The sequence below is a fragment of the Duganella levis genome, assembly GCF_009857605.1.
Lineage (GTDB): Bacteria > Pseudomonadota > Gammaproteobacteria > Burkholderiales > Burkholderiaceae_D > Rugamonas > Rugamonas levis.
Genome location: NZ_WWCT01000028.1, coordinates 1 through 57,671 on the forward strand (window position 1 = coordinate 1; position 57,671 = coordinate 57,671).

The window sequence follows — 57,671 nt, forward strand, 5'->3', positions numbered from 1 at the left end:
CCAGCGCGTGGATGGCGCTCAGGGCGGCGTCCAGCTGGCCGGCCAGCGTGCGCTGCGCCTGCGCCAGTTCGGTTTTCAGCGCGAGCGAGATGCCGCGCACCGCCTGGTCTTGCACGTCGCTGGCGCGCCTGCGTGGCGTGGCGTCAGCGCTGGTATGGGCAGCCACGCCATCACCCGCGCCATCGCCCGCAGTATCGCCGCTACCGTCGCGCAGCGGCGATCCGCACAGCTTCTCGATTTGCGCCAGCGTGGCGCTGATCTGTTCCAGTCCGATGTTGGCGGCCACGCCGCGCACCTTGTGGCTCCACGCCTGTGCTTCGGCCAGGCGCGCCTCGCTGCCGTCGGCCAGCAGCTTGGCCAGCGTGGCGGCGGCGGTGCTGTAATCGGCTACAAAACGGTGCAGCGCCTGATGGTAGGCCGCTTCCTCGTCGCCCCAGCGTTGCAGGCCGGCTTTCTGATTCAGCACGCGCTGGCGCGGCGCTTCGGCCGGCGGCGGCGCCGACGCCAGCGCCGGCAGATAGAGCACCTTCGCAATCTCGTGCGACAGCGCATGCCAGTCCACCGGCTTGGACGCAAAACCATCCATGCCCGCTGTGGCAGCAGCCTCGCGGTGCGCCGCCAGCACGCTGGCCGTCATCGCCACGATGGGCAGGCGCGGGTCGCCGGTGCGCTGTTCGCGCGCGCGGATGTTACGGGTGGCCGCCAGGCCGTCCATCAGTGGCATCTGCATATCCATCAGCACCACATCGTAATGATATTCGGCCGACATCCGCACCGCTTGCGTGCCGTCCTGCGCGCGCTCCAGCGTGTGGCCGCGCTTGGCCAGCAGCAGCGACAGCAGCTCCAGGTTCTGCGGCACGTCGTCGGCCGCCAGGATGTGCAGCGGCGGCAGCGGGTAGTCGAACCGCTCGCTGCTCTGCGCCTGGCCGTTGCGCGCCGGTTCCAGCGGCAGCAGCACGTGGAAGGTGGTGCCGACGCCTGGCGTGCTCTCGGCCCAGATCTTGCCGCCCATGAGGCCCACCAGCTGGCGGCTGATGGTGGTGCCCAGCCCCGTGCCGCCGAAGCGGCGCGTCATCGATGCATCCGCCTGCGTGAATGGATCGAAGATGGCGTTGATGCGTTCCGGCGCGATGCCGATGCCGGTATCTTCCACGGCGATATGCAACTGGCCCTGCTGCTCGGTGGCGCGCAGGCACACCTTGCCGATCGACGTGAACTTGATGGCGTTGTCCAGCAGGTTGCCGAGGATCTGGCGCATGCGCAGTTCGTCGCCGTGCATCCATGCCGGCAGCGCCGCATCGTAGGCGATGTCGATCACCAGTCCCTTGCTGCGGGCATTGCTGCCGAAGGTGGAGGCCAGTTCGTCGATCAGGCCAAGCAGGTTGTAATCGTCCGGCTCCAGTTCCACCGCGCCCTTATCCAGCTTGGCGGTATCCAGAATCTCGTTCAGCAGGCGTAGCAGCGAACGGCCTTCCTTGCGTACCGTGTTCAGGTGGCGCTGCTGCTCTTCGCTCAAATCGGTATCGAGCAGAACGTCGGTGAAGCCGAGGATGGCGTTCATCGGCGTGCGGATTTCGTGGCTCATATTGGCGACAAAGCTGGCGCGCGCGGCGGCAGCTTTTTCCGCCGTCTCCTTGGCCTGGCGCAGTTCCTGTTCCATCTCACGCCGTTCGCTGATGTCGAGGATCACACCGTCGATCCAGCGCAGTTCCGGATTGCTTTCATCCGCCGTGACCGCGCCGTGCTCCCACATGAAGCGCCGGCTGCCGTCGGCGTGGATCAAACACCACTCGACCTGGTAGGCCGCCAGCTGGGCGACGCTGCGCGAAATCTCGGCTGCCACGCGTTCGCGGTCTTCCTCGCAGATCAGCGAGCCGATGGTGCGGATGCGCTGCGCGCCGACGAAATCGCTGGCGGGGTAGCCAGCCAGCCGCTCGATGCCGTCGCTGACGAAGACCGGCGGCGCGTCGAATCCCATGCTGCTGCGGAACGAGATGCCGGGGATATTGCCGATCAGCGAACGGAATTGCTGCTCGCTGTCGCGCAGCGCCTGCATGATGGCGCGCCGTTCGCTGATGTCGGTAATAAACAGTACAAACAGGTCACGCTTGGCCAGCTTGGCGTGGCCCAGCGCGCGCCGGATCGGCACACTGCTGCCGTCCTTGCGCAGCGCGATCACCTCGCTGCCCTTGCCGGGAGCGGCGGCGTCCTCGGTGCGCAGGTAATTCAGGAGGCCGTCGCGGTCCGAGCGCTCCACATCGGCCATCAGCAGGCGGATATTGCGGCCGATGATCTCATCGCGGCTCCAGCCGAAGATGCGTTCGGACGAGGCATTGAACTCCTGGATCACGCCGGCGCGGTCGACGGTGATCACGCCATCCACGGTGGTGGTCAGCAGCGCGCGCATCCAGGCTTCGCTTTCTGCCTGCTGGCGGTACATCTCGCGGTAGCGCAGCATGCTGTTGGCGGCGATGGCGAACACGGTGACGGCCACCGTGATCAGCGCCAGCGCCAGCGCCACGAAGGTGGAGTTTTGCTGCGGCGAGACGTCGAGCGGCAGCTGGCCGATGAAGCGTGCCGCCGCCATGCCGGTGTAGTGCATGCCGGCGATGGCGCAGCCCATGACGGTGGCGCTGATGGCGCCAATCACCGCGCGCGGCAGGTGCAGCGAGCGCAGGCCAAAGCGTATCCACAGCGCCAGCGTGGCCAGCACCACCGCCACCACGATCGACAGGCCGAACATGAAGGGATCGTAGCGCAGCTGCAGCGCGGTCTGCATCGCCGCCATGCCGGTGTAGTGCATGGCGCCGATGCCGGCGCCGACCAGCACCCCGCCAGTAACGAGGGAGACGGCGCTCAGGCGCCGCATGCTGATGATGGACAGCGCCACCCACGATGCCGCAAGGCTGGGCAGCACCGACAGCAAGGTCAGCGTGTGGTTGTAATCGACGTCGGTGCACAGGTCAAAGGCCAGCATGCCGATGAAGTGCATCGACCAGACGCCGCAGCCCAAGGCCAGGCTGCCGGTGCCCAGCATGGCGGCGCGCAGGCCGCGGGTGCCGGCCAGGCGCGCTTGCGCGGCCACTTGCACTCCCATCCAGGATGAGAAGATGGCAACCACAATTGAGAGGATAACCAGCAGCGGCGAGTAGGTGCCGTAGTGGAGCAGGGACGGATTGTCCGGCGGTGTAAAGAATTCCAGCATGATGAGGCAAACCATATCACAGAAAAAACCGCCGATATGCAGTTGTTGCTTTAAAGATAAATATGTTTAATACTTGTCGGGCTGATCCGCATATCGTCGGATCCCAACCTGGGACACACTGAAGAAATGGCTTTCCTGACCAAGAAGAAGATCGTGCTGGCCGTGGGCCTGCTGGTAATCGGCGGTGGCGCGGCCGCGTATTTTTCCAAAAACAAGGCGCCTGTGGTGGAGCCGCCACGCTTCCGCACGGCGGCGGCCGACACCGGCAACATCACGCAGACGGTGACCGCCACCGGCACCATCAACCCGGTGGCGCTGATTAATATCGGCTCGCAGGTGTCCGGCACAGTGAGCGAGTTGAAGGCCGACTTCAACGACCACGTGACCAAGGGCCAGGTGCTGCTGAAGCTCGACCCGACCATCTTCAACGCCCAGATCCGCCAGGCCGACGCGCAACTGGCGTCGGCGCGCGCCTCGCTCAAGCTGGCGCAGGCCACCCACCAGCGCAACCAGTCCTTGCTGGCGCAGGACTACATCTCGCCGCTGGCGCTGGACCAGTCCAAGCGCGAAGTTGATGTGGCGCAGGCGAATATCCAGCTGGCGCAGGCGCAACTGGCGCGGGTGCAGGCGGACCTGGACAACTCGGTGATCCGTTCGCCGATCGACGGCGTGATCATCAAGCGCACCATCGACCTGGGGCAGACCGTGGCGGCGTCGTTCACCACGCCGCAGCTGTTCCAGATCGCCCGCGACCTGACCAAGATGCAGATCGATACCAGCGTCTCGGAAGCGGACGTCGGCTCGCTGAAGGAAGGGCAGCAGGCGCGCTTCGTGGTGGACGCCTATCCGGACAAGGAATTCAACGCCCGCATGCGCCAGTTCCGCCTGGCCGCCAATGTGCTGAACAACGTGGTGACGTATAACGTGGTGCTGGACGTCGACAACAAGGACGAGCTGCTCAAGCCGGGCATGACGGCGCAGGTGCGTCTGCTGGTGGGCAACCGCCAGAACGTGCTGCGCGTGCCGACCGCCGCGCTGCGCTTCCGCCTCAGCGACGAAGAAATCGAGAAGCAGAAAAAGCTGGCCGAAGCCGCCGCCAGCAAGTCCGCCTCGGCGTCCGCGTCTGCCAGCGCGGCCGCTGTCGCCACCGAAGCGCCACAGGAAGACGACGCCTCGTTCCGCACCAAGGCCGACCTGGCGCGTACCTTCCGCATCTACACGCTGGACGCCAAGAACCAGCCGAAGGCGCAGGACGTGAATATCGGCCTGTCCAACTTCCGCTACACCGAAGTGGTGAGCGGCGATTTGAAGAAGGGCGACAAGGTCATCACCCGCGCCATCGGCAACGACAAGGAAGGTGGCATGTGAGTGGGCCGGCCAATGAACTCCTGATCGACATCCGCCAGGTTACCAAGAGCTACTTTTCCGGCAGCGTGGAAACGCAGGTCCTGCACGGCATCGACCTGGCCGTGCCGCGCGGTGACTTCCTGGCGGTGATGGGACAGTCCGGCTCCGGCAAGTCGACGCTGATGAATATCTTCGGCTGCCTGGACCAGGCCACCGGCGGCAGCTACTTCCTCGACGGCGTCGACACGCTGACGCTGTCGCGCAACCAGCTGGCGAGCATCCGCAACCGCACCATCGGCTTCGTGTTCCAGAGCTTTAACCTGATCAAGCGCATGAGCGTGGCGGAGAACGTGGCGCTGCCGCTGATCTACGCCGGCGTGTCGCGCTCCAGGGCGCACGCCAAGGCGCTGGTGGAGCTGGAGCGCGTGGGTCTGGCCGGCATGGCCAAGCGCACGCCGAACCAGCTGTCCGGCGGCCAGCAGCAGCGGGTGGCGATTGCGCGCGCGCTGGTGGGCGATCCGCCGCTGATCCTGGCCGATGAACCGACCGGCAACCTCGATACGCAAACCAGCGAAGAGATCATGCGCTCGTTCCAGCAACTGAACGACGAACGCGGCATCACCATCCTGCTGGTGACGCACGAGCCGGACATCGCCGCCTACAGCAAGCGCCTGATGCGCCTCAAGGATGGCCGCGTGCTGTACGACGGCCCATCCGCCGAAGGCCTGCGCCAGATGCTGCAGAGTCACGACAACTTAACCGTATAAACCATATGAACCTTTTACAGATCGTGGTAGAGGCGTTTCGCTCGATGCTGGCGAACCGTCTGCGCACGCTGTTGACCATGCTGGGCATCATCATCGGCATCACCTCGGTGGTGCTGCTGCTGGCCGTGGGCGACAGCATGAAGCGCTTTATCGCCAAGGAGCTGGAGCAGCTGGGCACCAATATGCTGTTCATCTCTCCCGGCGGCGACCGCGCGCAACAACAGCGCATGCGCAGCGGCGCGCAGCCGGCGATGACCATTGCCGATGCGGCGGCGCTGAACGAACTGCCATCGCTGGCCGGCGCCGCGCCGGTGCTGCAAAGCGGCTTCAATCTCTCGGTGGGCAACGAGAGCGCGTCGAAGACGGTGCACGGCGTGACGCCGGCCATGTTCAAGATCCGTGGCTGGAAGGTCGACAAGGGCAGCGCCTTCAGCGACGCCGACGTGCGCGCCGCCTCGCGCATGGTGGTCATCGGCCGCAAGATCGCCGACCAGTTCTTCTACAAGCAGGACCCGCTGGGTAAATACATCCGCATCGAGAACGTCTCGTTCCAGGTGGTGGGTGTGCTGTACGGCGAGGGCAAGCAGGTGGACGGCGGCGACTTGAGCGAGTACGTGATCGTGCCGATCACCGCGGCGTCGGCCAACCTGATCAAGACCGCCTTCCCCGGCAATGTGCACTACGTGGTGGCGCAGGGTAAGTCCGGCGGCAATCTGCAGGATGCGATCATGGACATCGGCGAAACGCTGCGCGACCGCCACCACATCAAGATCGACCAGCCGGACGACTTCCGCATCGATAACCTGGCGTCGTTCGCCGAGACGGCGCAGAAGATCAGCGCCGGCCTGGCGGCCTTGCTTGGGCTGATCGGCGCCATCTCGCTGATCGTCGGCGGCATCGGCATCATGAACATCATGCTGGTGTCGGTGACCGAGCGCACCCGCGAGATCGGCATCCGCATGGCGATTGGCGCCAAGCCGCGCGACGTGTTGCTGCAGTTCCTGACGGAGGCGGTGGTGATCTGCCTGGTGGGCGGCATCTTCGGCATCATGCTGGCCACGCTAGCGGCAAGCGGCATTACCGCCACCGGCAAGTTCGATGTGTTCATCACCTTGCAGGCGGTGGTGGTGGCGTGTGGCTTTTCCAGCCTGGTGGGCGTGTTCTTCGGCTTCTACCCGGCGCGCCGCGCATCCAAGCTGCTGCCGGTGGACTGCCTGCGCTACGAGTGATCAGTAGTCGAACTTCTTGCTGGCGGTGTTGGTGCTGCTGCCGGAGGCCTTGAAGTAGATGGTGTGCTCCTCGCGTTCCTTGCGGACAGCCTCGTGGCGTTCGCGGTTCGCGCGGCGGCGCTCTTCGATGCGGGCATTGTGCTGGTCGATGCGGCGCTGGGTCTTCAGGCCTTGCTTGCTGTTATGGAGCAGGCCGAATTTCTGCCGCATGGCCGCAGCCCACAGCAGGAACACCAGCACCAGCGACAGCAGGTAGGCTGATTGCCACAGGCCGTAGTTCTGGCTGATGAAGGGGAAGATCGGCGCGGCTTTTTCCAGCCAGCCCTGGCCGAGAATGCCCAGTCCGGCCGCCAGCACGCCCAGACAGAAAGTCTTGACGATCATCCAGCGGCTGGCTTTGATCCGTGACTCCCAGAAGGATTGCGGATCGTCGGTCAGTTGGTCGAGGTAGGGGGTATGGTCGTGTTGCGTAGTCATAGCGACAATTTTTTAGGGCGCCAGTATTTGCGGTGGAGATTATCTCATATTTTCCGCATGGAAATTGTAATGGTATTGATTCAAGTCTAGTTCCGGCATTGCGCATGCCCAAAAGAGAGTGTTGGCGATACATGTTGCACTGCATACTGGCTCTAACATTGACGGGGGCAAAGCCATGCGCTGTAACGTTGCCGGAATATGCTTGATCATGATGGTTGCCGGTTCCGCTGCGGCGCAGGATAGCCCGCCGCCCGTGACCAGCAACGTGATCTATGATGCCAATAGCGTGTCCGACCTGAGTGGCGGAGTGCGCCGGGGCAGCGCGTATCAGGGCATGCTGCGCTGGCAAACCAGCGTCGATGGCGAACGCGTGCTGGGCTGGCCGGACAGCAGTGCTTTTTTCAATGTCATGGCAACGCATCAGGCCGGACCGTCGACCCTGACCGGGGACGCGCAAGGCGTCAGCAATATGGCGGCGCCGCCGGGCGTGCGCCTGGAAGAAGCCTGGATTCAGAAAAACTTCCTCGATGGCCGGCTGTCGGTACTGGCTGGACGCTACGATTTGAACAGCGAGTTTTACCATCTCAATACCGCATCGCTGTTCTTCAACAGTTCGTTTGGCATCGGCGCCGAGTTTGCCCAGAGCGGGCAGGGCGGGCCGTCGATTTTTCCTGCCACCTCCGTCGGCACGCGTATCGCGGTCAAGCCGGCGCCCAACGTTGTCCTGCGCGCCGCCATCCTGGACGGCGTGCCGGTGGATCGCAGCGGCGGCAGTACGGCCTTCCGTGGCGGCGATGGCTTGTTGCTGGTCTACGAAATGGCGTGGCTGAGCCGCCCGGAACCCGCCGCATCGGTACAAGATCACCACCTGCGCATTGGCCGCAATGCCGGTCTGGCGCCGGACCAGGGCAAGCTGGCTGTCGGCGGCTGGTATTACACCGCGCAGTTTGGCGAGCTGAATGCGTTCGATGCATCCGGGCAGCCGCGCCAGCAACGCGGTTCCAGCGGCGCCTATCTGGTGGCGGAGCGCAGCTTGTACCAATCCAGCACGCAGCCGCAGAAGGTAATCTCCGGCTTTGTGCAGCTGGGGGCGGCGGATAGCCGCGTCAATCGTTTCAGCGGTTACTTCGGCGCCGGTCTCACCGCGACCGGCCTGGTACCTGGCCGCGCCAGCGATGAACTGGGGCTGGCGGTGGCGATTGCGCGCAATGGCAGCGCTTATCTGCGCAGCCAGCAGATCGTCGGCGTGGCCAACCAGCGTGCCGAGTCGACGGTCGAACTGACGTATCTGAGCCAAGTCAGTCCGCGCTTGTCTTTGCAGCCCAGCTTGCAGTACGTGATGCATCCCAATACGGTGACTGGCGTCGGCAACGCGCTGACCTTGCAGCTGCGCGCCGAGGTGGCGTTCTAGGTGGACGCGGCGCCTGGGTTTGCGTAGCATGGGCGCATGATGAAACGTTTAATCTCCCTGGTTTTGCTGGCGCTGTCCATCGGCGCCACTGTTGCTGCTCCTGCTGCGCCCGTGCTGTCGGTGGTTGGCGATGGCTGGGCTAACAATTCGGTCAACGCGGTGGTGTTCCGCAAGAATTCATTGGTGACGCAGGGCGATACGCAGTACGCGGCCTACTACGATGCGCAGCGCTATCTGGTGCTGGGCAAGCGCGCGCTGGGCACCACGCAGTGGACCGTGCGGCGCAGCGCCTGGCAGGCCAATGCGGCCGATGCGCATAACGCCATCAGCATCATGGTGGATGGCGCCGGCTATTTGCATGTGTCGTGGGACCATCACAACAACGCGCTGCGTTACGCGCGCGGTGTGGCGCCGGGATCGCTGGAGCTGGGGCCGAAGCAGGCCATGGTGGGCGTCGATGAGGCGGAGGTGTCGTATCCCGAGTTCTATCGTCTGCCCAATGGCAACCTGCTGTTCTTCTACCGGCTGGGCGGTTCGGGGCGCGGCGATTTGATCATCAACCGCTACGACATCGCCACGCAGCGCTGGACGCGCTTGCACACCAACCTGATTACCGGCGAGGGCAAGCGCAACGCGTACTGGCAGGCTTTCCTCGATCATCGCGGCACGCTGCATGTGTCGTGGGTGTGGCGCGAGTCGCCGGATGTGGCCAGCAACCATGACATGGCGTATGCGCGTTCGCGCGATGGCGGCGTGACGTGGGAGCGCTCCGATGGCACGCCGTACACGTTGCCGATCAACGCCGCCAGCGCCGAATACGCGCTGCGCATTCCGCAGAACAGCGAGTTGATTAACCAGACTTCGATGGCCGCCGATCAGGATGGCCATCCCTACATCGCCAGCTATTGGCGCGACGCCGGTTCCAGCGTGCCGCAGTATCACGTGATCTTCAACACCGGCACGGCGTGGCAGGCGCGGTCGCTGGATTTCCGCAAGACGCCGTTCTCGCTGGGCGGGCAGGGCACCAAGCGGATTCCCATCGCGCGGCCGCAGATCATGGTCGGCAAGGCCGGTGCGCTGCTGGTGTTTCGCGATGAGGAGCGGGGCAGCAAGGTCTCCGTGGCCAGTAGCGCCGACGTGTTGCGCGGGCCGTGGCAGGTGCAGGATCTGACCGCGTTTTCAGTCGGCGCCTGGGAGCCTAGCTACGACACGGAATTGTGGCGCCGCAACGGCACCCTCAGCCTGTTCGTGCAAAACGTCCAGCAGGTCGATGGCGAAGGCCAGGCCAGCGTGCCGCCGCAGCCAGTGCAAGTTTTGGACTGGCAGCCGTAGCACTTCGCCCAACATCCGCCTCGGCGTGTCTATCTCGCCACACTATCATTTTAATCCGGTTTCCCCGCCCGCCCCTCTGTACGCGCCATGCAGACGATTGCTTCTTGGTATGAAATGGTAGCGTATAACATTTCAATTGTTATTTTTGTTGACAGCGACTTTTCTTAGCTTTTACACTCAAATGATCGCGCAACCATTTTCACCATAGGTTGCGACGTTTATAACAATAACCACGGTAAATTACCGAAGGAGACTGTAAAATGCTATTGAAACAACAAAAAGCCCGGCATTCCGGCCGGCAGATGGCGTTCGGCCTGACCGTTATGGCAGGTTTGATTGCGCAATCATATGCCCAGGAAGTCACCCCGGCCGCCGCTCCGGCAGCCAAGGACGACGCCCCAATGACCGTGGTGCAGGTCAACGGCTACCGCAACTCGCTGCTGTCGTCGGCCAAAGACAAGAAGGAAGCGGTCGGCTTCCAGGACTCGATCAACGCCGAAGACTTCGGTAAATTCCCGGACAAGAACATCGCCGAATCGCTGAGCCGCATTCCCGGCGTCGGCGTCTCGCGCGACATCACTGGCGAAGGCTCGACCATCCAGATTCGCGGCCTCGGCTCCAGCTTCACTAAGATTCTGCTGAACGGCGCCCCGATCGCGGTGGCCTCGTCCGGCCCGATCGACGGCGCCAACACCAACCGCGAGGTCGACCTCGACCTGTTGCCGACCGACCTGTTCACCAAGCTGACCGTCAGCAAGAGCCCAACCGCCGAGATGATCGAAGGCGGCGCCGCCGGCGTGGTCAACCTGCGCAGCGCGCGGCCGTTCGACAAGGAAGGCCGCACCATTTCCGCCAGCGTCACCGCCACCAAGCAGCAGATCGCCGACAAGACCGGCGGCCGCGGCGCCTTCCTGGCCAGCCAGACCTTCGGCGACTGGGGCATCCTGGGCGGCGTCACGCTGTCGCGCCAGCAGATCCATACCACCGGCTGGGAAACCGTCGGCTACACCAACGCCAACCTGTCGGCCGCGCAGAATCCGGCCGCTAACCGCAACAACACCGGCGGCGGCAACTTCACCATTCCAGCCACGGTGCCAGTCGGCGCCGGCAACGGCCTGGTGACCGGCCAGGTGATCGACCAGGCCTGGCTGCTGGCGCACAATCCGGGCCTGACCATCCAGCAGATCGACAACGCGATCATGCCGCGCCTGGGCCGCACCATGGATTACTTCGGCACCAAGGACAAGGGCTCGGCGATCTTCGCCGCCGAATACCGTCCGACCGAGAACCTGCACTTCTACCTGGACACCATGTACAGCAAGCGCGACGACAAAATGACGCGCATGGACTACGACTGGTCGGTCCGTAACGGCGGCATGATCCCGCTGAACATGACGGTCGACAAGAGTGATTGCAGCGACGGCTGTACCGTCACCGGCGGCACCTTCGCCAACACCCAGAACTTCTTCGAGCACGGCTACCGCCGCGACCAGGTCAGCCTACTGGGCTTGAACCCTGGCATGGAATGGAAGATCACGCCGAGCCTGAAACTGGACGCGCAGGTCAACTACACCCGCAGTAACTTCAGCCACGAAGCGCCGACGGTCTACCTGATCACCGCGCCGAACAGCGGCAACACGGTGACCTACAACAATAACAACGGCGGCATCCCGTCGGTGGTCGCCAGCACCGACCTGAACAATCCAAACAGCTATGTGTGGAATACTGGCCGCGTCAACATCCAGAACGAGTTCCGCAAGACCGAAACCAAGGGCTTCCATAGCGACCTGACCTGGGGCGACGACAAGTTCAACCTGAAAGGCGGCATCGCCTACGACGATATCACCCGTCGCATCAGCGCCTCCGACAACTCGGCAGCCTGGCAGGCGGCAGTGTGCGGTAACAACCCTAACGTGTTCCTGCAAGGCCCGAACGGCGCGCCAACCTGCGACGGCGCCTCGACGCCGGGCGCCAGCGCCGCCGGCCTGTATCCAGGCTACGGCACCGGCTACACCGCCGGCGCCACCACGCCGCTGACCTACGGCGGTTCGCTGATTCCGCAAAGTGCGCTGGCCGGCTACATCGTCCCTGGTCCGTACGGCCGTCCGATCATCGACTGGACCCGCTTTGCCCAGGCGTCGAACTACCAGCAGTACTACAACAACGCACCGGCCAGCGGCGCTTCGTCAACCGGCGCCAGCTCGGGCTTCATCGGCGAGAAAACCACGGGCCTGTACTTTGAAGCCAACGGCAAGTTCGACCTGGCCGGCTTCCCGGCGCGCTACAACGGTGGTCTGCGTTATGTGCGCACCAAGCAGTCGGTCGGATCGCTGAACTCGATCACCGATCCGCGCAACGCCAGCCTGACGCTGAACGGCAGCAAGTATCCCAACATCGACCAGTGGGTCTACCAGGATACGACCTACAACAACACGCTGCCGTCGGGCACGCTGGCGGTCAACCTGCGCAGCGACGTGATCGCCCGCGCCGCGCTGTCGCGCAGCATGACCCGCGCCGATCCGAACGCACTGCGTCCGGGCGTGAACTTCTCGTCGGTCTCGGCGGACGTCGGCACCATCGGCAATCCAGCGCTGAAGCCTTACCTGTCGGATAACATCGACCTGGGCATCGACTGGTACACCGGCCGCGAAGGCTATGTCAGCCTGACCGTGTTCCAGAAGAAGGTGGACGGCTTCACCATCAACCAGAACATCACGCTGCCATTCAGCGCGCTGGCCGCCTACGGCATCACCTACAACACGCTGATTCCGAACCAGCAGCAGGCGATCGATTCGCGCGGCGGTCCTAACGCGGCCACCGTGGTGATGACCCAGGCCCGCAACGCCTCCGGCGAACTGAAGATCCGTGGCCTGGAACTGGGCTGGGTGCAACCGCTCGACAAGATCCTGCCGATTCGCGGCTTCGGCATCAATGAGACGGCCACCTTCATCACCCAGCGCGGTGATGGCGAAGGCGGCGCCGGTTTCGTGGCGCTGGGCGTACCTAACCGTACCAACAACTTCTCGGTGTACTACGACAATCACGGCTACACGGCGCGTCTGTCGCATACCTTCTCGAAGGGCAGCCAAGTGGCCAGCGCGAACCAGAACGGCATCACCAATGCCGCGCTGTTCTCGGACAACTACAAGCAGCTGGACTTCTCGTCGAGTATCGATCTGGGCGAAGTGTTCGACAAAGAAAACTGGCCGACGCTGAGCTTCGACATCGTCAACCTGAACAACGACTCGCGTCGTACGTACTTCCAGTTCAGTAACGCCAACTTTGCGCAGTACTCGCCAGGCCGCACCTACTCGCTGGGTCTGCGCGCCAAGTTTTAATCGTCTGGGCCCTTGGTTCTCCAGCGGGGCCCTTTTTGCCCGCCCCTTCGGGGGCGGTTTTTTTTAAGGAATGTCATGGCTGTCTCGACACGCCGATTGCGTGCCACCTGCCTGGTGCTGGCCGCGCTGCTGGGCACGCTGGCCTCGGCGCACGCCGCCACGCCGCCGCATCTGCGCAAGCAGGGCAGCGCCACGCAGCTGATCGTCGACGATCAACCGTTTTTACTGCTGGGCGGCGAGCTGCATAACTCCTCCGCCTCCAGCCTGGAATACCTGAATACCTTGTGGCCGACGCTGAAGTCGGCCGAACTGAATACCGTGCTGGCGCCGGTTGAGTGGGACCAGATCGAGCCGGTGGAAGGGCGCTTTGATTTCACGGTGCTGGACGGCCTGCTGAAACAGGCGCGCGCGCACAACACTCGGCTGGTGCTGCTGTGGTTTGGCGCCTGGAAGAATTCCATGTCGACCTATGCGCCGGCGTGGGTGAAGACCGACACGCAGCGCTTCCCGCGTGCGCGCACCCGCGCCGGTGTGGCGCAGGAGATCCTGACGCCGTTTGCGCCAGCCACGCTGGCCGCCGACACGGCCGCCTTTCGCGCGCTGCTGGCGCACCTGAAGCAGACCGACACCCAGCACACCGTGCTGATGATCCAGGTCGAGAATGAAATCGGCATGCTGCCGGAAGTGCGCGACTACAGCGCCGCCGCCAATGCCGCATGGCGCGCGCCGGTGCCGGCCGCGCTTACCGCTTATCTGGCCGCGCACAAGGACAGCTTGCAGCCGGCGCTGAAGGCCGCATGGGAAACGCGCGGCGCGCGCACCAGCGGCGCCTGGGCCGACGTTTTCGGCGACACCATCGAGACCGAAGAGGTGTTCCAGGCCTGGCACTACGCGCAGTTTGTCGAAGCGCTGACGGCGGCCGGCAAGGCGGTCTATCCGCTGCCGATGTATGTGAACGTGGCGCTGAACCGGCCGGGCAAGCGTCCCGGCGAATATCCGAGCGCCGGTCCGCTGCCGCATCTGTTTGATGTGTGGAAGCCCGGTGCGCCGTCGGTGGACGTCATCGCCATCGACACCTACTTCCCCAACTTTATCCACTGGGCCAGGCAGTTCAAGCGCCCGGACAATCCGCTGTTCATCCCGGAAGCCAATCACGCCGAGCGGCCCGATGCCGGCGCCGACGCCTTCTACGCCATCGGCGAACATGACGCTTTCGGCTTCTCGCCGTTTGCCATCGACGATATCAAGGACGGCAAGTCTTCGCTGCCGCAAGCTTATCGCGTGCTGAAGCAACTGGCGCCGACCATCAATCGCTACCAGGGCAGCGGCAAGGTGCGCGGCTTCAAGGCGCCGGTATCGTTTGACGGCGATGTGGACGTCGCCCCGCAGCAGGTGCGCATGGGCGGCTACAGCTTGCAGGTCAGCTTTAACGCCCCGTGGGAAAAACTGACGCCGGCCGAAGTGCAGATGCGCGGCGGCCTGGTGATCCAGACCGACGATGATGAATTTATCGTGGCAGGCAAAGGCCTGACCATCGTTTTCGGCAGCGCGGACGGCGCGCAGGTCGGCATTGAACAAGCTATCGAAGGCCTCGACTCTCAAGGCCGCTGGATGAACGGCGACGAGACGCACCAGGGGCGCCACATCGGCTTATCGGGCGATGCGTTTACCATACAGCGCGTAAAGCTGTACCGCTATCGCTGAACTGAACTTATTTGGAGTAGAGAACATGAGTAATTCCACCAGCCCAGTCATCACCGCGATGCAGGTCATTCCCGTGGCGGGCTACGACAGCATGCTGCTGAACCTGTGCGGCGCGCACGCGCCTTACTTCACGCGCAACCTGGTGCTGCTGACCGATAGCGCCGGCCATACCGGCATTGGCGAAGTGCCCGGCGGCGCCGGCATCCTGGCGGCGCTGGAACGTTCGGTGCCGCTGGTGGTGGGCACCCAGATCGGCCGCTACAACCGCACGCTGAACGCGATCCGTGCCGCCATCGGCGGCCATCATCAGGTAACGTCGGACGCCGAAGCGGAGGTGCTGAAGCAGCCGCACGAAATCAATCTGCGGCTGGACAATGTAGTGACGGCGGTGGAAGCGGCGCTGCTCGATTTGCTCGGGCAGCACTTGGGTGTGCCGGTGTGCGAGTTGCTCGGCTCCGGCCAGCAGCGCGACAGCGTGCCGATGCTGGCCTACCTGTTCTACATCGGCGACCGTGCCCGCACCGACCTGCCTTACCTGAGCGGCGACGGTGCCAGTGGCTGGTACGCGCGCCGCCATCAGGAAGCGATGACGCCGGCGCAGATCGTCGAACTGGCCGAGGCAACGGTAGACAAATACGGCTTCAAGGATTTCAAGCTGAAGGGCGGCGTGATGCGCGGCGCCGAAGAAATGGAAGCCGTCACCGCGATCAAGAAGCGCTATCCGGATTCGCGCGTAACGCTGGACCCGAACGGCGCCTGGTCGCTGCGCGAGGCGATTGATTTGTGCAAGGGGCAGGGCCACATCCTGGCCTATGCGGAAGATCCGTGCGGACCGGAGAACGGTTATTCGGGCCGCGAGATCATGGCCGAATTCCGCCGCGCCACCGGCATCCCGACCGCCACCAATATGGTGGCTACCGACTGGCGCCAGATGGCGCACTCGCACCTGCTGGGCGCTGTCGATATTCCGCTGGCCGATCCGCATTTCTGGACCATGCAGGGATCGGTGCGTCTGGCGCAGTTGTGCGAACAGTGGGGGCTGACGTGGGGCTCGCACTCCAACAACCACTTCGACGTGTCGCTGGCGATGTTCACCCACGCTGCCGCTGCGGCGCCGGGCAACATCACGGCCATCGACACGCACTGGATCTGGCAGGAAGGCCAGGAGCGGCTGACGCGCGAGCCGCTGCAAATCGTCGGCGGCGCGGTGCAGGTGCCGCAGAAGCCGGGTCTGGGCATCGAGCCGGACCTGGACCGCATCCAGGCCGCACATGAGCTGTACAAAAAGGTCGCCACCACCGCCCGCGACGACGCCATGGCGATGCGCTACCTGGTGCCTGGCTTTACCTACTCGCCCAATCGTCCGAGCATGGGCTGAGGCCTTTGCGTCACAGGCGGTCGGGCAGCGTCTCGACCAGCCAGTCGATGAACACGCGCAGGCGGTGCGGCACGTGGCGGTTCTGCGGATAGACCACGTGAAACGGGTAGGGCGCCGGCCGCCACGGCTTGAGGATCTCCACCAGCGTGCCATCCGCCAGCGCCGGCCGCGCCGCATAGGCGAAGGTCTGGATGATGCCCAGTCCCGCCAAGCCGGCCGCCATGTGGCCATTGCTCTCGTTGACGCCGACCCGGTGCTCGACCTTGATCTCGGTCTTTTCTCCATCGCGCAGAAAGCGGAACGGCATCGCGCGGCCGCTCTGCGCCAGCACATAGGCCACCAGCCGGTGGCCGTTCTTCAACTCATCCGGATAGGCCGGCACGCCGTACTGCTTCAGGTAGTCCGGCGTGGCGCAGGTGACCATCTCTGCTTGTCCCACCGGCCGCGCCACCAGCGATGAATTATCGAGCGCACCCCCGCGCAGCACGCAGTCGACGTTATCGCTGATCATGTCCACCGAGCGGTCCGACACGCCCAGGTCAATCCGGATATCCGGATAGCGCGCCATGAAATCCGGCAGCGCAGGTATCAGCACGTCGGACGCGGTCGAACCGCCGACGTCCACCCGCAAATGCCCGCGCGGCTTGCTGCGGGCGACGTTGAACGAGGTGTCGACATCTTCCAGGTTGCGCAGGATGAGACTGGTCTTTTCGTAATACAGCTGGCCCTCCGGCGTGACTGTTACGCGGCGCGTGGTCCGCTGCAGAAGGCGCACGGCCAGATGCGCTTCCAGCTCCTGTACCAGCTTGCTCAGCGTGGCGTTGGGCATGTCCAGCGAATCCGCCGCCTTGGTAAAACTGCCTGCCTCCACCACCCGCGCAAATGCGCGTATCGCCAATAACTGGTTCATCGATTATTCCTGTCCGTGGATAGTGATTTTAATTTTACACGGTTTATCTATAAATCGGACAGCGTTAAAGTTCACCCATCGCAACTTACTTAACGGAGCAAATCATGAACAAGCAACTCAACGGCAAAATCGCACTGGTCACCGGCGGCACTACCGGCATCGGCCTGGCCACCGCGCAGGAACTGGCAGCACAAGGCGCGCGCGTCTTCATCACCGGCCGTCGTCAGGCGGAACTGGATGCCGCCGTCGCCGCCATCGGCGCCGCCGCTACCGGCATCCGCGCTGATGCCTCGTCGCTGACCGAACTGGATGGCGTGTACGCCCAAATTGCCAAGAGCGCCGGCAAACTGGACATCCTGTTCGCCAACGCCGGCGGCGGCGACATGATGCCGCTGGGCGCCATCACCGAAGAACACTTCGACCGCATCTTCGGCACCAATGTGCGCGGCGTGCTGTTCACCGTGCAGAAAGCGCTGCCGCTGCTGGTGGATGGCGGTTCGGTGATCCTGACCGGTTCGACCACATCGGTGCAAGGCACGGCCGCCTTCAGCGTCTACAGCGCCAGCAAAGCCGCCGTGCGCAACCTGGCCCGTTCGTGGGTGATGGACTTGAAAGAACGCCGCATCCGCGTCAACGTCGTCAGCCCTGGTCCGATCCGCACGCCTGGCCTGGGCGGCCTGGTGCCGGACGAAGCGCGTCAAGGCCTGTTTGACTTCCTGGCGTCGCAAGTGCCGCTGGCACGTCTGGGCGAGCCGGAAGAAATCGGCAAGGCAGTGGCCTTCCTAGCCTCCGACGCGGCCAGCTTCGTCAACGGCATCGAGCTGTTTGTCGATGGCGGCATGGTACAGGTGTAAGCATGAAAAAGTTCATCGCTATCGGGGCCATGCTGATCGCATCGCTGGCCCAGGCACAGGCGACGGACGAGGTGGCGGTTGCGCAGCAGGCTATCAACCGCCACTTCGACATCTGGAACGATCGCAACGCCGCGCATTGGGATGCCAAGCTGCCGCAGGTCTACACGGCCGACGTGCTGGTGGCGGACTACGGCGGCCTGGCCACCGGCTACGCCGACATTCGCCGGCTGCTGGAACGGGTGCAGGCGGATCATCCAGGCTTCGTCTTTACCCCGGCGCCGGTCGCCTGGAACCATGGCTTAGGGCGGGTTACCTGGGGCTATGGGCCGAAGGATAATCCCAACCAGGTTCACGGTGAGGACATCTTCACCATCAAGGACGGCAAGCTTGCGAGCCTGCGCGTCTTCATCGACAAACAATAAAGGAAGCGCATCATGAAAATCTTAGCTGCGGTATTTGCCGCCATCGTATTGAACCTGGGCGGCGCCGCACAGGCGGCCGGCATCAAATCGGCGGGTATCGACCATGTCGGCATCAACGTGCCGGACCTGAAACAGGCCGAGGCGTTTTTGGCCACCACCTTCGGCTGTGAAGCGGTGACGCATATCGGCCCGTTCCCAATGACGCCGCGCGCCGAGAGCCTGACGCTGGCGATGGTCCGCTGCGGGACCGGCGCCAACATCGAGCTGTTTGAGTACAAAAGCTCCACCGGTAGCAGCGTGATGCCGAAGAGCGAAGACATCGGCGCCTCGCACATCGCCTTCTATACCGACGACGTGAAAGCCGGCGTGGCCTACCTGAAATCGCAAGGCATCACCGTGTTGGGCGAGCCAATGACCATGACCAGTGGCGACACCGAGGGCGAAACCTGGGTGCACTTCCTGTCGCCGTGGGGCTCGGAGATGGAGCTGGTCGGCTACCCGAATGGCAAAGGCTACGAGAAGAAATCCAAGATCAAGCTGTGGAATCCTAAACACCCAGCCAAATGATTTGATGGCCCGGTTCGCACCGGGCCATTTTTTTTACTGCTGCTGATTGCGCTTGGCGATTTCGTTGCCGGCATAGCCACCGCCGATCGCGCCGGCAATGGTGGCCAGTTTGCGGCCATTGCCGCTGCCTACCTGATTCCCCAGCAGGCCACCCACAACCGCACCAATGCCCATGCCGACCACGCTGTTCTGCGCTACCGGGGCAGGAGCGGGAGCTTGTGCCACCTGCTGCGGTGCATAGGTATGATGAACAATGGTTTTGTGTTCTACCACGCGACGTGGCTCAGGTGCGGGAGCGATGGCTTGCACTGGCGCCGCAACCGGAGCAGGAGCGACTGCCGCGATGGGAACCGGCGCATCGTTCGGCGCATTCGTCGCGTGCGAATTCGGCAGCAGACCGGCGATGGACGCTGCGCCTACCAGGCTAACCAGGGCCACCGAGCCGGCAGCGAAAGCCATCATCGGATGAATGCGGGTGCGTGCGGTATGTTCCATTTTTTCTCTCCTGAAGATCGCCATGAGTGGCGCTTGTCCTTATAACGGAGAGCCGGCGACGGCGGCTGACCTGGAAAGTGTATCCAGCGTAAGCAGATGTTACTGCCGATGGCTACATGGTCAATACGATCTTGCCGACGTTGAGGCCATCTTCCATGCGCTGCTGCGCGGCACCCGCTTGCGCCAGCGGATAGACACTGTCGATCACCGGCGTCAAACCATCCTTGACGAAGTGCGCCAGCCAGCGCTCCTTGAAGCGGCACGACATGCCATGCTTGACCTCATGCGTGCGCGACTTCATCACCGTGCCGATGATTTGCAGATGGCGATACAGCAAACGGTCCAGCGGAATCTGTGCGTTCTCAATGCCGCCCATGATGCCGATCTGTACCAGCCGGCCGCCGAACGCCAGCGAATTCACATTGCGCTCAAAATAGGGCGCGCCGATAAAGTCGAGGATCAGGTCAACGCCACGCTGCTCGGTCAAGCGGTCCACCACCTCGGCGAAATCTTCGTTCACATAATCGATAGGATGATCGGCGCCGAGGCGGCGCACCAGTTCATGCGCGCGGGCCTGCGCGGTGGCGAACACCGTCGCGCCGGTGGCATGCGCCAGCTGCACCGCCGCGCCACCCACGCCACCAGCGCCGGCATGAATCAACACCGCCTCGCCGGGTTGCAGCCTACCGAGATGGATCAGCGCCTCATGCGCGGTGACGAATACCTCGGTAATGGCGGCAGCGTGCACATAGTCCAGGCCATCCGGAATCGGCATCGCCATGCGATAGTCGATGCGCGCCACTTCGGCATAGGCGCCGCCGCCGACGATGCCCATCACGCGGTCGCCGACCGCATAACCTTTCACATTCTCGCCCACGGCGATGACGTCGCCGGCGATTTCCAGCCCCATGATGGTGGAGTCGCCAAAGTCCGGCCAGCCGTAGCCGCCGCGCCGGTGCGTCAGGTCGGCGCGATTGACGCCGGCGGCGCGGGTGCGCACCAGCAGGTCGTTGGGACGCAGCACCGGTTCCGGCGCTTCGCCGATTTGCAGCACGTCGGCTGCGCCGAATTTGTCAAAGATAATTGCTTGCATGGTTGCCCCTGTGCTTCCCGAGTAATCAATGGGAATAGGGTAAGTCAAACCTCGGCTGCTGATAATCCGTTCGACCTCGTCAACGGCTGTGCAGGAATTGCATAGGTGGATGGTGCGGATGCTTGTCGCGCTTCAATATTCGGCCAAAGAGCCTTGGTTAGAGTGAAAGATCTTTCACTACCTTAGCAAGGAGGCTCAAAGTGCCGTATATCTATACGAAAGTCGAGGAACTGGAGGGGACAGAGCTCGTTGGAACGCATCAATGCGTGGCGCTCATCCAGCACTACGCGAAAGTGCCTGTATCGTCCGCTTGGCGACAAGGAGAGCATGCCGTTGACGCTACCACGCTCAAAAAAGGAACCGCTATTGCGACCTTTGTGAATGGGCGATATCCCAGTAGGAATCACGGCAATCACGCTGCCTTCTTCCTCCGGTATGGCCCGAATGGCATCTGGATTATGGATCAATGGAAGCATGAGAAAAAGACCGAGGTGTCATCTCGGTTCATTCCGTGCCGAGGCAAAACGAAAAGCGGAGCTTACATTCGTGCAAGCGATAACGCCGATGCGTTTTACGTTATCGAGTGATGGGAGTGACTATGCTTACCAAAACATGGGTGTATGCAGTACCGCTTGTATTACTCGCCGTACCAATCATGCTCAAAGCTGCGCCACTGCAATCGCTGGAGTGTCCCGAACTGATTCCCAGCGCCTCTGTGGAGGTGACCGAGGTGCCGGACGACTGGGTGCCATATGTTGCGTCACCGCTGTATTTGCATGCGGCTGCACCGATGTATGGACCACCTGAACTGAAGGGGGATCTAGCGGACTTCAAGGAGGCGCGCACGAAGAACGAGTGGTCATACACCTATGCGCTGGACGGCGCATTCCCGGAAGGGAAGTGGTTGCAATGCGCATACGGCGAGCGCAATCAGATCACCCTGTCTCGCCGCCTGCCGGATGAAGTCCAAGAGTGCAGGTTCACTTACCGAAAAGGCGCTAAAGCGGGTCAGCATGCAATAAAGATTAAATGCAAGTAAAGCCAGAAACAAAAAAGCCGCATAGTCTGAAAAGACATGCGGCTTTCAATGTTCTGGTGCCCCGGGCCGGAATCGAACCGGCACGCCTTGCGGCGGCGGATTTTGAGTCCGCTGCGTCTACCAATTCCACCACCGAGGCAGGTGTGTAGCAATGCGACCCGCATTATCACCGATTTGCATCCCTGCCGCAAGCCTGCACCATAATTTTTATATTTCAATAAGTTTTTTGCCGTCTGAAGCGGGTATCATCGCGCCTACCGCCAGACTTTGCCGGCCGCGCCGGCGCCGAGACGCATGAAAAATAATAAGATTCGCGAAATTATCCTGGGTAAGCCGCTCGATCCGCTGAAGAGCGAGACCCGCCACTCCATGGCGCTGGTGGCGTTCCTGGCCTGGGTCGGCCTCGGCGCGGATGGCTTGTCGTCCTCCGCCTACGGTCCCGAGGAAACTTTCCGCGCGCTGGGCGGGCATACGCATCTCGGCCTGTACATGGCGATCGCCACGGCGGTGACGGTGTTCGTCATTGCGCTGGCCTATAACCAGGTGATCGAGCTGTTCCCGACCGGTGGCGGCGGCTACCGCGTCGCCACCAAGCTGGTGGGGCCGTACATGGGCCTGATCTCCGGCTGCGCGCTGATCCTCGATTATGTGCTGACGATTGCGATCTCCATCGCCTCCGGCGTGGATGCGCTGGCGTCGTTCCTGCCGCTGGGCTTCCAGCCTTACAAGCTGTGGGCCGAGGTGTTTTTCATCGGGCTGCTGATTGTGATGAATCTGCGCGGGCTGAAGGAGGCGATCCAAATTCTGCTGCCGATCTTCCTCGGCTTTGTGGTCACCCACCTGGTGCTGATTGTGTACGGGATTTTTGCGCATGCCTCGCATTTGCCGGAGCTGATTCCGAGCACGATGGCGGAGACCACCGATCTGGCCAGCCATATCGGTTGGGCCGGCGTGGCGGGTATGCTGTTGCTGGCGTATTCGCAGGGCGGCGGTACCTACACGGGGCTGGAGGCGGTGTCCAACAACGTCAATCTGCTGGCCGAGCCGCGCGTGCGCACCGGCAAGGTGACGATGATTTACATGGCCTTGTCGCTGGCGTTCACGGCGGGCGGGATCATCCTGCTGTATCTGTTGTGGGGCGCGCAGCCGGTGCCGGGCGAGACGCTGAATGCGTCGACCTTCAAGACCATCATCGCCAGCATGGGTTTGGGCGGCGAGGTGGTCAATCAGATCCTGCTGGTGATTGTGCTGGCGTTCGAGGCCGGCCTGCTGTTTGTGGCGGCCAATACCGGCTTCCTCGGTGGACCGTCGGTGCTGTCGAATATGGCGGCCGATTCGTGGGTGCCGCACAAGTTCCGTTATCTGTCGACGCGGCTGGTGACGCAGAACGGCATCCTGGTGATGGGCGTGGCGGCGTTGGCGATTCTGTGGGGCACCGGCGGCAGCGTGACCTTGCTGGTGGTGCTGTATTCGATTTCGGTGTTTTTGACGTTTGCGATTTCGCTGTTCGGGCTGGTGCTGTACTGGTCGCGCAATCGCAAGAAGGGGACGCACTGGAAGCGGCGCTGGCTGCTGTCGGCGCTGGGCTTTGTGATTTGCGCGGGGATTCTGGCGATATTGCTGGTGGAGCGCTTTGCCGAGGGAGGCTGGGCGACGGCGCTGATCATCGCGGCGATTGCGGCGTTGTGCATTTATATCCGCAACCATTATCGCCAGACCAAGCAGGCGATTCATTCGGTGGATGAGGTGTTTGCGTCGCAGCCATTCGGGCCGAATACCGAGCCGGTAGAGCCGAATCCGGAGGAGCAGACTGCCGTGTTCATTGTGGGGAATTCACGCGGCGGCGGTTTGCATGCGCTGCTGTGGGTGCTGCGGATGTTCCCGAATCACTTCAAGAATTTTTTGTTCGTCAATGCGCGCACGGTGGATTACCAGGCCTATGGCGGCGAGGGGGCGCTGGAGCAGATGCGCGCGGAGGCCGAGCAGACGCTGGAGTTCTTTGTCGATTTCTGCCATAGCCATGGCATGGCGGCGTCGTCGTATCTGGGCTTCGGTACGGATGCGGTGGATGAGGTGACGCGCATGTGCGAGGAGATCAGCCAGGAGTTTCCGCATTCGATTTTCTTCACCAGCAAGCTGATCTTCGCTTCCGATAATTGGTTCACGCGGCTGCTGCACAATCAGGCGGCGCTGGCGGCCCAGCGCCGGTTGCATCTGGAGGGTTTGCAGATGGTGATTTTGCCGATGAAGGTGTGAGGTAGATCAATCGGGACGTGGCTGGCAGGGGCGGATAATGGAAGCCTTCGCATGGAGGTCGCCATGGAACTAGTCGCACGGGTGGAGGCGCTGGAGGAAGAGGTTGATGAGCTGAAGAGACTCGTCAAGGATAAGCATGACGGCTTGATCGACAGTCATAGCGAGCAGCTGCGGGATCTGCGCAAGGACGTGGCGATGCTGATCGTCAAGGTCGCTGTGCTGGAGGAGCGTGTGAATGCGCTCACTGCCAGGGTGGAGGCTCTGGAGAAGCGGGTGGAGGCGCTGGAGAGACGCGTTGAAGCGCTTGAAAAACGGGTGGAGGCACTTGAGCGGCGCATTGAAGCGCTGGAGAACAAGGTAGAGAAAATGGATGTGCGGTTGCGGCGCGTCGAGGTTTTGCAGTGGGTTATCCTTGCCCTGCTCGCGCCGCAAGCGCTATCGTTTTACTTGCGTCTGTTCGCTCCGTGACGTCGGCGCCTGGCGCCGATTCAGTTTCAGCTGCAAATACGTTTGCAGGCGGCGCGCTCCTTGTTGCAGGGTTCGTCGCAGAATGTGGTGGCCGTTCAGCATACAAGTTCCTCCTTATCCGTTGCACGTTGGTGCTGTTGTTCCAGCAGCGCGAAGATGGCGTCTTTCGACAGCACGTATTGGTCCATCAGGATGCCTTTCAGTTCGGTGATCTGGTCGCGGTAGTCGGCGATGGCGGTCAGGGTGTAGCTGTAGAGTTCGTCGGCTTTGGCTTCCACCTGGCCGAGGTCGGCCTCGTGGTCTTTGAAGTGGCTGTGGTCGATCTTCGAGCGCGAGTACATCGACAGTTTGTTGACCATCAGGTCCAGCATCGAGGTGGCTTTTTCGATGTCGTTCTGGCTGCCGACTGAGATGCCGCGCGCGCCGTAGAAGAGTTCTTCCGCCGCCACGCCGCCGTACAGCTGGATCACGTCGCGCTCCAGTTCTTCGAGCGTGCGCAAGGCCACGTCATCCGACGCCGACAGCACGTAACCCAGCGCCCCCAGCTTGGACACCGATTCGGTGGAAATTTTCAGCAGCGGCGAACGCTCTTTCACTTCGGCCAGCGACAGCCCCTGGCGCAGCCACGGGTCGATCTGCATGAAGAAGTGGCCCAGCTCGTGCAGGGCGACGCGTTCGCGCTGGCGGGTTTTCTCGGCGGTGGTGGCGCGGTCGGTCAGGCCGATGGTGGCGCGTTCAAAGGCGCGGAACATCAGGTCGGTATTGATGATGCACTTCTCTTGTATCGCCAGCATGCTGGCGCGCTCGACCACGGTTTGCAGCACCGCCGGACTGAGGTTGGCGGTGATCTCGGCAACGTGGTCCAGGTTCAAGTCTTCCCAGTCGACGCAACCGTTGGCCTTGCGCGCCAGGAAGGAACGCAGCAGTTCGCGCCGCTCGGTTTTGTTCGGCAGGCGGAAGTTGATCTTGACCGAGAAGCGGCGCAGCATCGCTTCGTCCATGCTGGTCGAGGCGTCGTCGAAGTTGGAGGCCACCACCCAGATCACGCCTTCGCCCTTGTCGCTGCGCACGCCGTCGAGCAGGCCCAGCAGGGTGTTGGCGGTGTCGTCTTCCCATTTCTTTTCGCCGCGGCCGCGCGGCATGAACAAGCCCTGGGCTTCGTCGAGGAAGATGATGCACTTGCCGCGCGCGCAGGCTTTGCGGTGCAGTGCGTGCAGCGCTTTGGAGCCGCCGCCGATGTAGCCCGATTCCAGCGCCGAGGCCGAGGCCTGGATCAGCGGAACGTCGAGCTTCTTGGCCAGGTAGCCGGCCAGCTTGGTCTTGCCGGTGCCCGCCGGCCCGGTCAGCATGACGTTGAACGGTTTGTCGATGTCGTGCTCTTTGTACAAGGCGCGGTTGCGTATCATGTCTTCCAGGTGCAGCACTTCCTGTTTGATGTCTTCCATGCCGATCAGATCGTCCATGCTGCCGCCCAGCTGGTCCGGCGTCAGCACGGTGGCGCTGACGCCCATGCCCGGCAAGCCATTCTTCAGCAGGAACAGCGCCAGTACCACCAGCACGATGTCCAGCAGGTGGCGCGTGACGAAGGCGCCGGCGCGCGCCAGCAGGCTGACGTCGTCGTCCTGCATCACCGCCTTGTGCGAGGCCAGGAAATCTTCACGGGCGATGGCGTAGGGCAGGCTGTTGCGCAGCAGGACTTCGCGCTCCAGGCTCAAGTGGGTGGTGCCCGGCACCTTGACCACGTACAGCTTGTTGTCGTTTTTCAGCTTGAAGACATAGCGCGGCGCTTCCGACTGCGGCGCGGCGATCAGCAGGTAGTCCAGCTGCGCGCGTTTGGCCGGCAGCGCCGTGATCTGGGCGATGTCCTGCGTGTGCAGGATCGGGCTGGGATCCTGCGGCACTTCGGCACGCAGGCCGATCAGCAGGGCCAGCGACAGGGTCAGCACCAGCAAGGCGGCACGGACAGTGGTTTTACGCAGCGCGGTTTGAAGTTTGTAAAGAGTGAACATAATGCACCATCGGGAGCATGATGCCGGGGCTGAGCGCGAGGGTGGGGCGCAGCAGCCAGGGCCGCCGTGACCGGTGCGCAGACTGGAGGCGCAACCGGAGGGTATTGGAAATTTCGCTGCCGCACGGCAACTCATTCAATGCGCCACTATAGCCCGGCTGGCGCGGTTTGTATCACATCCCCGCAGAAAAAAGCCGCAACACACAACAGTGGCGGCCTGGGCGCCGTTTATCCCCGGCTTTTGGCATCTGGGCCCCGCGCTTTTACCGCTCGTCGCATTCGGCGGATATTTGCTTACGGCTTTGATAATCTGCTCCTGTCCGCCGCTGAATAACAAACCCCAGCGGTGACTCCCGCAGTTCATTTCACTTACCGGAGCTCACCATGAAAACCATCCTGCTTGGCGTTGTTGCCGCACTTGCCCTGTCCTCCCTGCCTGCCGCTTACGCCGACGACACCACCGTCAGCGTGTCCGCCGCGCGTGCCCAGCAATACCAGATGCAGCCTGATGAATTCAGCACATTCCGCAATACCTATGTGCTGCAAAACGGTCAACGTATCGCCTTCGACAACCGCCTGACCAAGCTGTACGCCTCGCTGGACAAAGGCCGTCCGGTGCGCATCTACGCCACTTCGCCAACCAGCTTTGTGACCGAAACCGGCGCCCGCTTCGACTTCCATGAAGAAGGCGAAGAGCTGTCGATCAGCGACTTCCAGAAGCTGCCGCTGGCGCGCAACGCCCCGGCCAACGGCCTGATGATGGCACGCCGCTAAGCTACTGGCGCCAGTGCTCGTACTTGCGGTCGATCCGCGCCAGCGTGCCATCGCGGCGCAGTTCCGCCAGGGCGGCATTCAGTTGCTCGACCTGCTGGTCCGGCATTGAGAGGTTGCACGCCAGGTAGACCTGCACGCGATGGAATACCATCAGCGGCACCACCTTGCCCGACCATTCGTACTGTCCGGGGCCGGGACTGCCGTTGCGTATCGACACGGCCCATAAATCAATGCGGTTGAGCAGCAGCTTTTGCGGATTGACCAGGTCATTGCTGACAGCGTCGACGTTGAAGCCACGGCTGCGCAGATACTCGTCGCGCGCATCGCCGATATAGGTGCCGATGCGCAGCTTGCGCGCGTCGTCGACGGTGTTGAGCGTAAAGCTATGGTCGGCGCGGCCCCAGAATTGCCATTCGGCCTCGTCGGTAGGACCAATCCACTTGAACAGCGCTTCGCGCTCCGGCGTGCGCGAGGTGGAATAGACGCAGGTCTGCTGCTGCGTCTGCGCCATCATGAAGGCGCGCTTCCACGGGAGTTGCTCGATGCGGTAGTCGGTGCCGGTGCGCGCCATCAGCGCGCGGATCTTGTCGGTGGCGCGGCCGACAATCGCGCCGCTCGCATCGCGCATGCTGGATGGCGGCGAATGTTCCGTGGTGATGTGCAGCGGGGCCGCAGCCCCGGGCAGGGAAGTCGCCAGCAGAAATAATGTCAGGAAAATAAATCGCATGGGCTGGCCGCTTTCTACCAAAAAGCATAGCAGCAATGCTATCCCAGCAGCAACACGCGTTTGTATCAGTCCGTGCGGCGGTACAGGCGGAAGCGTTCCTCGCGGTCGGCCGGGCGGCGGCCTTCCCATAGCAGCACCCACTGCTTGCCACGGAACTGCGCCTGGATCTCGCGGTCGTCGCGCACCTTGATGCTATCTTGCAACAGCAGCAGGTTGCAGCGGCCGCCTTCGACGCCGGCAAACGGCAGCTCGGCGTAATACGCGAACGAGGCGCGCTGGGCCGGGCCGACGTTGGTGTCGATGCATTGCGTGTCGGCCGGCAGCTTGTTGGCGATCTGGCGGGCGACGCCGGCATAGCTCTTGCCGTAATTGAAATCCGGCAGGAACAGCGTCATCATCAGAATCCAGATCAGGATCAGGCCGCCCGACGACAGCACCACCGCGCGCCACAGCACCGCCGGCTGGCGCGAGATGCGCCAGTACACCAGCACAAACCAGCCCAGCGTGGCGGCCAGCGCGACGAAGAAGGCGATCCACCCCAGCTCGGGCGTAAAGCCCGGCACCAGCTTGAGGACGTTGCGGGCGGCTTTTTCCGGCCAGCCGGTCAGCTTGGCGAACCAGAAGATCCAGATCACGGCCGCGCACAGCGTCAGCGCCATCACCGAGAACCAGTCGATGGCGTTGATGGCGCCGCGCTTGACCGTCAGCAGGCCGAACGCGGCCATGACGGCCAGCGGCGGCAGCAGCACCAGCAGCTGGCCTTGCTCAGGTTGCGGATGGCACAGGGTCAGCAGCACGCCCATGACCACGAAGGCCAGCGGCACCACGATGTGCAGCACGCCGCGCTGGCGCCGCCAGGCCCACACCGCCCAGGCGGCGAACGGCCAGGCCGGCCAGAAGAACCAGACGCCGACGCGGAAGAAGAACTTGACCGAGGTCCAGCTTGGCCAGTCCAGTTGCAGCCAGTTCCAGGTCATCCAGGCGTTCAGCGGCTGCTGGTGATACGGCGCCAGCAGTTGCGCCGGCAGCAGCCACACGGCGGCCACCAGGCCGCCGACGGCGATCATGGCGCCGAGGTCGCGCATGGCGCGGATGGCCGGCTGGGCCAGGAAGCGGGTGCAGGCGAACAGGGCCAGCATCAGGCACACCGGCGTGATCCAGCCGCGCGCCAGCGTCAGCAGGCCGATCGCCAGGCCGCTGAGGGCGGCGTTGCGCAGCGACGGCTTTTCCACGTAGCGCACGGTGCGGTACAGCAGCAGCGCGGTCAGCGACACCTGCAGCGCTTCCGGCGTGGTTTCGTGGCTGTGCAGCAGCAGGCCGAGGCAGCCGAGGTAGATCAGCACGGCGGCGTCGGCCAGCGTGCGGCCAAAGTCGTCCGGTTCGGGCTGGCCGCCGAAGGCCAGCCGCAGCGGCTGCGCATCCTGGCGCCGGCCGAGGTGGAAGGTGGCGTACCACAGCGACAGCACGCCCACCAGGAAGGCGCCGATGGTGCCCACGCGCGCGGCCAGCACGTCGCCCAGCAGCCAGCCGAACAGCTTCATGCCCAGCGCGCCCAGCCAGAACGCCAGCGGCCCTTCATCGGGCCACGACAGGCCGGCGATATTCGGCCACAGCCAGTCCTGCCAGGTGCCGTGCAACATGGTCCACATGATGCCGAAACTGGCGGCGTCGTCGTTCTTCCACGGGTCGCGGCCGATCAGGCCAGGCAGGATATACAACAGGCCCAGGGCGAACAGCGCCCAGCGCGGCAAGGCCAAAGTAGCGGCAGCGGGAAGACGAACTGGCTTCATCGATCAGTGAGTTTTTAAGAGTAGAACCGGAGTATGAGGGCAATAAACAAAAAAAGCAGCCAGAGGCTGCTTTTTTTATCGAAGCGGCAAGAATGCCAGCTGCGATTAACCAGCTGCGATAGCGGTTTTCGAACCGACGGTACCGAATTTCTGGCGGAATTTCTCAACGCGGCCAGCGGTGTCGACGATTTTGTGTTTACCGGTGTAGAACGGGTGCGATTCAGCCGATACCTCGATCTTCACCAGTGGGTATTCTTTACCGTTGAATTCGGTTTTTTCACGGGTGTTGATGGTCGAACGGGTGACGAATTTGAAGTCGCACGACAGATCGTGGAAAACGACTTCGCGGTATTCTGGGTGACCTTCTGCTTTCATTTGGAGCCTCGGATAGTTAGGTAGCCAAACAGCACTTCGTCGGTCGATACCACTTCGTGACCCGATTGCCGCTCACTTGCCAGGTTAAAAAATAATGCGATCGGCGATTATACGCCCGCAAACGCAAACAGGCAACCGAGGTTGCCTGTTTGTTACGACTAATCGTTGATTAGCCGCCGCGTCGCATCATGTCGAAGAATTCCGTGTTGTTCTTCGTCGCGCGCATCTTGTCGAGGATGAACTCCATCGCTTCGATCTCGTCCATCGAGTACAGCAGCTTGCGCAGGATCCAGATCTTCTGCAGCTGGTCCGGCTTGATCAGCAACTCTTCGCGGCGGGTGCCCGATTTGTTCAGGTTGATCGACGGGTAGACGCGTTTCTCGGCCAGGCGGCGCTCCAGGTGCACCTCCATATTGCCGGTGCCCTTGAATTCTTCGTAGATCACGTCATCCATGCGCGAACCGGTTTCGATCAGCGCGGTGGCGATGATGGTCAGCGAACCGCCTTCTTCGATGTTACGGGCGGCGCCGAAGAAGCGTTTCGGACGTTGCAGCGCGTTGGCGTCGACACCACCGGTCAGCACCTTGCCGGAGGCCGGGATCACGGTGTTGTAGGCGCGCGCCAGGCGGGTGATCGAATCCAGCAGGATGACCACGTCTTTTTTCATTTCGACCAGGCGCTTGGCTTTTTCCAGCACCATCTCGGCGACCTGCACGTGGCGGGTGGCCGGTTCGTCGAAGGTCGAGGCGACCACTTCGCCGCGCACCGAACGCTGCATCTCGGTCACTTCCTCTGGACGTTCGTCGATCAGCAGCACGATCAGCGTGACGTCAGGGTGGTTCGAGGTGATCGCGTGGGCGATGTGTTGCAGCATGACCGATTTACCGGACTTCGGCGACGCCACCAGCAGGCCGCGCTGGCCTTTGCCGATCGGCGCGATCAGGTCGATGATGCGGCCGGTGATGTTTTCCGTGCCGTTGATGTCCCGTTCCAGGCGCAGCGGCTCGTTCGGGTGCAGCGGCGTCAGATTCTCAAACAATATGCGGTGTTTCGAGGCTTCCGGCGATTCGCCGTTGACCTTGTCGACCTTGACCAGCGCGAAATAACGCTCGCCGTCTTTCGGGGTGCGCACTTCGCCCTCGATCGAGTCGCCGGTGTGCAGGTTGAAGCGGCGGATTTGCGATGGCGAGATGTAGATGTCGTCGGTGGAGGCCATGTAGCTGGCGTCCGGCGAGCGCAGGAAGCCGAAGCCGTCCGGCAGCACTTCCAGGGCGCCGTCGCCGAAGATCTGCTCGCCCGATTTGGCGCGTTTTTTCAGGATGGCGAACATCAACTCTTGCTTGCGCAGACGCGCCGCATTGTCGATATCCAGTCCGATGGCCATTTCCAACAACGCCGAAACGTGTAAGGCCTTTAATTCAGATAGATGCATATTGTTGAGTATCCCGTGACGGGAAAGTAAAGGTAGGGGAGGGGACTACGTGGGTGTCTCGTATTATTCAGCGGCGGCCGCGGGCGCGGCGCCGCTGGTACAACGGTACGATATCTTACTTAGATATTGCTGTCGATGAAAGAGGTCAGTTGACCTTTTGCCATTGCGCCAACTTTTTGCGCAGCGGCGACGCCGTTCTTGAACAGGATCAGGGTCGGGATGCCGCGCACGCCGAACTTGGTAGGGATCTGCTGGTTCGAGTCGACGTCCATCTTGGTGATCTGGATCTTGCCTTCGTATTCCTTGGCAACTTCTTCCAGGATCGGGGCGATGCTCTTGCATGGACCGCACCATTCAGCCCAGAAGTCGACCAGGACAGGACGGTCGGACTTCAGCACGTCGGCTTCAAAGGAGGCATCGGTAATGTGTTTGATATTTTCGCTCATAGTTTCCTCAATCGAGGTAGATGTAAGTAATAACGCCTGGGGACGGGCCTCAAACGCTGCCATAGGCAGCACATGGGTGCCATTCGCGCGATTTCAATGTCTCGGAGGGGATAGCAACAAGGTCGGCAGGCAGGGATGGCGTAAATAATAACCCATTTTTCAGAAATGTGCGGTGGTTTGTCAAAACCCGCAAAATTCTGCTCAATTATCGTCGGCGAAGGTGGTGTTGGTCATGATCTGCTCGGTGATCTGTTCCAGCAGCGGCCACAGTTTTTGCAGCAGCGCCTGGGCGTGCTGCTGGTTGTCGGCGTCGCTGCCGTCGGCCGGCAACTGCTCCAGCTCCAGCAGCAGCTCGCCCATGCCGAGCGCGCCGACGGTGCGCGCCGGCGATTTCAGCTTGTGGCCGAGGTCGCGCAGCGCGGTCAGGTCGCCGCGCCGCAGCGCCGCCTCCATCTGGTTCAGGCCATCCTGGGTGTTTTGCAGGAACTTGAAGGCGAATTTGCGCACCTTGTGCGGATGGTAGCCCAGCAGCTTGGCCAGGATCGACAGATCGATCACCGCCGGGTCGCCGCCCAGCGTGGTGGTGAAGGCCGGCCGCTGCGGCCGCACCGGCGGCGTCTCGCGCACGGTGTCGTCGTCGCGCTCCGGCAGCCAGTTGGCGATGGTCTGGTACATTAGCGCCGGCTGGATCGGCTTGGAGATGAAATCGTCCATGCCGGCCTCGATGCAGCGCACCCGGTCTTCGCTGGTGGCGGTGGCGGTCATGGCCAGCACCCGCATGTCGGCCAGGCGTGGGTCGGCGCGGATGCGGCGGGTCGCTTCCAGGCCGTCCATCAGCGGCATCTGCACGTCCATCAGCACGCAGTCGAAGGCGGTCTGGCGCAGCAGCTCCAGCGCTTCCATGCCGTTGGCGGCCAGGCATACCGACGAGCCCACTTCCTCGAGCATCTCCAGCGCGATCTGCTGGTTGAAGGTGTTGTCCTCGACCAGCAGGATGCGGGCGTTCTTCAGCGCCGACATCACCGCCGCGCTGCGCGACGACGCCAGCAGCTCGGCGGCGGCGTCCTTGACGCGGTCGATCAGCTCCGGCACCGAGGCGCTGGAAATGCCGAGGCGCGCGGTGAACCAGAAGGTGCTGCCCTGGCCGGGGCGGCTGTGCACGCCCACCTCGCCACCCATCAGCTGCGCCAGCTGCTTGCAGATCGACAGACCGAGGCCGGTGCCGCCGTATTCGCGGGTGGTGGAGGTGTCGGCCTGCTGGAACGACTGGAACAGTTTGTCGATTTCCGCTTCCGACAAGCCGATGCCGCAGTCGCTCACTTCAAAGCGCAGCAGGCAGCCGTGGACGTCGCCGACCACCTGCCGCACGCGCACTTCGATGCGGCCTTTTTCGCTGAACTTGATGGCGTTGTTGGCGTAGTTGATCAGCACCTGGCCCAGTCGCAGCGGGTCGCCGCGCAGCACCCTGGGCAGGGTCGGATCGAGGTCGTACACCAGTTCCAGTTCGCGGCTGGCGGCCTTCGGCGCCACCACCGTGTTGAGCGTCTGGATCACATGGTCGAGCGCAAAGTCGAGCTGCTCGATTTCCAGCTTGCCGGCTTCGATCTTGGAGATGTCGAGGATGTCGTCGATGATGCCCAGCAGGTGCTCACCGGCGAAGCGGATCTTTTCCAGGTAGTCGCGCTGGCGCGGATCGAGTTCGGTCTTCAGCGCCAGGTAGGCCATGCCGATCACGCCATTCATCGGCGTGCGGATCTCGTGGCTCATATTGGCCAGGAACTGGCCCTTGGTCTGGCTGGCTTCCTCGGCCACCATGCGCGCCTGATCCAGTTCGCGGGTGCGCATCGCCACCCGTTCTTCCAGGTGTTCATTCAGTTCGCGCAGCGCGTCTTCGCCGCGCTTGCGGTCGGTGATTTCGGTCAGGCTGGCCACCACCAGGTGCACCGCGCCGCTGTCGTCCGGGATCGGTTCGACGTTGACCGACAGCCAGCAACGGCCGCCGTCCGGCTGCGCCAGCCCCATCACCACATCGCGCACCGGCATGCCGAGCGCCAGCGCCAGTTGCACCGGATGGCTGCTGGCGTCGAACGGCGTGCCGTCCTCGCGCACGCCGGCCCACAGGCCGCCGGGACTTAGTTCCGCCGTGTGCGCCAGCAGCCGCGCGGCGGCGGCGTTGCGTTCGATGATGGCGCCGCCGCCGTCGATCATCGCCAGGCCGTTGGTGACGGCGTTGAAGATCGACGCCAGCCGCTGGCTGGAGCCGCGCAGTGCGTCTTCCGCCTGGCGGCGCGCGGTGATATCGGTCAGCATCGCCAGCGTGCCGGCGTAATGGCCGGCGCCGGGGCCCGATTCGGCGTTCATCACGGTGGTCGACAGCAGGCACCAGACAGTGCTGCCGTCGCGCCGCTGGAAGCAGACGTCGCCCTGGCCGGCTTCACCGGACAGGCGGCGCTGCAAGTGCTGCTTGAGCAGGGCGCGGCCGCTGTCGTCCATGAAGTCGGTCATGGCGCGGCCCATCATCTGCTCGATGTCATAGTCCAGCATCTGCGCCAGCGTCGGATTGACGAAGGTGGTGCGGTCGTCGGCGTTGGTCATCCAGATGCCTTCGGCGGCGGTCTGCACGATCTGGCGGTAGCGTTCGGAGCTGGCCTGCAAGGCTTCCTCGGCGCGCTGGCGCTGGGTCATGTCGCGCAATGCCACGATCACCAGCGGCTGGCCGGCCAGCGTCACCGGCGTCATATGCACCATGGCCGGGAAGCTGCTGCTGTCGTTGCGCATGGCGCACAGCACGCGGCCCGGCAGGTTGGCGCGCACGAACAGTTCGCGCACGCGGCCGTTGGTGCGCATGGCTTCCGGCGCCAGCTGTTCGATCGAGCGGCCGGCCATGTCCCCCTCGTAGCCGAAGCTGTGCGCGCAGGCCGGATTGGCGTGCAGCACCTTGCCGCTGTGGTCGGCCACCAGCAGCGCGCCGGGCATGGCATTGACCACTGCCCACATGCGTTTTTCCTCGGCTTCCGCGCGCTCGCCGATATCGGCCATGGTGCCGGCCGCGCGCAGCGGCAGGCCGTTGGCGTCGCGCTGCAAGATCATGCCGCGCGCCAGCACCCACTTCCAGTCGCCGCTTTTGGTACGCAGCCGGTGCTCGCTGCGAATCTGGCCGGTGGCCTCGTTGGTGCTGGCCAGGTGTAGCTGGATGCCGTACTCGATGCGCGGACGATCGTCCGGGTGCAGATAGTCCAGCCATTCCTCTACCGTTGGATGGAATTCCTCCGGGCTGTAGCCCAGCAGCTGGCAATAGCGCGGCGACAGCGCCAGCGTGCCGCTGTCGAGCCGCCACTCCCAGCTGCCTTCGCCGGAACCTTCCAGCGCCAGGCTGGCCAGGCGTTCGGCGCTGCCCAGTTCGGCGCGCGCGGTGCGCAGCGCGCGGCCTTGCACGCGCAGGCGCCAGGCAAACGCGAAGGAGGTCAGCAGCAGCACCGCGCCGATCAGCGCGCCGCCGTAGCGCAGCAGCGGATTGGCGTCCGGCGGCTGGTACAGAAAGCCGTCGAGATTGAAATTGACCGGCAACATGCCCTGCGCGATATAGGCCTGGGCCAGCGTGCGCCAGCGTTCCGGGTTGCTGTAACCGAGTTCGATCAGCGGCTGTTCCAGCAACTGGGCGATGCCCTGCGCTTCAAACATCAGGTGTTCGCGGCTGTGGCGCTCCGGGTAGCGGGCGCGTATCAGGTCGGCGATCTCGCCGGGATGGCGCATGGCGTAGACCCAGCCGCGCAGCGTTGCTTCGCGCAGCGCCTGCGCGCGCGCCGGGTGTTCGCGCAATTCGCTCTCGGTGGTGTACAGCACGTCGCCGTAGAAATCCAGCCCCACGCTGCGCGGCGACAGCAGCTCGTAGCGCAGGTTGAGGCGGTTCAGCACATACGGGGCTTCGGTCTGGTAGACCGACATGGCGTCCACCCGGCCCTCGGCCAGGTCGTCGAAGTTGTAGCTGTGCGGGACCTGGAACAGCGAGTCCATGCGCACGCCAGATTTTTTCAGGAAGACGGTCAGCTCTTCATTGTTCGGCGCGATCATCAGGCGGGTGCCGGGCCACGCGCGCGGCTTGCCGTCGGCCTCCACGCGCCGCAGCAGGGTGGCGCCGGAATGCTGGAATACCGACGCCAGCACCACCACCGGCTGGCCAATGCCGCGCGCCAGCAGCAGCGTGGTGTTGCCGACGCCGTATTGGGCGTGGCCCTGCATCACGGTCTGCAAAGGATCGGCGCCGGGACGGGCTTCCAGCAGCGTGACATCGAGGCCGGCGTCGCGGTAATAGCCCTGGTCCTGGGCGGCGTAATAGCCGGCGAACTGGAACTGGTGCAGCCATTTGAGCTGGATGGTGACTTTTTCGGCCGCTGCCGCCGTCGCCGGCAGCAGCACAAGTGCGAACGCGCATGTCGCCACCCTGTGCGACAGACGTTGCCAGCGGGACTGGCGCAAGCGCGGACGGCTGAAAAACAAGTGATCCCCTTCGGTGGACTGGAGCATGCTGAACCGAGGAAACTATAGCATCGAAGGCTTTGTCGTAGACATCGGCGTGGCAAGAAAACGATTGCGTCGCCAGCGCGCACAAAAACGCGCCAAATTTAACAGTTTTGGCTGGTTTTCGTGACAATCGGTGAGAAAGCGAGACGCGTGGCGCATTGCGGCTTGCTAGCCAGGGCTTCTACTGGTTGAAGCTGCCGGCGAACTGGTAGCGGTGGCCGGGATGCCACATGGTCACCAGCGAGGCGGTCAGGCCGCCGGAGCGGGTCTGGCGGCGCAGCACCAGGCACGGCTGGCGGGTGTCGATGGCCAGCATGTCGGCGATGTCGCGCGGCGCCGCCAGCGCCTCGATGCTGTAGGTGGCCCCTTGCAGCGGCGCCGCCTGCATCAGGTATTCGTTGGGCGTGACGTGGGCGAAGTCCTGCTCCATGTAATCCGGCGCGCACTGCGGGTTGACCCAGCGGTCCTCGACCTGGATCGGCACGCCGTTTTCAAAGTGCACGATCACCGAATGGAACAGCGGATGGCCGGGCGGCAGCTCGAACTGCTTGGCCATCAGGTCGCTGGCACGCACGCGCTCCAGCTGTTGCAGGCTGCTGCGGTGGGCGTGGCCGCGCGCGCGCACTTCGTCGGCGATGGATTTAATTTCCAGCAGCGTGGCCTGGTATTTTTGCTGGGCGACGTAGGTGCCGGAGCCCTGGCGGCGCGTCAGCACCTGCTCGGCGGTGAGTTCGCGCACGGCGCGGTTGACGGTCATGCGCGACACGCCGAACTGTTTGACCAGGGCCTGCTCGGACGGAATCACATCGCCTTCCTTCCACGTGCCGGCGGCGATCTCGGCCAGCAGGTAGTCCTTGATGCGCTGGAAAATGGGCGTGCTGTCTTGCGTAACTTGGTCGTCCAAACGGCTGTCTCCTCGTGAGTAGTCATTCTAGCATCGCCTGCTTGTACAATTCAAAAGCAAGAGGCGGAGTGCGTGGCGATGCGGCGCCGGCTAGCATGGCATCATTCCACCTGTGACGGAGTCTGAGATGAACAAGTATTTGAGCGATACGCGGCGCTGGACCGCCGTGCAGCAGCGCGACGCCGGCGCCGACGGCGAATTCTGGTATTCGGTGCGCAGCACCGGGGTGTACTGCCGTCCTTCGTGCGGTGCGCGGCCGGCCCTGCGCAAGAACGTGGCCTTCCACGACAGCCGCGAGGCGGCCGAGCAGGCCGGTTTTCGTCCGTGCCTGCGCTGCAAGCCGGACCAGCCGCCGCTGGCCGAGCGCCAGGCGGCGCTGGTGGCGCAGGCCTGCCGCCTGATCGACGAGGCGGAAGAGGCGCCGGATCTGGACAGTCTGGCGCTGGCGGTGGGCGTCAGCCGTTTCTACTTCCACCGCATGTTCAAGGCGGTGACCGGGATTACGCCCAAGGCCTATGCCAATGCGGCGCGTGCGCGGCGGGTGCAGGCGGGTCTGGCCGGACAGGCGTCGGTGACGGAGGCGATGTATGCGGCCGGCTTCAATTCCAGCGGACGGTTTTATGCGCAGTCGCCGGCGGTGCTGGGCATGACGCCGACTGCTTTCCGCGCCGGCGGTGTGGGCGAGCAGATTCGCTTTGCGATTGCCGAGTGTTCGCTGGGGCCGATTCTGGTGGCCAGCACGGTGCAGGGGATTTGCGCGATTCTGATCGATGACGATCCGGATTTCCTGGTGCGGGATTTGCAGGACCGTTTTCCCAAGGCGGAGCTGATCGGCGCCGAGCCTGAGTATGAGCAGGTGGTGTCGCGTGTGGTGGGCATGGTCGAGCAGCCGTCGGTGGGGCTGGACTTGCCGCTCGATGTGCGGGGCACGGCGTTCCAGCAGCGCGTGTGGCAGGTGCTGCGGGCGATACCGTCCGGGCGGCGGGTCACGTATGCCGAGCTGGCGGAATTGGCCGGTGTGCCGCGCGGGGCGCGGGCGGTGGCGTCGGCCTGCGCGGCGAATGCGATTGCGGTGGCGATACCGTGCCACCGCGTGGTACGCAATGATGGATCGATCTCCGGTTATCGCTGGGGCGTGGACCGCAAGGCGGCGTTGTTGAACCGGGAGATGGGCAGTGAGTAACAACGAACTTGATTTCGGCGATCCGTCCGCAGAGCGCAAGCCGCGCACCGTGCCGCCGTTGGCGCCAGCGCCGGCAGCGGATGCCGCTCAAGCCGCGCAGGCTGCGCAAACGGCGCGGCGGGCGGTGGGGGCGGCGGCCGGCATCGCCGTCCATGTCGCCGGCCTCGACTGGCAGGCGATCACCGACGAGCTGAATGCGCGCGGTTACGCCGTCCTTCCCGGCCTGCTGACCGCCGACGAATGCGCGGCGATGGCGGCGCAGTACGCGCAGCCGCAGTTGTTCCGCAGCCGCGTGGTGATGTCGCAGCATGGCTTCGGCAGCGGCGAGTACCAGTACTTCCGCTACCCGCTGCCATCGCTGATCGCCGCGCTGCGCAACGCCCTGTATGGCCCGCTGGCGCAGATCGCCAACCGCTGGCATGAGCTGATGGACCTGCCCGACCGCTTTCCGGCCGAGCACACCGAGTTCCTGGCCCGCTGCCACGCCGCCGGCCAGCAGCGGCCGACGCCGTTGCTGTTGCAGTACACGGCAGGCGATTACAACTGCCTGCACCAGGATCTGTACGGCGAGCACGTCTTTCCGTTGCAAGCCGCCGTGCTGCTGAGCCAACCGGGAGCAGACTTCGACGGCGGCGAATTCGTGCTGACCGAACAACGCCCGCGCATGCAGTCACGGGTGGAAGTGGTACCGCTGAAGCGCGGCGACATGGTCATCTTCGCCGTCAACCACCGTCCCGTACAGGGCACGCGTGGCATCTACCGCGTCAACCTGCGGCATGGCGTCAGCCGGCTGCGGGTCGGCGCCCGCCACACGCTAGGCATCATCTTCCACGACGCCAATTAGCAATCCGGGGTCAGGTCCGGCACTTGGACACGAGCCCAACCGTAGCGCTCGCTACGGTTGGGCTCGTGTCCAAGTGCCGGACCTGACCCCGGATTCTATCCGGATTCTAGGCCTGCACGCTTTTCTGGGTTTGATAAAGGCGGGAGTAGATACCGTTCTGCGCCAGCAGCGCATCGTGCGTGCCCGATTCGGCGATGCGGCCGCGATCCAGCACCACGATGCGGTCGGCGTTTTCAATCGTCGACAGGCGGTGCGCGATGACCACCGTGGTGCGGCCCTTCATCAAGACTTCCAATGCCTGCTGCACCAGCCGCTCGGATTCGGTATCCAGCGCGCTGGTGGCTTCGTCCAGGATCAGGATCGGCGCATTCTTGTACAGCGCGCGCGCAATCGCCAGCCGCTGGCGCTGGCCGCCCGACAGGCGCAGACCATTCTCACCCACTTGCGACAGGTAGCCGTCCGGCTGACGGACGATGAATTCATGTGCATGCGCGGCGCGTGCCGCCGCTTCGACGCGTTCCAGCGACGGCTCAGGATCGCCATACGCGATATTGGCCGCCAGCGTGTCGTTGAATAGCACCACGTCCTGCGACACCAGCGCGATCTGCTGGCGCAGCGAGGCGATGGTGTAGTCGCGCAGGTCACAGCCGTCCAGCTGGATGCTGCCGCCGCTGACGTCGTAGAAGCGCGGCAGCAGGGCGGCCAGCGTGGTCTTGCCGCTGCCCGAGCTGCCCACCAGCGCCACGGTTTCGCCGGCGGCGATATCCAGCGACACATGGTCCAGCGCCGGACGCGCATCCGGATCGAGCGGCAGGCCATCGGCGCCGCGATAGTGGAAGCTGACATCCTGCACCGACAGCCGGCCTTCGGCGCGGGCGATGGTTTGCTTGCCGGTGTCGGCTTCCGACTCCAGGTCGATCAGGCCGAACACCGATTCCGCCGCCGCCAGGCCGCGCTGCATCGGTTCATTAATCTTGGTCAGGTTCTTGATCGGCGACTGCATCGCCATCAGCGACGACATGAAGGCCACGAACGCGCCGGGCGACAGCGCGCCGGCCTGCGCCCGCAGCAGCGCAAAGTAAATCACCGACGACAGCGTGATCCCGATCAGCAGCATGATGACGCCGGAGTTGAGCGCCGACGTCGCCGCGTGCTTCACGGCCAGCTGGCGATTCAGCTTGACCACGCCGTCGAAGCGGGTCTGCTCGTATTTCTGGCCGCCGAAGATCTTCACCACGCGCTGGCCGCTGATGCTCTCGTCCAGCACATTGGTCAGATCGCCCATGGCCGCCTGTGCGCTTTTGCTCAACTTGCGCATGCGGCGGCCGGCGAAGGTGACGATGGCCGCCACCAGCGGCAGCAGGCCAAGGCAGAACACCGCCAGTTGCCAGTCGATGGTGAACAGCGTAATCAGGTAGCCGACGGTGGCCACCGAGTCGCGCACGGCGACCGTGATTACATTCAGCACGGCCTGCGCCACCTGGGCGGCGTCGAACGCCACACGCGACAGCGTGGTGCCGGTGGAGGACTGGTCGAAAAAGCCGTTCGGCAGGCGCATGATGCGGGCGAACATGATCTCGCGCAGGTTGGCCTGTACCCGGCTGCTGAGCCACGCGGCGCCGTATTCGCCGGCGAAGCTGGACACCATGCGCATCACGGCCAGTCCGAAGATGATGGCCGGGATGGTCCACAGCGCGGCCTTGCCCGGATCGCTCGGCAGCACATGGCCCAGCAAGCCCTTGACGGTGGCCAGCAGTCCGGTGGCCGGCCCCTTGGCTGCACCAAGGTTGTGCGCAGGCGCCAGCGCATCGACGACGTTTTGCAGCTGCTGGATCAGCAGCACGTCGGTGGCGGCGGCCACCGCCACCGCCGCCAACGTGATAACGGCGATCCAGGTGTAGGGCGCGAATTGCTTGAGCAGGCGGAGATAAAGTGAGCGGGTCAGCACTGTTTTATATTGTTTTGAATGCGGTGAAGCCTGCATTGTACCTGTCCCGCCACTGAAAACCTGCGCTTTGGGCCACTGTTCGGTTGACCAAAGCGCAAACTTCGCTACACTCTGAATCTTGCTGCTGAATGGAGAACCCGATGCGCCTGACCTTTTTAACCGCCGCCTTGCTGGCTGCATTTGCCGTGCCGGCCCACGCCGACACCATCATCGACCGCGCCAATGGCTATACGCTGAACGCGGCCGGCCAGTTGCAGCGTTTTACCTCGCTGGCGTTCGATGACCTGGGCCGCATCATCGCGGTCGGCAGCGAGCAGGAAACGGCGGCGGCGCTGCCGCGCGCGGAGCATATCGACGTCCAGGGCAAGACCCTGCTGCCAGGACTGATCGACGCCCACGGCCACGTGTTCGAGCTGGGCGAGATCGCTTCCGGCGTCGAGCTGTATAGCCCCACCTCGCTCAACGGCGCGGTCAAAGCGGTGGCCGATTTCGCCCGTTCGCACCCGAAAAACGCCTGGATCATCGGTTTCGGCTGGAACCAGGAGATCTGGAAGCTGGGCCGTTTCCCCACCGCCGCCGAGCTGGATGTGGTGGTCAGGGACCGTCCGGTGCTGCTGCACCGGGTCGACGGCCACGCCATCTGGGTCAACACCAAGGCGCTGGAAATGGCCGGCGTGACCCGTGAGACGCCCGATCCGTCGGGCGGCAAGATCGAACGCGATGTCAGCGGCAAGCCGACCGGCGTCCTGGTCGATGCGGCCATGGAGCTGGTCAACAAGGTGGTGCCGCTGCCAACGCCGGCCGAAGCGCGCGCCACGCTGGATGTGGCGCTGGCGTCGCTGGCCAAGGTCGGTCTGACCAGTGTGCACGATGCCGGCATCAAGGTGGTGCAGGACGATATCTACCGCGACTACGCCGACCACGGCAAGCTGACCACCCGCGTGTACGCCATGATCGGCGACACCACCAGCGATTTCGACGAGCTGTCCAAGGACGGCCCGCTGAAGTCCTACGCCAACGACGTGTATGCGCTGGCGGCGGTCAAGCTGTATTCGGACGGCGCGCTGGGCAGCCGCGGCGCGGCGCTGCTGGCGCCTTACTCCGATATGCCATCCACCAAGGGCCTGCTGTTCTATCCGGACGCCGAAATGCGCGCCAAGATGAACAAGGCGATGAAGGCCGGCTACCAGGTCAACATCCACGCCATCGGCGATGCCGGCAACCACCAGATCCTGGACGCCTACGCGCAGCTGATCCCACAGTACAAGAACGTCGAGCTGCGCCACCGCATCGAGCATGCGCAGGTGGTGACGCCGGAGGATATCCCGCGCTTCAAGCAACTGGGCATCATCCCGTCGATGCAGCCGACCCACGCCACCTCGGACCAGAATATGGCCGAGCAGCGCGTCGGCCATGAGCGCATCAAGGGCGCCTATGCGTGGCGCACCTTCCTCGACCAGGGTTCGAAGATCGCCTGCGGTTCGGACTTCCCGATCGAGTCGCCGAATCCATTCGAAGGCTTGCACGCGGCGGTAACGCGGCAGAACAACGCCAACGTGCCGGTCGGCGGCTGGTACAAGAACCAGGCGATGACGCTGACCGAAGCGTTCCGCTGCTTCACGCTGGATGCCGCCTGGGCTGCGCATCAGGAAAACGTCATCGGTTCGCTGGAGAAGGGCAAGTGGGCCGACTTTATCCTGATCGACCGCGACATCTTCAAGGCGCCGCCGGAGCAGCTGGGCAAAACCCAGGTGCTGCAAACCTGGATGGGCGGCAAAAAGATCTACAGCCGCAAATAAGCGAAAAGGGAATCCGGCTGGATTCCCTTTTTTGTTGGCGCGCTTGTTTGCGTTATGTTTTGCGCCGCCGTGCCAGCATGGCGAGTATCCCCATACCGCCGAGCAGCATGGCGTAGGTTTCCGGTTCAGGCACTGGCGCCATCTGCACGGCGAAGTTGCCGCCGTAGCTGCCGCCGGTGCTGGTGCCGTTGACGGTCAGCGACAGCGGGCCGGAGACCATGGTGGACGTCAACAAGGCCAGGCTGAAGCTGTTGCCACCGCCGCTGATGGAATTGACGTACAGCGGATTGCCGTTGAGGCTGGCCGAGGTGAACAGGATGTTGCCCAAGCCGGTGCCGGAGAAGCTGGCGTTGACCAGCAGCGTCCACGCGGAGGAACCGGGCGTAGCCGGTGGCGAGAACGTGAAGGTGTCCGAGAACGGGCTGCCGGTCGGCGTGTTGCCGATGTGAGCGGACCAGAGATTGCCGGTGGTATTAATCAGCGTGACCGGGATGACCGTGGCCATCGCCGTCGATGATGCCGCCAGCATGAATGCCAGCGTTAGTGCGCGCAGATGCAGTTTTTTATTATTCATGTCTATTCCCCTCTACTTGTTAGAGAACCAAAGACCCATGCCGCAGCTCGACAATAGGAGTCTTGCAGGCCAACGTCACGCTGGATTTATTCATCGGAGCGAGCTGAGGAATAGCCATTCTTAATGCAGGGGCAAAAACTTTATTTGTTGTTTGCTAGGATAATTCCATGTCGCAATTTCGTTGTATTTTCACAAATTTCATTTCATAAAAAGAAATAAAAAAGCGGTTGACTTGGTTGTATAGACAACTTATGCTGCGTAGTATTCCATTCACCGCCGCAGGAGACCCCATGAGCACGCCATTCGATAGCGATCCCCGTTTTGACGCCAGCCGCGACATCCGCGCGCCGCGCGGCCCGGAGCGCACCTGCAAGAACTGGGGCGCGGAAGCGGCCTACCGCATGATCCAGAATAATCTGGACAAGGAGGTGGCCGAGAATCCGAAGCACCTGGTGGTGTACGGCGGCATCGGCCGCGCGGCCCGCAACTGGGAATGCTACGACCAGATCCTGGCGTCGCTGCGCGAGCTGGAAGACAACCAGACTCTGCTGATCCAGTCCGGCAAGCCGGTCGGCGTGTTCCAGACCCACGAAGACGCGCCGCGCGTGCTGATCGCCAATTCCAACCTGGTGCCGAAGTGGGCCAACTGGGAGCACTTCAATGAGCTGGACCGCAAGGGCCTGTTCATGTACGGCCAGATGACGGCCGGTTCGTGGATCTACATCGGCACGCAGGGCATTGTGCAGGGCACCTTCGAGACCTTTGCGGAAGCGGGACGCCAGCACTTCGGCGGCGACCTGAAAGGGCGCTGGGTATTGACCGCAGGCCTGGGCGGCATGGGCGGCGCGCAGCCGCTGGCTGCGACCATGGCCGGCGCGGTGTCGCTGACCGTCGAGTGCCAGCAGAGCAGCATCGACTTCCGTCTGCGTACCCGCTATCTGGACAAGCAGGCGGCGTCGATCGACGAGGCGCTGGAAATGATCAAGCAGCACAAGGCGGCCGGCGACGCGATTTCCATCGGCCTGCTGGGCAACGCGGCCGACGTGCTGCCGGAGCTGGTGCGCCGCGCCAAGGCCGGCGGCCTGGTGCCGGATATGGTGACCGACCAGACCTCGGCGCATGACCTGATCAATGGCTACCTGCCGCAGGGCTGGAACGTGGCCGACTGGAAGGCGGCGCAGCAGAACATGCCGCGCCACGCGGAACTGAAAGCCGCCGCCACCGCATCGTGCGCGGTGCATGTGCAGGCGATGCTGGACTTCCAGGCGCTGGGCGCCAAGGTGGTCGACTACGGCAACAACATCCGCCAGGTGGCGTTCGACCACGGCGTGCAGAATGCCTTCGATTTCCCCGGCTTTGTGCCGGCCTATATTCGTCCGCAGTTCTGCGAAGGCCGCGGCCCGTTCCGCTGGGTGGCGCTGTCGGGCGACCCGGAAGATATCTACAAGACCGACGCCAAGATCAAGGAACTGTTCCCGCATCACGCGCAGGTGCACCGCTGGCTGGACATGGCGCGCGAGCGCATCGCCTTCCAGGGCCTGCCGGCGCGCATCTGCTGGCTGGGGCTGGGCGAGCGTCACATCGCCGGCCTGGCCTTCAATGAGATGGTACGCAACGGCGAACTGAAAGCGCCGGTGGTGATTGGCCGCGACCACCTGGACACCGGCTCGGTCGCCAGCCCGAATCGCGAGACCGAGGCGATGAAGGACGGCACCGACGCCGTCTCCGACTGGCCGCTGCTGAACGCCTTGCTGAACACCGCCGGCGGCGCGACCTGGGTGTCGCTGCACCATGGCGGCGGTGTTGGCATGGGATACTCGCAGCATTCCGGCGTGGTGATCGTGGCCGATGGCACCGACGCCGCCGCCAAGCGCCTGGCGCGGGTGCTGGTCAACGACAGCGGCTCGGGCGTGATGCGTCACGCCGATGCCGGCTACGAAACCGCCGTTGCCTGCGCCAAGCGCAATGGCCTGAACCTTCCTATGATTAAATGAGTAACGCTATGACCCTGACTCTCAAACCCGGCGCGATGACGCTGTCCGAACTGCGCGGCGTGTGGAGCGCTGCGGCGCCGCTGTCGCTGGCCGCCGAAGCCTATCCGGTGATCGAAGCCGCCGCTGCCGCCGTACAGGCGATTGTCGCCAAGGGCGACGCCGCCTACGGCATCAACACCGGTTTCGGTCTGCTGGCCAAGACCCGCATCCCGGACGAAAAGCTGGAGCAGTTGCAGCGCAACCTGATTCTGTCGCATTCAGTTGGCACCGGTGAGCTGATGTCGGACGCGGTCTGCCGCCTGATCCTGCTGATGAAAATCGGCAGTCTGGCGCGCGGCTACTCGGGCGTGCGTCCGCTGATCGTCGATACGCTGATCAAGTTGTACAACGCCGGCATCATGCCGGCGATTCCGGCCAAAGGTTCGGTCGGCGCTTCGGGCGACCTGGCGCCGCTGTCGCATATGACGCTGGCGATGCTGGGCGTGGGCCAGGTGCGCGTCAACGGCGTGCTGACGGACGCGCTGGATGCGTTGAAAGCCGCCGGCATTGCGCCGGTGGTGCTGGCCGCGAAAGAAGGCCTGGCGCTGATCAACGGCACGCAAGTGTCGACCGCGCTGGCGCTGCATGGCCTGTTCATGGCCGAGCGTCTGCTGGAAGCGGGCATGGTGTCCGGCGCGCTGTCGCTGGATGCGGCCAAGGGGTCCGATTCGCCGTTCGACGCGCGCGTGCACGAAGTGCGCGGCCAGCCGGGCCAGATCGCTGCCGCATCGATTTACCGTCAACTGGTATCGGACAGCGCGATCCGCGCCTCGCACCTGGTGGGCGACGAGCGCGTGCAAGATCCTTACTGCCTGCGCTGCCAGCCGCAAGTCATGGGCGCCTGCTGGGACATCATCAACAACGCCGCGCGTACGCTGCTGATCGAAGCCAATGCGGTGACCGACAATCCGCTGCTGTTCAAGGACGGCGAGCTGTCGGTGGTGGTCTCGGGCGGTAACTTCCACGCCGAACCGGTGGCGTTTGCCGCCGATACGCTGGCGCTGGCCATCGCGGAAATCGGTTCGATCTCGGAGCGCCGCGTGTCGCTGCTGATCGACGCTACCTTGTCCGGCCTGCCGCCGTTCCTGGTGCGCGATCCGGGCGTCAACTCGGGCTTCATGATCGCCCACGTGACCGCTGCGGCGCTGGCGTCGGAGAACAAGTCGCTGGCGCATCCGGGCAGCGTTGACACCATTCCAACCTCGGCCAACCAGGAAGACCATGTCAGCATGGCGACTTACGCGGCGCGCCGTCTGGACGATATGGCGCAGAATACGGCGGTCATCATCGGCATCGAGCTGCTGGCGGCGGCGCAGGGGATCGACTTCCATCGTCCGCTGACCACCTCGCCGCATCTGGAGCATGTGCATGCACAGCTGCGCCAGAAGGTGTCGTTCTACGAGGAAGACCGCTTCTTCGCGCCGGACATCGAGGCGGCCAAGGGCATGGTGATGCGCGGCGAGTTGAGCGCGTCGTGCAAAGAGTTGTTCACGACGCTGCATCCGTAAGGAGAAACGGCATGGATTATCAGTTCAAAGCAGGCAGCATTCCCTTGCTGGTGTCCATGCCGCACGTGGGCACCGATATTCCCGACGAGGTGCTGGCGGCGATGACGCCGGCCGCCGTCGACAAGCAGGACACCGATTGGCATCTAGTGCGCCTGTATGAATTTTTGGACGAGATGGGCGCTTCGACCTTGTCGGCGCGCTGGTCGCGCTATGCGATCGATCTGAATCGTCCGCCGGAGAACACCAATCTGTATCCGGGGCAGGACACCACGGGACTGTGCCCGGTCGATACCTTCCACCGCGAACCACTTTACCTTGAAGGCCGCGCGCCGGATGAGGTTGAAGTGCAGCGCCGCCTGCAGGCATACTGGAAGCCGTATCACGATCAACTGCGCGCGGAGCTGGACCGCTTGCTGGCGCTGCACGGCCGCGTGGTGCTGTGGGATGCGCATTCGATCGCATCGCATGTGCCGCGCTTCTTCGAAGGCAAGCTGCCGGACCTGAACTTCGGCACAGCGGACGACAAGAGCTGCGCGCTGGGCTTGAGCAACGCCATCGTGTCGCGCGCGCTGATGCAGGACCGTTACAGCATTGCCGTCAATGGCCGATTCAAGGGCGGACATATCACGCGCTTCTATGGCCGGCCGGACGCCAATGTGCATGCGATTCAGCTGGAGATGTGCCAGTCCACGTATATGGATGAAGAGGCGCCATATGGTTATCGCGCCGATCTGGCCGCGCAGGTGCAGCCGCCGTTGCAGGCGATGATGCAGGCCGCCGTTGACTGGGTGCGCGCATGAGCAAGCTGTTTGCGCGCCAAGCGCTGCTGCCGGATGGTTGGGCCAGCGATGTGCTGATCGAGTGGGATGCCGGCGGCGCGATTACCGCCATCTCGTCCGGCGCTGCGGCTGCGGGTGTGGAGTCCGTGGAGTATGCACTGCCGGGCATGATCAACCTGCACTCGCACAGCTTCCAGCGCGCGCTGGGCGGCCGCACCGAAAAGGCGGGCGACAGCAAAGACAGTTTCTGGACCTGGCGCGATTTGATGTACCGCTTCGCGCGCAACATCACGCCTGAGCATATCGAAGCCATCGCCGCGCAGCTGTTCAGCGAATGCCTGCGCCATGGCTACACCTCGCTGTGCGAATTCCATTACGTGCAGCGGGCGCCGGACGGCGCCATGTATGCGCGGCCGGCGGAAACGGCGGAGCGCGTCATCGCCGCCGCACGTTTGACCGGAATTGGCGTGACCATGCTGCCGGTGTTGTATAGTTATTCCGGCTTTGGCGAATTAGCGCTGAAACCGGAGCAGCAGCGTTTCAAGACCGACGCGCAGGATGTGTTGCGCATCGTGGAAGCGCTGGAACCGCAGCGCGACGCGCAGGTGGAAGTTGGCGTGGCGCCGCATTCGCTGCGCGCGGCGTCGGTGAAGCAGATCGGCGAAGTGCTGGCGACGCTGCCGGCGGCACGCCCGGTGCACATCCATATCGCCGAGCAGCAGGGCGAAGTGCAGCAGTCGTTGAGCTGGAGCGGACGCCGTCCGGTGCAGTGGCTGCTGGAGAATGTGTCGGTGGACCAGCGCTGGTGCCTGATCCACGCGACGCACCTGAGCGATGATGAAGTCAGCGGCATTGCCCGCAGTGGCGCGGTGGCGGGCTTGTGTCCGACCACGGAAGCGAATCTCGGCGATGGCTTGTTCCCGCTGGAGAGCTTTGTGGCGCAGGGCGGCCGCTTTGGCATCGGCAGCGACAGCCATGTGTCGCAAAGTGCGGTGGAAGAATTGCGCTGGCTGGAATATGGCCAGCGCCTGCAGCACCAGCGCCGCAATATCGCGGTGTCGGCGACGGAACGCAACGTCGGCGACTTCCTGTGGCAGCGCGCCTTGCAGGGCGGCGCGCAGGCGGCGGGCCGGCCGGTCGGTGCGCTGGCGCCGGGCCATCGCGCGGACATCGTGGTGCTGGATGACGCGCATCCGAATATGTTTGGGTTGGCGCTGGACGAAGTGCTCGGCAGCTTTGTCTTCAGCGGCAACGACAATCTGGTCAAGGACGTGATGGTCGGCGGCCAGTGGGTAGTGCGCAATCAGCAGCACGTGGCGCAGCAGGCGATCGCTGCGCGCTTCAAGCAGACCTTGGCCGAACTGAGGGAGTTCCGATGACCCAGCTGATCCAGTATGCAAGCCTGCGCTCCGCGCCGTGGAAAAACGGCGGCGGCAGCACCACGGAAATCGCTGTCTCGCCAGCCGGCGCCACGCTCGACAACTTCGACTGGCGCGTGAGCCTGGCCACGATTGCGCAGGATGGCCCATTCTCTTCCTTCCCCGGCATCGACCGTTCGCTGGCGCTGGTCCACGGCGACGGCGTGCTGCTGGACTTCGGCGACGAGCGCTTTGTGCTCAGCCCCAGTGAACCGCTGATCGAATTCGCCGGCGAGGATGCGGTGCACGCCACCGTCACCGGTTTGCAGACCACCGACTTCAATGTGATGACGCGGCGCGGCCAGTGCCGCCACCGGCTGGAACTGCTGACGGTGCGCGGCAAACAGACGCTCAAGCGCCGTAGCGCCACCACGCTGCTGTTCCTGGCGGACGGCGAGAGCCTGAGTCTGGGCAGCGCGCGCGAACGCATCGCCATGGTCCGTTACGACACGCTGGTGATGGCGGACGGCGAAGAGGATTGGACGCTGGAAGCGCAACAGGCCACCGTGCTGGTGGTCGATATTATCCGCAATTAAGAAAGCAAAAGCATGTGGGACGTGTTGTTTACGAACGTGCATCTGGCCACGATGGCCGGTGATGAGGGTTATGGGGAAATCCGGGATGCGGCCATCGCCGTCAAGGATGGCCGCATTGCGTGGCTGGGCCCACAGGCCGATATGCCACCAGGCCTGGGCGCGAAGGCGGTCACCGTGCACGATGGCGGCGGCAGCTGGCTGACGCCGGGCCTGATCGACTGCCACACCCACATTGTCCACGCCGGCAACCGCAGCGATGAATTCGAGGCGCGCCTGAACGGCGCCACCTATGAAGATATCGCCCGTGCCGGCGGTGGCATCATGTCCACCGTGCGCGCCACGCGCGCGGCGTCGGAAGATGAGCTGCTGCGTCAAAGCCTGCCGCGCGTGCGCAGCCTGCTGGCGGAGGGCGTGACCACCATCGAGATCAAATCCGGCTACGGCCTGACGCTGGAATCGGAAGCGAAGATGCTGCATGCGGCGCGGCGCATCGGTCGTGAGCTGCCGGTGCGCGTAGCCACCACCTTCCTCGGCGCGCATGCGCTGCCGCCGGAGTTTGCCGGCCGCACCGACGATTACGTCGATGAAGTCATCAGGATGATCGGCCCGCTGGCCGCCGAAGGGCTGGTCGATGCGGTGGATGCGTTCTGTGAGCGCATCGGCTTTTCGCATGAACAGACGGAGCGTGTGTTCCAGGCCGCGCGGGCGCAGGGACTGCCGGTCAAGCTGCACGCGGAACAATTGTCCGACCAGCGCGGCGCCGAACTGACGGCGCGCTACAACGGTCTGTCGGCCGACCATCTGGAGCATCTGAGCGCTGCCGGCGTGGCAGCGATGGCGGCTGCCGGCACGGTGGCGGTGCTGCTGCCCGGTGCTTACTACTTCCTGCGCGATACCACGCCGCCGCCAGTCGCTGCGATGCGCGAAGCGGGCGTCTTGATGGCTATCGCCACCGACTGCAATCCCGGCACCTCGCCGATGACGTCCCTGCTACTGGCGATGAACATGGCATGCACCTTGTGGCGTCTGACGCCACAGGAAGCGCTGGCCGGTGTGACGCGCCACGCGGCACGCGCGCTCGGTCTCCAGCAGGACATCGGCACGCTGGCAGTGGGCAAGCGCGCTGACTTTGCACTGTGGCGCATCGCGCGTCCGGCCGACCTTTCGTATGCGATTGGCCTCAATCCGTGCCGTGGTGTCGCTAACGCAGGCATTTTGCGCTCTCCGGCCGTGTAAAAATCTGTTTGCTTCCTTATGCTTTCGGTTACATTATCCGAATGTCATCCAAGGAAGCCCTATGTTCGTATTGAATTCCGTACGCGTCGCCGTGCTGGCGGCGCTGAGTGTCCAGGCGCTGGCGCAAGAGCCGATGCCGCCAACTCCACCTGTTCCTCACGCGCCGGAAGTGCCGGTGGTGGCCACCACGCCGCTGCAACCGGGCGCCACGCCAACGCCGGCGATTGTACTGCCGACCGCCGCGCCACGGCCGTTCGTCGACGTGGTGCGCGGCGCGCAGTATCTGCCGGGCTTCCTGGGGCTATACCAGAAAGAGGAAAAGGTCTGGATCGAACTGCGGCCGGACCAGTTTGACCGTCCGCTGTTCATGTCGGTGAATATGCCGAACGGGATCGGTGAACGGGGCATCTACGGCAGCCAGATGGGCATGAGCCAGGTGGTGATCTTCCACCGCATCGGCAACCTGGTGCAGATGATCGCCAAGAATACCGAGTACAGCGCCAAGGGCGGCACGCCGCAGGCGCTGGCGGTGCAGCAGGCGTTCTCGGATAGCCTGCTGGCGGTGGCGCCGGTGGCCAGCGGACCGAACGCGCTGTCGAAGTCCGTGCTGGTGGAGGCCAATGCGCTGCTGTTCGGCGATATCCCGGCGATGTCCACGCGGCTGGAGACGGCGTTCCGCATGCCGTATGCAATGGACCCGCGCAACAGCAGCTTCCTCACCCTGCGTTCCGACGAGGCGATGACCGGCTTGCAGGTCAACGCCCACTTCTTCGTGCCGCGCATTGCGGCGCGTCCGGCGGTGGTGCCGACGGTGCCACTGGCGCTGCTGTCCTTGCCCACGCCGCCGTCCACGCTGCCGGACCCGCGCAGCATGTTCCTCGGTTTCTACTACAGCTTTATGCCGCTGCCGGCGCAGGCCATGCATGGCCGCGCGGCGGATGACCGCATCGGCCATTTCGTCAGCACCAGCCAGGATTATTCGGACGATGTGACGCCGACCACCGCCGTGCATCTGGTGGACCGCTGGCGTTTGGAGAAGCAGGACCCGGCGGCGGCGCTGTCGGAACCGAAGCAACCGATCGTCTACTGGATCGACGCCAACGTGCCGGAGAAGTACCGTGAGTCGGTGCGGCAGGGCGTGCTGGCCTGGAATGAGGCATTTGAACGCATCGGTTTCAAGAACGCCATCGTGGTCAAGCAGCAGACCGACAAGGATAAATTCGACACCATGGATGCGCGCCATGCGTCGATCCGCTGGTTCGTCGGCAGCGATGTGGGCTTTGCCATCGGCCCGAGCCAGGTCGATCCGCGCAGCGGCGAGATCCTGGATGCGGACATTGGCATGTCCGACGTGTTTGCGCGTGGTGCGCGGCGCATGGTGGGTGAGGACAGTTTCGACCTGTCGCCGCCGCCGACCGGCGAGGACCGTTGCGATTACATGGCCGAATCGGCGCAGGAGATGGGCTTTGCGCTGGACGTGCTGGAGTCGCGCGGCACCATGGATATGGGCAGTCCGCAGTCGGATGCGGTGGCGCAGGCTTACGTCAAGTCGGTCATCATGCACGAAGTCGGCCACACGCTGGGACTGCGGCATAACTTCCGCTCGTCGACCATCTACACGCTGAAGCAGTTGCAGGACCCGGAGTTCACCAAGAAGAACGGCATGGCCGGTTCGGTGATGGATTACACGCCGTTCAACCTGTCGCTGAAAGGCGAGAAGCAGGGCGAGTATGTGACGTCCGCGCTTGGTCCTTACGACTACTGGGCCATCGAGTACGCGTATAAACCGATCGAGCCGGCGCAGGAGAAGGAAGAACTGGCGAAGATCGCCGCGCGCTCGAATGAGCCGCTGCTGGCCTTCGGCACCGACCAGGATGCGAATGGTTTCAATATGGACCCGGACGTGAACGTGTTCGATCTCGGTAGCGATCCGCTGGCGTACTTCCAGCGCCGCCTGACCATCTCGCGCGAACTGTGGGACCGCGTGCAGAACCGCACGCTGAAGCCGGGCGAAAGTTATGAGGTGCTGCGCCGCAGTTTCGACTATGGCTTCCAGCAGTTTGCGCGTACGCTGCCGGTGGTGGTCAAGTACGTCGGTGGCGTGACCTATCTGCGCGACCACGCCGGCACTGGCAGGGCGACCTTTACGCCGGTGCCGCTGCCGCGCCAGCGCGAGGCTTTGCTGATGCTGACGAATAGCTTGTTCAAGGTGGACAGCTTCAAGTTTTCGCCGGAGATGATCAGCCGTCTCGGCTCGGATCATTTCAACACGCGCGGCCGGCCGGATGTGTCGGTCGGTGGACGCGTGCTGTCGTTGCAGGCGTCGGCGCTGGATCAGCTGATGTCCGATGCGGTGGCGATACGCCTGATCGATTCGCAGGAGAAGGTGGAGAACCGCAAGCAGGCGTTAGGTCTGCCCGAGCTGTATGTGACGGTGCAGGATTCGGTATGGAGTGAGCTCAAGTCCGGCAAGGATATCAACGGCATGCGGCGCAATCTGCAGCGTGAGCATCTGAAGCGGTTGGTGGCGTCGCTGTTGCGTGTATCGTCCGGCATGCCGGCGGATGTGCGTAGCCTGCAGCGCGAGAATGCCTTGCGCCTGCAGCGTGACCTGCATAGCGCGATGAACCGGCCGGTGAGCATCGAGGCCAAGGCGCATCTGTCGGAAAGCTATGAGACCCTGGGGCAGGCATTGAAGGCGTCCATGCTGCGCGCGGGCGCCTGATGATGGCGGTGCGACGATGGCTGGCCGGTCTGGCGCTGCTGTGCGCCGGGCCGGCGGCGGTGGCGGCGGGCGATACGCTGCATATCGGCTCGAAGCGCTTTACCGAGTCTTATATCCTGGGCGAGGTGCTGAAGCAGACGGCGGCGCCGCATGCGAAGGTCGAGCATCTGCAAGGCCTGGGCAATACGGCAATTGTGCTGGCGGCGTTGCAGGCGGGGCGGATCGATGTCTATCCCGAATATGTGGGCACGCTGGATCTGGAGATTCTCAAGCACGCCAAGCCGGCGCCGATGGAGCAGATCCGCAAGGAGCTGGCGGTGATGGGCCTGGGCGTGGCGGTGCCGCTGGGCTTTAACAATACCTATGCGCTGGCGATGCGCGGCGACGTGGATGCGCCGCACAAGTTGAGCGAGCTGGCGGGACGCGACCAGTTGCGCTTTGGGCTGTCGCATGAATTCATCGGCCGCGCCGATGGCTGGCAGGGACTGGCGACGCGCTATGGTCTGACGCAGCGGCCGGAGGGGCTGGATCACGGCATCGCGTATGAGGCGCTGCGGCACGAGCAGGTCGATGTGATCGATATTTATTCGACCGAGGCCCGTATCAGCCAGTATGGCTTGCGGGTGCTGGAGGACGATCGCGCCTACTTCCCGCGCTACGATGCGGTGCTGCTGTACCGGCTCGATGCGGCCAAGCGTTTTCCGGCGGCGTGGAAGGCCATCAGCCAGCTGGAAGGGCGGATCAGCGAGAAGGACATGATCGCGATGAATGCGGCGGCGGAGATCGACGGCCAGAGCTTCAACCGCGTGGCGCATGACTGGCTGGCGGCGCATCCGTTGGACGCACCTGCGGCCGAGCCGGCGGGTGTGCGGGCCGACGCCACTGCACCCGGTGTGACTACGTCCGCGCCGTCCGTCCGCGCCAGCCTGCTGGCCAAGATCTTCGACCAGAACCTGGCGCGCATGACGCAGCAGCATCTGACGCTGGTGCTGCTGTCGGTCGCGCTGGCGTGCGTAATCGGCATTCCGCTGGGCGTGCTGGCGGCTTCGTTGCCGCGCTTGCGGCAAGTGGTGCTGGGACTGGCCGGCGTCTTGCAGACCATCCCTTCGCTGGCCTTGCTGGCGTTGTTGATCCCGTTGCTCGGCATGATCGGGACCGTGCCGGCGCTGGTGGCGCTGGTGGTGTATGCGCTGTTGCCCATCGTGCGCAACACCTGCACAGGCCTGTTGCAAGTGTCGCCCGGCTTGAAGCTGGCGGCGCAGGCATTGGGGCTGCGGCCGATGCAGCGGCTGGTGCATGTCGATTTGCCATTGGCGCTGCCGGTGATCCTGGCCGGCGTGAAGACGGCGGCGGTGCTGAGCGTGGGCACCGCCACCATCGCCGCCTTCATCGGCGCCGGCGGTTATGGCGAGCGCATCACCATCGGCCTGGCGTTGAATGACAACGATATGTTGCTGGCGGGAGCTATCCCTGCGGCAATGTTGGCATTGCTGACACAGGGCATTTTCGAGCTGTTGGAGCGGGCCGTAACGAACAGGCATCGCTTTTCTGTAAAGCCGGTGTAAGCGTCTTTAAGCGGCCGTAATGATTTGTAAGGGCTGCGGTGTGGGCGCGTGGCGAGGGCTATAGTGAATCCGTTGATTCAATCTCCCTCCCACTGACAACGGGTTGCCCCATCCAGCGCCAGACGCTGGGTGGGTTTTTTTTATGCCTGCGCCGACAGCTGCGCCAGCGCGTCGCCGGTAACGCGGCAGATGCGCCAGTCCGGCATCACGGTCGCGCCCATGCCTTCGTAGAACTTGATGGCGTTGGCGTTCCAGTCCAGCACCGACCACTCGAAGCGGCCGCAATCGCGCTCGACCGCCAGTTGCGCCAGCGCCACCAGCATCTGCTTGCCGTAGCCCTTGCCGCGCTGCGATTGCTGCACGTACAAGTCTTCCAGGTACAGCCCCTTCTTGCACAGGAAGGTGGAGAAGTTGTGGAAGAACAGCGCGAAGGTCACTACCTCGCCGCCGCTGGTTTCGCCGACCAGCGCTTCGCACACCGGCTTGTCGCAGAACAGGCTGTCGTGCAGCATGGCTTCGTTGGCGACCACCATGTGTTCCAGTTTTTCAAACACGGCCAGCTCGAAAATCATGCTGAAGATGGCGGGGACGTCGGCCGGCGTGGCCGGGCGGATGTTCAGTTCGGAAGTGCTCATCAGGTTTTGGCAGTAGTAGAAGAATGAGGTTGCAGTGCCCAGACCACGCTGGACAGGCAGAGTACCATGCCGATCCACTCCATGACTCCGGGGCGGTAATGTTCCAGCTGGATCGACAACAACACGGAAATCACCGGCGTGACGACGCCGATGTAGACCGCCTTGTCGGAGCCGATGCGGTGGATCAGCGTGAAGTAGGCGGCAAACGCGATGACCGAGCCCAGCAGGGACAGCCACAGCAGGCCGCCCCAGTATTTCGCCGTGGTCGGCAGGCTGAAGTGCTGGCCGCTGACGATCACCCACAGCGCCACCAGCGTCGTGCCCCACAGCATGGACCAGGCCATAGTCAGCAGCACATTGTCGGATTGCTGGCGCACCTTGATCACCACCACGTTGCCGACCGAGCTGGCCAGCGTGGCGGTGGTCGCCAGGATCAGTCCCAGCAGGAAGTGGCCGCTGCCGCCGTTGCGGATCTCGCTCCAGGCGTCGCCGATGGAGTGAAAGAACAGCAAGGTCACGCCGCAGATGGCGACGCCGCCGGCGGCCCAGGTGCGCCAGCCGAGCGGGCTGCCGAACACCAGGCGGTTGAGAAGCGGATTCCAGAATACCATCAGCGCAAACAGCACGGCCACCAGGCCGGACACCAGATATTGCTCGGAGGTATAGGTGCAGATGTAGCTGAGGGCAAAGGTGGCGGCGCCTTGCAGCATCATCCAGCGCTGCGCGCGCCATGGCAGCAGCAGGCGGTCGCCGCGCGCCGCGCACCAAGCAAACAGCACGGCCGAGGCCAGCGCAAAACGGTAGACCACGGAGACGGCCGGCGCCACTTCGCCCAGTTGCAGCGTGATGGCGAAGAAAGTGGAGCCCCAGATCAAACAGGCGGTGATGAATAACAGTGGAGAGGACATCGAACGAGTATAGCTGGCCGGGGTGTATCTTGCCTAGCGGCTAGTATTTTGTTGCGACGCAACAGATGGCGGCCGAAGTTGTATCTGGAGTGTAAATTCAGGGGTGCTGGTGAAAAGACCAAGTATAGTGAAATAACACTTCACAATTTTGCCAACCGGAGGGCGCCATGAGTACCGCGCTGCAAATCAAGGTCGTCACCCTGTTGGGCTACGTGGCCCTGAGCACGGCATTGGTGCTGATGCTGGCCGACGACGAGATGCAGGGCGCGGCCACGGCCATGTTCTATGCCCTGCTGCGCTGATCAGTAGGCGAGGTGCAGGCGACGGTACAGGAAGCTCAGCACGAACAGCGGGCCGATCAGCAGAAAACGCAGGTCATCGAAGAAGGATGGCTTCTTGCCCTCGATCTTATGGCCGATGAACTGGCCGATCCACGCCAGCACGAAAATCGCAATCGACAGCGGCAGAATGGTTTGCTGCGGCAGCGCCGCCAGGATGGCCAGCATCAGCGCCGCCATCAGCAGCATGCCCACCGCGAACGGCTTCGACAGCCGGAAGTAATAGCCCATCGAAGCCAGCGCCACTGTCAGCGCCACCAGCGGATGCAGCGACCATAGCAATCCCAGCAGCGTGAAGACGATCACGGGCACGCAGACGAAGTGGATCAGTTCGTTTGTGTGGTTGAGGTGGCTTTCGCTGTACTTGGCCAGC

General features: G+C 63.6%; 46 protein-coding genes and 1 tRNA gene (1 of these 47 running past the window's edge). 28 read left to right on the plus strand and 19 right to left on the minus strand.

What is annotated here, in order from left to right:
- Positions 1 to 3,205 (minus strand): MHYT domain-containing protein (locus GTP69_RS26160; protein WP_229261157.1); only part of this gene is annotated, 3,205 nt, incomplete at its 3' end.
- A gap of 126 nt (positions 3,206 to 3,331) precedes the next feature.
- Between GTP69_RS26160 and GTP69_RS26165 the strand changes: the two genes are divergently transcribed.
- The 3 genes from GTP69_RS26165 to GTP69_RS26175 are packed head-to-tail and all read left to right on the plus strand — an operon-like array spanning position 3,332 to position 6,548.
- Positions 3,332 to 4,573: an efflux RND transporter periplasmic adaptor subunit gene (locus GTP69_RS26165; RefSeq protein ID WP_161057631.1), complete on the plus strand. Its 1,242-nt coding sequence runs from the start codon at positions 3,332 to 3,334 to the stop codon at positions 4,571 to 4,573.
- Positions 4,570 to 5,319, plus strand: coding sequence for an ABC transporter ATP-binding protein (locus GTP69_RS26170; protein WP_371868126.1), 750 nt, complete (start codon positions 4,570 to 4,572; stop codon positions 5,317 to 5,319). Before GTP69_RS26165 ends, GTP69_RS26170 begins: the two co-directional genes overlap by 4 nt.
- 5 nt (positions 5,320 to 5,324) lie before the next feature.
- Entirely contained in the window at positions 5,325 to 6,548 is a 1,224-nt protein-coding gene (locus tag GTP69_RS26175; RefSeq protein WP_229261158.1) for an ABC transporter permease, read from the plus strand.
- On the opposite strand, the gene GTP69_RS26180 is transcribed toward GTP69_RS26175, so the two are convergent.
- Positions 6,549 to 7,025, minus strand: coding sequence for a hypothetical protein (locus GTP69_RS26180; RefSeq protein WP_202424579.1), 477 nt, complete (start codon positions 7,023 to 7,025; stop codon positions 6,549 to 6,551). It abuts the gene before it with no gap.
- A 208-nt stretch (positions 7,026 to 7,233) separates the two neighbouring features.
- Between GTP69_RS26180 and GTP69_RS26185 the strand changes: the two genes are divergently transcribed.
- The 5 genes from GTP69_RS26185 (at position 7,234) to GTP69_RS26205 (ending at position 16,188) form a co-directional block, all read left to right on the plus strand.
- The gene (locus tag GTP69_RS26185; protein ID WP_161057632.1) at positions 7,234 to 8,436 is read left to right on the plus strand and encodes a carbohydrate porin; all 1,203 of its coding nucleotides are present in this window, start codon (positions 7,234 to 7,236) and stop codon (positions 8,434 to 8,436) included.
- A gap of 36 nt (positions 8,437 to 8,472) precedes the next feature.
- Positions 8,473 to 9,768, plus strand: coding sequence for a BNR repeat-containing protein (locus tag GTP69_RS26190; RefSeq protein ID WP_202424580.1), 1,296 nt, complete (start codon positions 8,473 to 8,475; stop codon positions 9,766 to 9,768).
- A 260-nt stretch (positions 9,769 to 10,028) separates the two neighbouring features.
- Positions 10,029 to 13,106, plus strand: a complete 3,078-nt coding sequence (locus GTP69_RS26195; RefSeq protein WP_161057633.1) for a TonB-dependent receptor — start codon at positions 10,029 to 10,031, stop codon at positions 13,104 to 13,106.
- A 75-nt stretch (positions 13,107 to 13,181) separates the two neighbouring features.
- Positions 13,182 to 14,810 carry a GH35 family beta-galactosidase gene (locus GTP69_RS26200; protein ID WP_161057634.1) on the plus strand — a complete coding sequence of 543 codons (1,629 nt, stop codon included), beginning with the start codon at positions 13,182 to 13,184 and terminating at the stop codon, positions 14,808 to 14,810.
- A gap of 25 nt (positions 14,811 to 14,835) precedes the next feature.
- Positions 14,836 to 16,188, plus strand: coding sequence for an enolase C-terminal domain-like protein (locus tag GTP69_RS26205; protein WP_161057635.1), 1,353 nt, complete (start codon positions 14,836 to 14,838; stop codon positions 16,186 to 16,188).
- A 10-nt stretch (positions 16,189 to 16,198) separates the two neighbouring features.
- On the opposite strand, the gene GTP69_RS26210 is transcribed toward GTP69_RS26205, so the two are convergent.
- Positions 16,199 to 17,098 (minus strand): LysR family transcriptional regulator, encoded by a 900-nt coding sequence (locus tag GTP69_RS26210; protein ID WP_161057636.1) that lies wholly within the window; start codon positions 17,096 to 17,098, stop codon positions 16,199 to 16,201.
- A gap of 104 nt (positions 17,099 to 17,202) precedes the next feature.
- On the opposite strand from GTP69_RS26210, the gene GTP69_RS26215 reads away from it, so the two are divergent.
- From GTP69_RS26215 to GTP69_RS26225, 3 genes are read left to right on the plus strand one after another with little or no spacing between them, the layout of a single operon-like run.
- Positions 17,203 to 17,952 carry an SDR family NAD(P)-dependent oxidoreductase gene (locus GTP69_RS26215; RefSeq protein WP_161057637.1) on the plus strand — a complete coding sequence of 250 codons (750 nt, stop codon included), beginning with the start codon at positions 17,203 to 17,205 and terminating at the stop codon, positions 17,950 to 17,952.
- Positions 17,953 to 17,954: 2 nt separating this feature from the next.
- Positions 17,955 to 18,374: a nuclear transport factor 2 family protein gene (locus tag GTP69_RS26220; RefSeq protein ID WP_154360959.1), complete on the plus strand. Its 420-nt coding sequence runs from the start codon at positions 17,955 to 17,957 to the stop codon at positions 18,372 to 18,374.
- Between the two features lie 12 nt (positions 18,375 to 18,386).
- On the plus strand, positions 18,387 to 18,941 hold the full coding sequence (locus GTP69_RS26225; protein WP_161057638.1) for a VOC family protein: 555 nt from the start codon (positions 18,387 to 18,389) through the stop codon (positions 18,939 to 18,941).
- A 33-nt stretch (positions 18,942 to 18,974) separates the two neighbouring features.
- Here the strand turns inward: GTP69_RS26225 and GTP69_RS26230 are convergent, their stop codons facing one another.
- Together GTP69_RS26230 and GTP69_RS26235 are read right to left on the minus strand one after the other, a co-directional pair.
- Entirely contained in the window at positions 18,975 to 19,436 is a 462-nt protein-coding gene (locus GTP69_RS26230) for a glycine zipper 2TM domain-containing protein (RefSeq protein ID WP_110845300.1), read from the minus strand.
- Positions 19,437 to 19,548: 112 nt separating this feature from the next.
- Positions 19,549 to 20,529: an NAD(P)H-quinone oxidoreductase gene (locus tag GTP69_RS26235; RefSeq protein ID WP_161057639.1), complete on the minus strand. Its 981-nt coding sequence runs from the start codon at positions 20,527 to 20,529 to the stop codon at positions 19,549 to 19,551.
- A gap of 200 nt (positions 20,530 to 20,729) precedes the next feature.
- Between GTP69_RS26235 and GTP69_RS26240 the strand changes: the two genes are divergently transcribed.
- Both GTP69_RS26240 and GTP69_RS26245 read left to right on the plus strand, forming a co-directional pair.
- Complete coding sequence (locus GTP69_RS26240) at positions 20,730 to 21,116, plus strand: BPSL0067 family protein (RefSeq protein ID WP_161057640.1); 387 nt, start codon at positions 20,730 to 20,732, stop codon at positions 21,114 to 21,116.
- Positions 21,117 to 21,127: 11 nt separating this feature from the next.
- Positions 21,128 to 21,568 carry an STY0301 family protein gene (locus GTP69_RS26245; protein WP_161057641.1) on the plus strand — a complete coding sequence of 147 codons (441 nt, stop codon included), beginning with the start codon at positions 21,128 to 21,130 and terminating at the stop codon, positions 21,566 to 21,568.
- A 54-nt stretch (positions 21,569 to 21,622) separates the two neighbouring features.
- On the opposite strand, the gene GTP69_RS26250 is transcribed toward GTP69_RS26245, so the two are convergent.
- A tRNA-Leu gene (locus GTP69_RS26250) sits at positions 21,623 to 21,707 on the minus strand.
- A gap of 155 nt (positions 21,708 to 21,862) precedes the next feature.
- On the opposite strand from GTP69_RS26250, the gene GTP69_RS26255 reads away from it, so the two are divergent.
- Together GTP69_RS26255 and GTP69_RS26260 are read left to right on the plus strand one after the other, a co-directional pair.
- Positions 21,863 to 23,824, plus strand: a complete 1,962-nt coding sequence (locus tag GTP69_RS26255; RefSeq protein WP_161057642.1) for an amino acid permease — start codon at positions 21,863 to 21,865, stop codon at positions 23,822 to 23,824.
- 63 nt (positions 23,825 to 23,887) lie between these two features.
- Positions 23,888 to 24,292 (plus strand): hypothetical protein, encoded by a 405-nt coding sequence (locus GTP69_RS26260; RefSeq protein ID WP_161057643.1) that lies wholly within the window; start codon positions 23,888 to 23,890, stop codon positions 24,290 to 24,292.
- A 95-nt stretch (positions 24,293 to 24,387) separates the two neighbouring features.
- Here the strand turns inward: GTP69_RS26260 and GTP69_RS26265 are convergent, their stop codons facing one another.
- Complete coding sequence (locus GTP69_RS26265; protein WP_161057644.1) at positions 24,388 to 26,301, minus strand: AAA family ATPase; 1,914 nt, start codon at positions 26,299 to 26,301, stop codon at positions 24,388 to 24,390.
- A gap of 383 nt (positions 26,302 to 26,684) precedes the next feature.
- Between GTP69_RS26265 and GTP69_RS26270 the strand changes: the two genes are divergently transcribed.
- A complete protein-coding gene (locus tag GTP69_RS26270; protein ID WP_161057645.1) occupies positions 26,685 to 27,074 on the plus strand; it encodes a gel scht in 390 nt (129 codons plus the stop codon).
- Between the two features lies 1 nt (position 27,075).
- Here the strand turns inward: GTP69_RS26270 and GTP69_RS26275 are convergent, their stop codons facing one another.
- The 7 genes from GTP69_RS26275 to hutC all read right to left on the minus strand — a co-directional run bounded on the left by GTP69_RS26275 (position 27,076) and on the right by hutC (position 37,269).
- Positions 27,076 to 27,801: a substrate-binding periplasmic protein gene (locus GTP69_RS26275; protein WP_161057646.1), complete on the minus strand. Its 726-nt coding sequence runs from the start codon at positions 27,799 to 27,801 to the stop codon at positions 27,076 to 27,078.
- Between the two features lie 65 nt (positions 27,802 to 27,866).
- Positions 27,867 to 29,591, minus strand: coding sequence for an ArnT family glycosyltransferase (locus tag GTP69_RS26280; RefSeq protein ID WP_161057647.1), 1,725 nt, complete (start codon positions 29,589 to 29,591; stop codon positions 27,867 to 27,869).
- Between the two features lie 105 nt (positions 29,592 to 29,696).
- Positions 29,697 to 29,966 (minus strand): type B 50S ribosomal protein L31, encoded by a 270-nt coding sequence (locus GTP69_RS26285; RefSeq protein ID WP_161057648.1) that lies wholly within the window; start codon positions 29,964 to 29,966, stop codon positions 29,697 to 29,699.
- Positions 29,967 to 30,135: 169 nt separating this feature from the next.
- Complete coding sequence (rho, locus tag GTP69_RS26290) at positions 30,136 to 31,398, minus strand: transcription termination factor Rho (RefSeq protein WP_110845290.1); 1,263 nt, start codon at positions 31,396 to 31,398, stop codon at positions 30,136 to 30,138.
- Positions 31,399 to 31,517: 119 nt separating this feature from the next.
- Positions 31,518 to 31,844 (minus strand): thioredoxin TrxA, encoded by a 327-nt coding sequence (gene trxA, locus GTP69_RS26295; RefSeq protein WP_110845289.1) that lies wholly within the window; start codon positions 31,842 to 31,844, stop codon positions 31,518 to 31,520.
- Between the two features lie 201 nt (positions 31,845 to 32,045).
- Positions 32,046 to 36,368, minus strand: a complete 4,323-nt coding sequence (locus GTP69_RS26300; protein ID WP_161057649.1) for a PAS domain S-box protein — start codon at positions 36,366 to 36,368, stop codon at positions 32,046 to 32,048.
- A gap of 178 nt (positions 36,369 to 36,546) precedes the next feature.
- Entirely contained in the window at positions 36,547 to 37,269 is a 723-nt protein-coding gene (gene hutC / locus GTP69_RS26305; RefSeq protein WP_161057650.1) for a histidine utilization transcriptional repressor HutC, read from the minus strand.
- A 127-nt stretch (positions 37,270 to 37,396) separates the two neighbouring features.
- Here hutC and ada point away from each other — a divergent pair, with 127 nt between their 5' ends.
- Complete coding sequence (gene ada, locus GTP69_RS26310) at positions 37,397 to 38,452, plus strand: bifunctional DNA-binding transcriptional regulator/O6-methylguanine-DNA methyltransferase Ada (protein WP_161057651.1); 1,056 nt, start codon at positions 37,397 to 37,399, stop codon at positions 38,450 to 38,452.
- Positions 38,453 to 38,630: 178 nt separating this feature from the next.
- Entirely contained in the window at positions 38,631 to 39,296 is a 666-nt protein-coding gene (locus GTP69_RS26315; protein ID WP_371868132.1) for a 2OG-Fe(II) oxygenase, read from the plus strand.
- Positions 39,297 to 39,402: 106 nt separating this feature from the next.
- Here the strand turns inward: GTP69_RS26315 and msbA are convergent, their stop codons facing one another.
- Positions 39,403 to 41,244 carry a lipid A export permease/ATP-binding protein MsbA gene (msbA, locus tag GTP69_RS26320; RefSeq protein ID WP_161057653.1) on the minus strand — a complete coding sequence of 614 codons (1,842 nt, stop codon included), beginning with the start codon at positions 41,242 to 41,244 and terminating at the stop codon, positions 39,403 to 39,405.
- Positions 41,245 to 41,384: 140 nt separating this feature from the next.
- Here msbA and GTP69_RS26325 point away from each other — a divergent pair, with 140 nt between their 5' ends.
- A complete protein-coding gene (locus tag GTP69_RS26325) occupies positions 41,385 to 43,043 on the plus strand; it encodes an amidohydrolase (protein ID WP_161057654.1) in 1,659 nt (552 codons plus the stop codon).
- 52 nt (positions 43,044 to 43,095) lie between these two features.
- Here GTP69_RS26325 and GTP69_RS26330 read toward each other — a convergent pair whose 3' ends face one another.
- Positions 43,096 to 43,617 carry an FxDxF family PEP-CTERM protein gene (locus tag GTP69_RS26330; protein WP_161057655.1) on the minus strand — a complete coding sequence of 174 codons (522 nt, stop codon included), beginning with the start codon at positions 43,615 to 43,617 and terminating at the stop codon, positions 43,096 to 43,098.
- 290 nt (positions 43,618 to 43,907) lie between these two features.
- Between GTP69_RS26330 and hutU the strand changes: the two genes are divergently transcribed.
- The 8 genes from hutU (at position 43,908) to GTP69_RS26370 (ending at position 55,417) form a co-directional block, all read left to right on the plus strand.
- Positions 43,908 to 45,611, plus strand: coding sequence for a urocanate hydratase (hutU, locus tag GTP69_RS26335; protein ID WP_161057656.1), 1,704 nt, complete (start codon positions 43,908 to 43,910; stop codon positions 45,609 to 45,611).
- Entirely contained in the window at positions 45,608 to 47,158 is a 1,551-nt protein-coding gene (gene hutH / locus GTP69_RS26340; RefSeq protein WP_161057657.1) for a histidine ammonia-lyase, read from the plus strand. The genes hutU and hutH overlap by 4 nt, the downstream gene beginning before the upstream one ends.
- A gap of 11 nt (positions 47,159 to 47,169) precedes the next feature.
- Entirely contained in the window at positions 47,170 to 47,958 is a 789-nt protein-coding gene (hutG, locus tag GTP69_RS26345) for an N-formylglutamate deformylase (RefSeq protein ID WP_161057658.1), read from the plus strand.
- Positions 47,955 to 49,316 carry a formimidoylglutamate deiminase gene (locus GTP69_RS26350; RefSeq protein ID WP_161057659.1) on the plus strand — a complete coding sequence of 454 codons (1,362 nt, stop codon included), beginning with the start codon at positions 47,955 to 47,957 and terminating at the stop codon, positions 49,314 to 49,316. The genes hutG and GTP69_RS26350 overlap by 4 nt, the downstream gene beginning before the upstream one ends.
- Positions 49,313 to 49,891: a HutD/Ves family protein gene (locus GTP69_RS26355; RefSeq protein ID WP_161057660.1), complete on the plus strand. Its 579-nt coding sequence runs from the start codon at positions 49,313 to 49,315 to the stop codon at positions 49,889 to 49,891. The genes GTP69_RS26350 and GTP69_RS26355 overlap by 4 nt, the downstream gene beginning before the upstream one ends.
- A 12-nt stretch (positions 49,892 to 49,903) precedes the next feature.
- Positions 49,904 to 51,127 (plus strand): imidazolonepropionase, encoded by a 1,224-nt coding sequence (hutI, locus tag GTP69_RS26360; RefSeq protein ID WP_161057661.1) that lies wholly within the window; start codon positions 49,904 to 49,906, stop codon positions 51,125 to 51,127.
- 61 nt (positions 51,128 to 51,188) lie between these two features.
- Positions 51,189 to 53,852 carry a zinc-dependent metalloprotease gene (locus tag GTP69_RS26365; protein WP_161057662.1) on the plus strand — a complete coding sequence of 888 codons (2,664 nt, stop codon included), beginning with the start codon at positions 51,189 to 51,191 and terminating at the stop codon, positions 53,850 to 53,852.
- Positions 53,852 to 55,417, plus strand: a complete 1,566-nt coding sequence (locus GTP69_RS26370; protein WP_371868129.1) for a glycine betaine ABC transporter substrate-binding protein — start codon at positions 53,852 to 53,854, stop codon at positions 55,415 to 55,417. The genes GTP69_RS26365 and GTP69_RS26370 overlap by 1 nt, the downstream gene beginning before the upstream one ends.
- A gap of 140 nt (positions 55,418 to 55,557) precedes the next feature.
- On the opposite strand, the gene GTP69_RS26375 is transcribed toward GTP69_RS26370, so the two are convergent.
- Together GTP69_RS26375 and GTP69_RS26380 are read right to left on the minus strand one after the other, a co-directional pair.
- Positions 55,558 to 56,052, minus strand: a complete 495-nt coding sequence (locus GTP69_RS26375) for a GNAT family N-acetyltransferase (RefSeq protein ID WP_161057663.1) — start codon at positions 56,050 to 56,052, stop codon at positions 55,558 to 55,560.
- Positions 56,052 to 56,960, minus strand: coding sequence for a DMT family transporter (locus GTP69_RS26380; protein ID WP_161057664.1), 909 nt, complete (start codon positions 56,958 to 56,960; stop codon positions 56,052 to 56,054). Before GTP69_RS26380 ends, GTP69_RS26375 begins: the two co-directional genes overlap by 1 nt.
- Positions 56,961 to 57,127: 167 nt before the next feature.
- Here GTP69_RS26380 and GTP69_RS31615 point away from each other — a divergent pair, with 167 nt between their 5' ends.
- Complete coding sequence (locus tag GTP69_RS31615; protein ID WP_255458289.1) at positions 57,128 to 57,262, plus strand: hypothetical protein; 135 nt, start codon at positions 57,128 to 57,130, stop codon at positions 57,260 to 57,262.
- Here GTP69_RS31615 and GTP69_RS26385 read toward each other — a convergent pair whose 3' ends face one another.
- Positions 57,263 to 57,671 carry the 3' portion of an Mpo1 family 2-hydroxy fatty acid dioxygenase gene (locus tag GTP69_RS26385; RefSeq protein WP_161057665.1) on the minus strand. 29 nt of this gene lie beyond the right edge of the window, so only the last 409 of its 438 coding nucleotides appear in the window; its start codon lies beyond the right edge, outside the window — the gene reads right to left on this strand; the stop codon is at positions 57,263 to 57,265.

Bases quoted from the DNA above. Each gene is read 5' to 3' on its own strand.
- GTP69_RS26165 (WP_161057631.1), top strand. From the start codon at position 3,332: ATGGCTTTCCTGACCAAGAAGAAGATCGTGCTGGCCGTGGGCCTGCTG.
- GTP69_RS26175 (WP_229261158.1), top strand. From the start codon at position 5,325: ATGAACCTTTTACAGATCGTGGTAGAGGCGTTTCGCTCGATGCTGGCG.
- GTP69_RS26180 (WP_202424579.1), bottom strand. From the start codon at position 7,025: ATGACTACGCAACACGACCATACCCCCTACCTCGACCAACTGACCGAC.
- GTP69_RS26185 (WP_161057632.1), top strand. From the start codon at position 7,234: ATGATGGTTGCCGGTTCCGCTGCGGCGCAGGATAGCCCGCCGCCCGTG.
- GTP69_RS26190 (WP_202424580.1), top strand. From the start codon at position 8,473: ATGATGAAACGTTTAATCTCCCTGGTTTTGCTGGCGCTGTCCATCGGC.
- GTP69_RS26195 (WP_161057633.1), top strand. From the start codon at position 10,029: ATGCTATTGAAACAACAAAAAGCCCGGCATTCCGGCCGGCAGATGGCG.
- GTP69_RS26200 (WP_161057634.1), top strand. From the start codon at position 13,182: ATGGCTGTCTCGACACGCCGATTGCGTGCCACCTGCCTGGTGCTGGCC.
- GTP69_RS26205 (WP_161057635.1), top strand. From the start codon at position 14,836: ATGAGTAATTCCACCAGCCCAGTCATCACCGCGATGCAGGTCATTCCC.
- GTP69_RS26210 (WP_161057636.1), bottom strand. From the start codon at position 17,098: ATGAACCAGTTATTGGCGATACGCGCATTTGCGCGGGTGGTGGAGGCA.
- GTP69_RS26215 (WP_161057637.1), top strand. From the start codon at position 17,203: ATGAACAAGCAACTCAACGGCAAAATCGCACTGGTCACCGGCGGCACT.
- GTP69_RS26220 (WP_154360959.1), top strand. From the start codon at position 17,955: ATGAAAAAGTTCATCGCTATCGGGGCCATGCTGATCGCATCGCTGGCC.
- GTP69_RS26225 (WP_161057638.1), top strand. From the start codon at position 18,387: ATGAAAATCTTAGCTGCGGTATTTGCCGCCATCGTATTGAACCTGGGC.
- GTP69_RS26230 (WP_110845300.1), bottom strand. From the start codon at position 19,436: ATGGAACATACCGCACGCACCCGCATTCATCCGATGATGGCTTTCGCT.
- GTP69_RS26235 (WP_161057639.1), bottom strand. From the start codon at position 20,529: ATGCAAGCAATTATCTTTGACAAATTCGGCGCAGCCGACGTGCTGCAA.
- GTP69_RS26245 (WP_161057641.1), top strand. From the start codon at position 21,128: ATGCTTACCAAAACATGGGTGTATGCAGTACCGCTTGTATTACTCGCC.
- GTP69_RS26255 (WP_161057642.1), top strand. From the start codon at position 21,863: ATGAAAAATAATAAGATTCGCGAAATTATCCTGGGTAAGCCGCTCGAT.
- GTP69_RS26260 (WP_161057643.1), top strand. From the start codon at position 23,888: ATGGAACTAGTCGCACGGGTGGAGGCGCTGGAGGAAGAGGTTGATGAG.
- GTP69_RS26265 (WP_161057644.1), bottom strand. From the start codon at position 26,301: ATGTTCACTCTTTACAAACTTCAAACCGCGCTGCGTAAAACCACTGTC.
- GTP69_RS26270 (WP_161057645.1), top strand. From the start codon at position 26,685: ATGAAAACCATCCTGCTTGGCGTTGTTGCCGCACTTGCCCTGTCCTCC.
- GTP69_RS26275 (WP_161057646.1), bottom strand. From the start codon at position 27,801: ATGCGATTTATTTTCCTGACATTATTTCTGCTGGCGACTTCCCTGCCC.
- GTP69_RS26280 (WP_161057647.1), bottom strand. From the start codon at position 29,591: ATGAAGCCAGTTCGTCTTCCCGCTGCCGCTACTTTGGCCTTGCCGCGC.
- GTP69_RS26285 (WP_161057648.1), bottom strand. From the start codon at position 29,966: ATGAAAGCAGAAGGTCACCCAGAATACCGCGAAGTCGTTTTCCACGAT.
- rho (WP_110845290.1), bottom strand. From the start codon at position 31,398: ATGCATCTATCTGAATTAAAGGCCTTACACGTTTCGGCGTTGTTGGAA.
- trxA (WP_110845289.1), bottom strand. From the start codon at position 31,844: ATGAGCGAAAATATCAAACACATTACCGATGCCTCCTTTGAAGCCGAC.
- GTP69_RS26300 (WP_161057649.1), bottom strand. From the start codon at position 36,368: ATGCTCCAGTCCACCGAAGGGGATCACTTGTTTTTCAGCCGTCCGCGC.
- ada (WP_161057651.1), top strand. From the start codon at position 37,397: ATGAACAAGTATTTGAGCGATACGCGGCGCTGGACCGCCGTGCAGCAG.
- GTP69_RS26325 (WP_161057654.1), top strand. From the start codon at position 41,385: ATGCGCCTGACCTTTTTAACCGCCGCCTTGCTGGCTGCATTTGCCGTG.
- GTP69_RS26330 (WP_161057655.1), bottom strand. From the start codon at position 43,617: ATGAATAATAAAAAACTGCATCTGCGCGCACTAACGCTGGCATTCATG.
- hutU (WP_161057656.1), top strand. From the start codon at position 43,908: ATGAGCACGCCATTCGATAGCGATCCCCGTTTTGACGCCAGCCGCGAC.
- hutH (WP_161057657.1), top strand. From the start codon at position 45,608: ATGAGTAACGCTATGACCCTGACTCTCAAACCCGGCGCGATGACGCTG.
- hutG (WP_161057658.1), top strand. From the start codon at position 47,170: ATGGATTATCAGTTCAAAGCAGGCAGCATTCCCTTGCTGGTGTCCATG.
- GTP69_RS26350 (WP_161057659.1), top strand. From the start codon at position 47,955: ATGAGCAAGCTGTTTGCGCGCCAAGCGCTGCTGCCGGATGGTTGGGCC.
- GTP69_RS26355 (WP_161057660.1), top strand. From the start codon at position 49,313: ATGACCCAGCTGATCCAGTATGCAAGCCTGCGCTCCGCGCCGTGGAAA.
- hutI (WP_161057661.1), top strand. From the start codon at position 49,904: ATGTGGGACGTGTTGTTTACGAACGTGCATCTGGCCACGATGGCCGGT.
- GTP69_RS26365 (WP_161057662.1), top strand. From the start codon at position 51,189: ATGTTCGTATTGAATTCCGTACGCGTCGCCGTGCTGGCGGCGCTGAGT.
- GTP69_RS26370 (WP_371868129.1), top strand. From the start codon at position 53,852: ATGATGGCGGTGCGACGATGGCTGGCCGGTCTGGCGCTGCTGTGCGCC.
- GTP69_RS26375 (WP_161057663.1), bottom strand. From the start codon at position 56,052: ATGAGCACTTCCGAACTGAACATCCGCCCGGCCACGCCGGCCGACGTC.
- GTP69_RS26380 (WP_161057664.1), bottom strand. From the start codon at position 56,960: ATGTCCTCTCCACTGTTATTCATCACCGCCTGTTTGATCTGGGGCTCC.
- GTP69_RS31615 (WP_255458289.1), top strand. From the start codon at position 57,128: ATGAGTACCGCGCTGCAAATCAAGGTCGTCACCCTGTTGGGCTACGTG.